This window comes from Paenarthrobacter sp. NPDC018779, from assembly GCF_044391085.1.
Lineage (GTDB): Bacteria > Actinomycetota > Actinomycetes > Actinomycetales > Micrococcaceae > Arthrobacter.
Genome location: NZ_JBIRZS010000016.1, coordinates 1 through 57,671, shown reverse-complemented (window position 1 = coordinate 57,671; position 57,671 = coordinate 1). Strand labels below are relative to the sequence as shown.

General features: G+C 62.6%; 51 protein-coding genes (1 of these 51 running past the window's edge). 18 read left to right on the top strand and 33 right to left on the bottom strand.

All coding sequences use genetic code 11. From position 1 onward, the window contains the following. Positions 1-845, top strand: partial view of an LCP family protein gene (locus ACH488_RS15900; protein WP_397325530.1) — the 3' portion only. 232 nt of this gene lie to the left of the window's left edge; the window shows 845 of its 1,077 coding nt (coding positions 233-1,077); the start codon falls outside the window, past its left edge; it ends in the stop codon at positions 843-845. 62 nt (positions 846-907) lie between these two features. Here ACH488_RS15900 and ACH488_RS15895 read toward each other — a convergent pair whose 3' ends face one another. Beyond that, the gene (locus tag ACH488_RS15895) at positions 908-1,735 is read right to left on the bottom strand and encodes an alpha/beta fold hydrolase (RefSeq protein ID WP_397325529.1); all 828 of its coding nucleotides are present in this window, start codon (positions 1,733-1,735) and stop codon (positions 908-910) included. A 597-nt stretch (positions 1,736-2,332) separates the two neighbouring features. Here ACH488_RS15895 and ACH488_RS15890 point away from each other — a divergent pair. Next, positions 2,333-2,539, top strand: a complete 207-nt coding sequence (locus ACH488_RS15890; protein ID WP_397325528.1) for a hypothetical protein — start codon at positions 2,333-2,335, stop codon at positions 2,537-2,539. A gap of 403 nt (positions 2,540-2,942) precedes the next feature. Beyond that, positions 2,943-4,391: a sugar transferase gene (locus tag ACH488_RS15885; protein WP_397325527.1), complete on the top strand. Its 1,449-nt coding sequence runs from the start codon at positions 2,943-2,945 to the stop codon at positions 4,389-4,391. 12 nt (positions 4,392-4,403) lie between these two features. On the opposite strand, the gene ACH488_RS15880 is transcribed toward ACH488_RS15885, so the two are convergent. The 11 genes from ACH488_RS15880 to ACH488_RS15830 form a co-directional block, all read right to left on the bottom strand. After that, complete coding sequence (locus ACH488_RS15880; protein ID WP_397325526.1) at positions 4,404-5,771, bottom strand: O-antigen ligase family protein; 1,368 nt, start codon at positions 5,769-5,771, stop codon at positions 4,404-4,406. Beyond that, positions 5,768-6,532: a WecB/TagA/CpsF family glycosyltransferase gene (locus ACH488_RS15875; protein ID WP_397325525.1), complete on the bottom strand. Its 765-nt coding sequence runs from the start codon at positions 6,530-6,532 to the stop codon at positions 5,768-5,770. Before ACH488_RS15875 ends, ACH488_RS15880 begins: the two co-directional genes overlap by 4 nt. Beyond that, a complete protein-coding gene (locus ACH488_RS15870) occupies positions 6,529-7,557 on the bottom strand; it encodes a glycosyltransferase (protein WP_397325524.1) in 1,029 nt (342 codons plus the stop codon). Before ACH488_RS15870 ends, ACH488_RS15875 begins: the two co-directional genes overlap by 4 nt. Positions 7,558-7,644: 87 nt before the next feature. Beyond that, the gene (locus ACH488_RS15865; RefSeq protein ID WP_397325523.1) at positions 7,645-7,947 is read right to left on the bottom strand and encodes a hypothetical protein; all 303 of its coding nucleotides are present in this window, start codon (positions 7,945-7,947) and stop codon (positions 7,645-7,647) included. Beyond that, positions 7,948-8,877, bottom strand: coding sequence for a hypothetical protein (locus ACH488_RS15860; RefSeq protein ID WP_397325522.1), 930 nt, complete (start codon positions 8,875-8,877; stop codon positions 7,948-7,950). Next, the gene (locus tag ACH488_RS15855) at positions 8,874-10,106 is read right to left on the bottom strand and encodes a lipopolysaccharide biosynthesis protein (protein ID WP_397325521.1); all 1,233 of its coding nucleotides are present in this window, start codon (positions 10,104-10,106) and stop codon (positions 8,874-8,876) included. Before ACH488_RS15855 ends, ACH488_RS15860 begins: the two co-directional genes overlap by 4 nt. Continuing rightward, entirely contained in the window at positions 10,094-11,287 is a 1,194-nt protein-coding gene (locus ACH488_RS15850) for a polysaccharide pyruvyl transferase family protein (RefSeq protein ID WP_397325520.1), read from the bottom strand. Before ACH488_RS15850 ends, ACH488_RS15855 begins: the two co-directional genes overlap by 13 nt. A 45-nt stretch (positions 11,288-11,332) precedes the next feature. After that, the gene (lepB, locus tag ACH488_RS15845) at positions 11,333-12,061 is read right to left on the bottom strand and encodes a signal peptidase I (protein ID WP_397325519.1); all 729 of its coding nucleotides are present in this window, start codon (positions 12,059-12,061) and stop codon (positions 11,333-11,335) included. Next, a complete protein-coding gene (locus ACH488_RS15840; RefSeq protein ID WP_397325518.1) occupies positions 12,058-13,182 on the bottom strand; it encodes a PqqD family peptide modification chaperone in 1,125 nt (374 codons plus the stop codon). The genes lepB and ACH488_RS15840 overlap by 4 nt, the downstream gene beginning before the upstream one ends. 155 nt (positions 13,183-13,337) lie before the next feature. Then, positions 13,338-13,979 carry a hypothetical protein gene (locus ACH488_RS15835; RefSeq protein WP_397325517.1) on the bottom strand — a complete coding sequence of 214 codons (642 nt, stop codon included), beginning with the start codon at positions 13,977-13,979 and terminating at the stop codon, positions 13,338-13,340. 200 nt (positions 13,980-14,179) lie between these two features. Beyond that, entirely contained in the window at positions 14,180-14,866 is a 687-nt protein-coding gene (locus tag ACH488_RS15830) for a helix-turn-helix domain-containing protein (RefSeq protein WP_397325516.1), read from the bottom strand. 318 nt (positions 14,867-15,184) lie between these two features. On the opposite strand from ACH488_RS15830, the gene ACH488_RS15825 reads away from it, so the two are divergent. Both ACH488_RS15825 and ACH488_RS15820 read left to right on the top strand, forming a co-directional pair. After that, a complete protein-coding gene (locus tag ACH488_RS15825) occupies positions 15,185-16,717 on the top strand; it encodes a polysaccharide biosynthesis tyrosine autokinase (protein ID WP_397325515.1) in 1,533 nt (510 codons plus the stop codon). Further along, on the top strand, positions 16,717-17,340 hold the full coding sequence (locus ACH488_RS15820; protein WP_397325514.1) for a low molecular weight phosphatase family protein: 624 nt from the start codon (positions 16,717-16,719) through the stop codon (positions 17,338-17,340). The genes ACH488_RS15825 and ACH488_RS15820 overlap by 1 nt, the downstream gene beginning before the upstream one ends. Here ACH488_RS15820 and ACH488_RS15815 read toward each other — a convergent pair. After that, positions 17,337-17,774 carry a VanZ family protein gene (locus ACH488_RS15815; RefSeq protein WP_397325513.1) on the bottom strand — a complete coding sequence of 146 codons (438 nt, stop codon included), beginning with the start codon at positions 17,772-17,774 and terminating at the stop codon, positions 17,337-17,339. The two genes, ACH488_RS15820 and ACH488_RS15815, sit on opposite strands and share 4 nt — an antisense overlap. 217 nt (positions 17,775-17,991) lie before the next feature. Here ACH488_RS15815 and ACH488_RS15810 point away from each other — a divergent pair, with 217 nt between their 5' ends. Next, positions 17,992-18,387, top strand: a complete 396-nt coding sequence (locus ACH488_RS15810) for a helix-turn-helix domain-containing protein (protein ID WP_397325512.1) — start codon at positions 17,992-17,994, stop codon at positions 18,385-18,387. 155 nt (positions 18,388-18,542) lie between these two features. Further along, the gene (locus ACH488_RS15805; RefSeq protein ID WP_397325511.1) at positions 18,543-19,214 is read left to right on the top strand and encodes a DUF3039 domain-containing protein; all 672 of its coding nucleotides are present in this window, start codon (positions 18,543-18,545) and stop codon (positions 19,212-19,214) included. 30 nt (positions 19,215-19,244) lie between these two features. On the opposite strand, the gene ACH488_RS15800 is transcribed toward ACH488_RS15805, so the two are convergent. Further along, on the bottom strand, positions 19,245-20,195 hold the full coding sequence (locus ACH488_RS15800; RefSeq protein ID WP_397325510.1) for a lipid kinase: 951 nt from the start codon (positions 20,193-20,195) through the stop codon (positions 19,245-19,247). A 46-nt stretch (positions 20,196-20,241) separates the two neighbouring features. After that, positions 20,242-21,015: a hypothetical protein gene (locus ACH488_RS15795; RefSeq protein ID WP_397325509.1), complete on the bottom strand. Its 774-nt coding sequence runs from the start codon at positions 21,013-21,015 to the stop codon at positions 20,242-20,244. A gap of 161 nt (positions 21,016-21,176) precedes the next feature. Between ACH488_RS15795 and ACH488_RS15790 the strand changes: the two genes are divergently transcribed. Next, positions 21,177-22,724, top strand: a complete 1,548-nt coding sequence (locus tag ACH488_RS15790) for a hypothetical protein (RefSeq protein WP_397325508.1) — start codon at positions 21,177-21,179, stop codon at positions 22,722-22,724. 11 nt (positions 22,725-22,735) lie between these two features. Here the strand turns inward: ACH488_RS15790 and ACH488_RS15785 are convergent, their stop codons facing one another. From ACH488_RS15785 to ACH488_RS15755, 7 genes are all read right to left on the bottom strand, one after another. Then, complete coding sequence (locus ACH488_RS15785; RefSeq protein WP_397325507.1) at positions 22,736-23,515, bottom strand: enoyl-CoA hydratase/isomerase family protein; 780 nt, start codon at positions 23,513-23,515, stop codon at positions 22,736-22,738. A gap of 9 nt (positions 23,516-23,524) precedes the next feature. Then, positions 23,525-24,730: a 1,2-phenylacetyl-CoA epoxidase subunit PaaE gene (paaE, locus tag ACH488_RS15780; RefSeq protein ID WP_397325506.1), complete on the bottom strand. Its 1,206-nt coding sequence runs from the start codon at positions 24,728-24,730 to the stop codon at positions 23,525-23,527. 8 nt (positions 24,731-24,738) lie between these two features. Further along, a complete protein-coding gene (gene paaD, locus ACH488_RS15775; protein ID WP_397325505.1) occupies positions 24,739-25,287 on the bottom strand; it encodes a 1,2-phenylacetyl-CoA epoxidase subunit PaaD in 549 nt (182 codons plus the stop codon). Between the two features lie 5 nt (positions 25,288-25,292). Continuing rightward, entirely contained in the window at positions 25,293-26,216 is a 924-nt protein-coding gene (gene paaC / locus ACH488_RS15770; RefSeq protein ID WP_397325504.1) for a 1,2-phenylacetyl-CoA epoxidase subunit PaaC, read from the bottom strand. Next, entirely contained in the window at positions 26,213-26,611 is a 399-nt protein-coding gene (paaB, locus tag ACH488_RS15765; protein WP_397325503.1) for a 1,2-phenylacetyl-CoA epoxidase subunit PaaB, read from the bottom strand. The genes paaC and paaB overlap by 4 nt, the downstream gene beginning before the upstream one ends. Then, entirely contained in the window at positions 26,611-27,606 is a 996-nt protein-coding gene (paaA, locus tag ACH488_RS15760) for a 1,2-phenylacetyl-CoA epoxidase subunit PaaA (protein ID WP_397325502.1), read from the bottom strand. Before paaA ends, paaB begins: the two co-directional genes overlap by 1 nt. Positions 27,607-27,729: 123 nt before the next feature. Next, positions 27,730-30,090, bottom strand: a complete 2,361-nt coding sequence (locus ACH488_RS15755; protein WP_397325501.1) for a glycosyltransferase family 2 protein — start codon at positions 30,088-30,090, stop codon at positions 27,730-27,732. A 256-nt stretch (positions 30,091-30,346) separates the two neighbouring features. Between ACH488_RS15755 and ACH488_RS15750 the strand changes: the two genes are divergently transcribed. The 3 genes from ACH488_RS15750 (at position 30,347) to ACH488_RS15740 (ending at position 36,440) form a co-directional block, all read left to right on the top strand. Further along, positions 30,347-31,870: a chitinase gene (locus ACH488_RS15750; protein ID WP_397325500.1), complete on the top strand. Its 1,524-nt coding sequence runs from the start codon at positions 30,347-30,349 to the stop codon at positions 31,868-31,870. Between the two features lie 137 nt (positions 31,871-32,007). After that, a complete protein-coding gene (locus ACH488_RS15745) occupies positions 32,008-35,520 on the top strand; it encodes a response regulator (RefSeq protein ID WP_397325499.1) in 3,513 nt (1,170 codons plus the stop codon). Continuing rightward, the gene (locus tag ACH488_RS15740; protein WP_397325498.1) at positions 35,517-36,440 is read left to right on the top strand and encodes a diguanylate cyclase; all 924 of its coding nucleotides are present in this window, start codon (positions 35,517-35,519) and stop codon (positions 36,438-36,440) included. The genes ACH488_RS15745 and ACH488_RS15740 overlap by 4 nt, the downstream gene beginning before the upstream one ends. Before the next feature lie 92 nt (positions 36,441-36,532). On the opposite strand, the gene ACH488_RS15735 is transcribed toward ACH488_RS15740, so the two are convergent. The 7 genes from ACH488_RS15735 to ACH488_RS15705 form a co-directional block, all read right to left on the bottom strand. After that, positions 36,533-37,417: a hypothetical protein gene (locus ACH488_RS15735; RefSeq protein WP_397325497.1), complete on the bottom strand. Its 885-nt coding sequence runs from the start codon at positions 37,415-37,417 to the stop codon at positions 36,533-36,535. Positions 37,418-37,848: 431 nt separating this feature from the next. Then, positions 37,849-39,327 (bottom strand): ArnT family glycosyltransferase, encoded by a 1,479-nt coding sequence (locus ACH488_RS15730; RefSeq protein ID WP_397325496.1) that lies wholly within the window; start codon positions 39,325-39,327, stop codon positions 37,849-37,851. Between the two features lie 108 nt (positions 39,328-39,435). Further along, a complete protein-coding gene (locus tag ACH488_RS15725; RefSeq protein WP_397325495.1) occupies positions 39,436-40,239 on the bottom strand; it encodes a PIG-L deacetylase family protein in 804 nt (267 codons plus the stop codon). Then, the gene (locus ACH488_RS15720; protein WP_397325494.1) at positions 40,240-41,385 is read right to left on the bottom strand and encodes a glycosyltransferase family 4 protein; all 1,146 of its coding nucleotides are present in this window, start codon (positions 41,383-41,385) and stop codon (positions 40,240-40,242) included. Continuing rightward, a complete protein-coding gene (locus tag ACH488_RS15715; protein WP_397325493.1) occupies positions 41,382-43,037 on the bottom strand; it encodes a lipopolysaccharide biosynthesis protein in 1,656 nt (551 codons plus the stop codon). The genes ACH488_RS15720 and ACH488_RS15715 overlap by 4 nt, the downstream gene beginning before the upstream one ends. A 34-nt stretch (positions 43,038-43,071) precedes the next feature. Then, complete coding sequence (locus ACH488_RS15710; RefSeq protein ID WP_397325492.1) at positions 43,072-44,511, bottom strand: glycosyltransferase family 4 protein; 1,440 nt, start codon at positions 44,509-44,511, stop codon at positions 43,072-43,074. Next, on the bottom strand, positions 44,508-45,320 hold the full coding sequence (locus ACH488_RS15705; protein ID WP_397325491.1) for a glycosyltransferase: 813 nt from the start codon (positions 45,318-45,320) through the stop codon (positions 44,508-44,510). Before ACH488_RS15705 ends, ACH488_RS15710 begins: the two co-directional genes overlap by 4 nt. Positions 45,321-45,513: 193 nt before the next feature. Here ACH488_RS15705 and ACH488_RS15700 point away from each other — a divergent pair, with 193 nt between their 5' ends. Beyond that, complete coding sequence (locus ACH488_RS15700; protein ID WP_397325490.1) at positions 45,514-47,733, top strand: S9 family peptidase; 2,220 nt, start codon at positions 45,514-45,516, stop codon at positions 47,731-47,733. Between the two features lie 79 nt (positions 47,734-47,812). Here ACH488_RS15700 and ACH488_RS15695 read toward each other — a convergent pair whose 3' ends face one another. Beyond that, positions 47,813-48,616, bottom strand: coding sequence for a methyltransferase domain-containing protein (locus tag ACH488_RS15695; protein WP_397325489.1), 804 nt, complete (start codon positions 48,614-48,616; stop codon positions 47,813-47,815). A 38-nt stretch (positions 48,617-48,654) separates the two neighbouring features. Beyond that, positions 48,655-49,038: an STAS/SEC14 domain-containing protein gene (locus tag ACH488_RS15690; RefSeq protein ID WP_397325488.1), complete on the bottom strand. Its 384-nt coding sequence runs from the start codon at positions 49,036-49,038 to the stop codon at positions 48,655-48,657. A 194-nt stretch (positions 49,039-49,232) separates the two neighbouring features. Here ACH488_RS15690 and ACH488_RS15685 point away from each other — a divergent pair, with 194 nt between their 5' ends. After that, entirely contained in the window at positions 49,233-50,876 is a 1,644-nt protein-coding gene (locus ACH488_RS15685) for an ATP-binding protein (RefSeq protein ID WP_397325487.1), read from the top strand. A gap of 145 nt (positions 50,877-51,021) precedes the next feature. Here the strand turns inward: ACH488_RS15685 and ACH488_RS15680 are convergent, their stop codons facing one another. Then, positions 51,022-51,189 (bottom strand): hypothetical protein, encoded by a 168-nt coding sequence (locus tag ACH488_RS15680; RefSeq protein ID WP_021473873.1) that lies wholly within the window; start codon positions 51,187-51,189, stop codon positions 51,022-51,024. Positions 51,190-51,296: 107 nt separating this feature from the next. Between ACH488_RS15680 and ACH488_RS15675 the strand changes: the two genes are divergently transcribed. Next, positions 51,297-52,358: a hypothetical protein gene (locus ACH488_RS15675; protein WP_397325486.1), complete on the top strand. Its 1,062-nt coding sequence runs from the start codon at positions 51,297-51,299 to the stop codon at positions 52,356-52,358. Positions 52,359-52,360: 2 nt separating this feature from the next. Then, a complete protein-coding gene (locus ACH488_RS15670; protein WP_397325485.1) occupies positions 52,361-53,917 on the top strand; it encodes a putative bifunctional diguanylate cyclase/phosphodiesterase in 1,557 nt (518 codons plus the stop codon). A 138-nt stretch (positions 53,918-54,055) separates the two neighbouring features. On the opposite strand, the gene ACH488_RS15665 is transcribed toward ACH488_RS15670, so the two are convergent. Continuing rightward, on the bottom strand, positions 54,056-54,643 hold the full coding sequence (locus tag ACH488_RS15665; RefSeq protein ID WP_397325484.1) for a GNAT family N-acetyltransferase: 588 nt from the start codon (positions 54,641-54,643) through the stop codon (positions 54,056-54,058). A gap of 211 nt (positions 54,644-54,854) precedes the next feature. Between ACH488_RS15665 and ACH488_RS15660 the strand changes: the two genes are divergently transcribed. The 3 genes from ACH488_RS15660 (at position 54,855) to ACH488_RS15650 (ending at position 57,355) form a co-directional block, all read left to right on the top strand. Beyond that, on the top strand, positions 54,855-55,316 hold the full coding sequence (locus tag ACH488_RS15660) for a hotdog fold thioesterase (protein WP_397325483.1): 462 nt from the start codon (positions 54,855-54,857) through the stop codon (positions 55,314-55,316). A 7-nt stretch (positions 55,317-55,323) separates the two neighbouring features. Next, positions 55,324-56,664, top strand: coding sequence for a phenylacetate--CoA ligase PaaK (gene paaK, locus ACH488_RS15655; protein ID WP_397325482.1), 1,341 nt, complete (start codon positions 55,324-55,326; stop codon positions 56,662-56,664). 88 nt (positions 56,665-56,752) lie between these two features. Continuing rightward, complete coding sequence (locus ACH488_RS15650; RefSeq protein ID WP_397325481.1) at positions 56,753-57,355, top strand: TetR/AcrR family transcriptional regulator; 603 nt, start codon at positions 56,753-56,755, stop codon at positions 57,353-57,355. Positions 57,356-57,671: the final 316 nt, after the last annotated feature.

Here is a 57,671-nt window from a genome sequence, read left to right as displayed (position 1 = left end):
CGGTCAACGGCACTGCCGCCATGAACATTCTGGTCATGGGCAGCGACACCCGCGGAACCGACCAGGTGGACCTGGAAACCAATGCGGCCACGGACCAGCGTTCGGACACTTTGATGCTGGTGCACATTCCTGCCGACCGCAAGAACGTCTACGCCGTCTCGTTGATGCGTGACCTTTGGGTAGAAATCCCGGGCAAGGGCCAGTCCAAGATCAACTCAGCTCTTGCCTATGGAGGCGTGCCCCTGGTGGTCCAGACGGTCGAGTCGTTGTTCAAGCAACGCATTGACCACGTGGCCATGGTGGACTTTGAAGGCTTCAAGGGCCTCACCGATGCCCTCGGAGGTGTTGAAGTGGACGTCAAGATTCCCTTCGCTCCGGCATCCGGCCCAATGAAGGGCCACTACTACGCCGCAGGAAAGCAAACGCTCAATGGCGACGAGGCCCTTGCCTTTGTTCGCGAGCGAAAGTCCTTCAGCGACGGCGACTACCAGCGCGTGCGCAACCAGCAGGTCTATCTGAAGTCGATCATCAGCAAAGTCATCGCCCGTGACACCCTCACCAACCCGGTGACCGTCAACAACATGGTCTCCGCCGTTTCTCCGTTTGTGAGTGTCGATAAAGGATTCGACGCGACGGCTATCGGAACCTTGGCCGTCAGCCTCAAGGATCTCCGGGCCAACGACACCGTGATGTTCACTCTGCCTACACTCGGCACTGGCACATCGGCGGACGGCCAATCGATCGTAGTGGCGGACACTCAAGCCATCTCGGACATCGCAGCGGCACTATCCAAGGACCAGTTGGGTACGTACGTCACGGCGCATTCCCTGCAAAAGGGCAACTGAGGCCTGACCGAATATTCCATTCAACCCCGGCTCCCGCTGACTGCGGCAGCCGGGGTTTGACTTTAATTGCCGGCTTTTTGAGTTACCTCGCGTACAAAGGCCCACGCGTCAGCAGCCACGCGCTCAGGGCATTCCCACAAGATGAGGTGCCCTGTCCCCGGATAGATCGTGAACCGTGCGCCCGGAATCCGTGCAGCGAGGGTTTCTTGGTGGGAACGGGGCAGCAGGTGGTCGTGCGCGCCCCAAAGGATGAGTGTCGGTGCCGGGATTGAGCCAACATCCGTAGGAGGCACGGCTTCAAAAAGTCCCCTCATGGATGCCTTCCAGACAGCTGCCGGCATGGACAGTCCATCTTGGATGCGGTCTTCTATATAGTCCGGAGCTACGGCATGGAGCAGCCGGTACCAGGCCAGCGAGTCACGCACCCATTTCTCGGAGATTGGATCAGCCAACTGCTCAACCTCGTCAGCGAAGGCAGGACGCGTCTCCAAACTCAAGGGAGCACCCACCAACACCAGCGAGAGCACCAGGTCTGGATGCGTCACGGCCAACTGCTGGGCTACGTATCCCCCGCTTGAGGAGCCCAGGACATGGGCACGCTTCACCCCGAGGCCCTCACACAAGGCGGCCACGTCGTCAGCAACCTCAATGAGTGAATAACCCCCATCCGGCTTGTCGGCACCACCGTGCCCTCTCAGATCAGGGGCAACAATCACCGCCGAGGGAAGCGCGGCAATCAACCTCACGAAACTCCGCCAGGATTCGCCCCAGGCGTGCAACAAGAGCAGCGGCGCGGCACCGTCGTCGTCCGTTTTTCCTACCGACCCTTGCACGAAGCACGGCACGCTGACCCCCGTGCTCAAAGCCACAGTCCTGACCCCGGACTCCATGGAGCCACCCTACGCCGCCAACGGGCGCTTGCATCAGTGGTTCCCCGGCACAAGAAGCGGACCGGTGACACGGCTTGGTTGTCCTGCCGCACGATGCAGGCTCCGGTTTGCGCACCTTGCCTGCCAAAAAGGATAGGCATTACTACCCCATTGAGTAGGCGTGACAAGTTTATGCGCTATATTTTTGACAACCAAAAATGTTCTCCGTTTATCGGGTGTACGCTCATTGGCAGAACAAATAAGTAACCTGCAGAAAACTTGCTTTTCGCAGGGAAATATAGATGGGGGAAGCCGTTGGGGGCGGATGAGCTATCGGCACGACTGTGGCGCGAACGTAGGCAACTCGATTACTTGCTCTTCGTCCTGGAAACACAGCTACTGCATCTGGAAGCGGGAAATTGGCATCGCCTGAGTTTTACCGCCGCAGAACTCGAAAAAGTCATCGAGAACCTCAGGTTCGATTCACTGGCGCGGGGCATGGAGGCTTCTGCCCTGGTTTCCGAATGGACTGAACAGGAGCAGCAAATGCTCCCCTCGCTGGTCTCCATTGCCCCATCTGGACTTTGGCAAGAACTCCTGGAGGAGCATCGTCGCGCCATGTCTACACTCCTGAGCGGCATCGACATGGTTGCCGCGGCCAACAATTCCCTGCTGAAGGGTGGCGTTCCGACCGCTGCCGGGGCAAGTAGCGAGGCGTCCGACGTCGACCTCTCCGCCATCGCGCTTGCCGCCAACATCCAGCGTGCGACGGCCGCCGTCGCGAGCGCTTCGCTGCCCGCAGTCAGGGAATTCCTGGGGCGCTGAGGGGCACCCCGGTGCCGCTCGCCGCGCTTACTGGGCGGGGATCGGCATTCTAGGCGCCCCACTTATCAGCCAACTGACAATTGCGCGAATATTTTCAATCTGTGCACAAAATGGATCATGTAAGTTGACTTGCAATTGTGATGATACGCCAATACCTTTTTGCTCATCATCCAATCAGTGCGCTCAATTTGTAGCGCAACTAAAGTCCCTTTAGGATTGATGTTGAAGTGTCAAGTCAACTGCACGCAGTTGGACTTGTGCGATCAATTTACGTACGCCCTCTTGGGCGTCGGGGCAGTTATGGGGGCTGAATCGTGAATGTTTGCGTCTTGACTTTGAAGAACGCCTTGCAATGTCTGCGGCCTACAGCGCGCACATCAACCCGACATAAGTAGTAGTCGGCATGGCCACTTCGACTACCTCCTCAACGTCGACTGACTCCTCTGGCAGCACTCTCTGGCTTCGCTCACAAAGCACGCAGATGCGCGTCCTGGACCTGATCTGCGTGGTTCTTGCAGTTGGCGGTGCGCACGTTCTGCGCTTCGGGGCAGAGGACGCGTCGATCGCCGAGACGGAAGTCTCCTACGCGACAGTTTCTGTCCTGCTCGTCATCACCTGGCTGGGAGTGCTTGAGTTCAGCGGAACCAAGGACATGAAGGTCCTGGGCACAGGGACCGAAGAGTACAAGAGAGTAGCAGCCTCTTCCCTGTGGCTCTTCGGAGCACTCGCAGTAGTCTCCTACGTGTTCCAACTCCAGACGGCACGTGGTTACGTGTCGGTGGCGCTCCCACTGGGCATACTCCTGCTGTTGGCGAGCCGCTGGCTGCAACGGCAAGTACTCCATAGGGGACGGCGTGATGGACTCTACCTCCACCGCGTTCTGTTGATTGGAGCCGCCCACAGCGTCGACCACCTGTGGAAGAGACTGAACCAACACATCGTCTCGGGATATAAACCAGTCGCGGCGTTCCTCACCGATTCAGGCACAGTTGATCAAGCACTTCCGGTCCTGGGCACTAATCCCTCCGTTGACGATGTGCTCGACGCGATTGGGCAGCGGAAAGCTGACACCGTGGCTATATCCAGCGGAGCAGACCCAACGTTTCTACGCCATCTGGGCTGGGCTCTGTCAGCCCGCGATGTGGGCATGATCATGGCCCCGGCGTTGACTGATGTGTCCGGTCCAAGAATTCACATCCAGCCAGTTGCGGGGCTGCCGCTTGTCCATGTCACCACCCCAAAACTCGAAGGAATGCAGGCCATAGCCAAGCGGGCCTTCGACGTTGTAGCGTCCACTGCGCTCCTCGCCGTGTTGTGCGTTCCTATGGCCGTTGTGGCGCTCCTGATCAAACTCGACAGCCGCGGACCGGTGTTCTTCCTTCAAACGCGCATAGGCAAAGCCGGCGAAGCCTTCCACATGTATAAGTTCCGATCCATGCGCACCGATGCCGAGGTGCAATTGGAGGCGCTCAAGCAGCTCAGCCAAGGCAACGAAGTACTTTTCAAGCTGAAGAACGACCCCCGGGTAACGCGAGTGGGACGGTGGATCCGCCGGTATTCCGTGGACGAACTCCCCCAGCTCATTAACGTCCTCAAGGGCGACATGAGCCTGGTGGGCCCGCGTCCTCCCCTGCCACGCGAAGTTGCTGTCTACGAGCAGCACGAACACCGCCGTCTCATGGTGAAGCCCGGGATCACCGGCCTGTGGCAAGTGAGCGGCCGAAGCGATTTGTCCTGGGAAGAGTCAATCCGCCTGGACCTCTACTACGTGGAAAACTGGTCTCCAGCGCAGGATCTGATCATCCTTTTCCGGACCCTGCGCGCGGTCCTTGCCAGAGATGGGGCCTATTAGCCCCAGCGAGGCTCAGCGCAGCTTCACCCGCTCGACTTCGAGTTGTTCTCTCCGAGGCTCCATTCCCTCTGCGCTGCGGGCTTTGTCCGCCATGCCATTGAAAGCCGCGAGGATCAGCGCCATGGGTACATAGATCTGCGGTGCGGCCAGTACGTTGTCGAAGAAGGCGTAGAACGCCATGGACAGCCCGAGGGATGCGATCAGCACCTTCTCACGGCGTGCCGACTTCCTGGCCACATGGATGAACGTGGAAGCAATGAGAACGGTAAGCGCCAATGCCCCCACAAGGCCGAAATCAACGAGCAACTGAAGATAGGTATTGTGCGGGGCAATGAAGTACTCACGGACCAAGGCGATCGAAGACTCTTGGGAGAGTACAGCGTTGGCACCGGGTCCGTGACCAAACCACGGTTTCTCCTGAAAGCGTCCCCAAAAGTAGTCCCACGCGAGGTTTCGGCCAGACAGTCCATCGCCGTGGTACTCATCCTGACCAGTTGTTCTTTCAATCAGGACCGGCGCGATCTGCCAGCCTGCAAAACTGAGTCCGAGCAGCACGAAAGCACGCACCACTCCGGAAATGCGGGTTCTCGTCCTTCGTGTGAAAAGCAGCAGGCAGACGATAACGAAGAACGCAACAATGACAGGAGCCCTGGTGGCGCTTGCAGCCGTCACCAAGATGCCAAATATCAAGGTGAGCAGCGAACCCCGCTTGTGGTGAAGCCAAAGCCAGAATGAAGCAATGGCGCCGAAGGCGCCGGCGGCGCCCAAGTACGCCGGAGGGAGCGTACCTCCGAGTCGCGACATGTCAAAGTTCCCGGAAGTGAACAGCGGAATCACTCCTGCTGCGTCGAGCAGGAGACTCAGCACCAGAGCGATGACAGGGACGAGTGAAACTACTCGTAGTGGCACATCAGGCGACACTTTTCGCCAGTCAACGGCAAAGATCAGCCACGGCACCAGATAACCCGCCGTTGACGCCAGAAAGCCTGTGAGAGTCTGGGGCGGCTCGAGGTTCGTCAGGAGCGAATTGCCCAAAAGTACACCATAAAGCGCTATGACCATGAGCACGGTTGCTGGCGGACGCCGAACACCCGCCATCAAGCACGCAAGCACCGTGATGAGAATGAGCGAAAGCTTTTGGACCGTATTTCCCTGATCCTGAGCAATGAGAACCGCCAAGGCTTGCTCACCGATCAACAGTGGCACCAAATAGGCCCCGAACATGGCAGAGGGCTTCTGCCAAATCATCAAAGCAGCGGCGATGCCAACAACGGTCACAACAGCGACCCATGGAGCCGTAACTGCGAGGTAAGTGATGGGGAGCAACGACAGAACACAGAGGGCACCGATCACGGGTCCGCCCACATCACGAATGTTCATGCTTTCAACTCTCCGCGCTGCCGGAGCCGGGTCCTCAGCGTCAACAGAACAAACCGGGTGTTCCCAACGAGGTACCGCTTTAGCAAGCGCCTCGGCTCCTGGACGAACCTGTAGCACCACTCGAGGCCCAGCTTCTGGATCCACAATGGTGCCCGCTTCAAGCGCCCGGAAATGACGTCGAAGGATCCCCCCACACCGAAAGCCAAGCCTGCATTCAACTGCTCCTTGTGGCGGAGCACAAAGTGTTCCTTCCGGGGACTGGGCAACGCCAGGAAAAGCAAATCAGGTTCGGCGGCCGCGATGGCCTGGACAACGTCGCTCTCCTGATCCGGTGTCCAGTATCCGTCGCGATAGCCCACAACGTTGACTCCCCTGCCTGCGAAATCCTGGGCAACCGCCGCGACTACGTCTTCCCTGGCGCCCAGTAAGTACACCCGGTCGCCACGTTGTGGTGCCCTCTTGATCAGTTCCAGGAACAGATCAATGCCGGAGACGCGCTCCGGGGCAGGGACGCCAAGGATACGGCTGGCCCATACGATCGACTGGCCGTCAGCGTTGCTGATGGCGCTGGTCTCCACGTATTGCCTCAGCAGATCGTCTTCCAGGGCATCAAGGACAATCGAGGCGTTCAGGTCGGCACGCCAGTGACCCCGTTGGGCAAGAAGGTTATGGCAGAGCTCCACGGATTCCTCCATGGTCAACAGGTCAAGGGGAAGATCGAAGACGCGCTCTCTGCGGATCACCCGGTTGGCATCATTCATTTGCTTGTTCCCCCATCACCTTGGATCCACTCCGAAAGCCTCTTGAGCGCCGTGGTCTGTTCCCGGACCCTGCGGGTCCTGAGATCCACGATCAAACGCTCCAGTTCCGCCTGACGGCGCACGGCATTGTTGGCTGCCTCGGCGTAAAGCCCTGCTTCAGGCGGTACGGTCAAGGCCGCGGTACCGAAGAAATCCTTGAGGACGGCAGTGTCCGAGGTGATCAGCGCTTTGCCTGCGCACATGGCTTCGTAGCCAGCTCGCTGCATGGTGTCTTCTTCGGTTGTTGGCGCCACCAGGACGTTGGCGTGGCCCAAGAGCCGGAGATATTCCGCCCTTGAGACGAACCCCGGGAATACGGTGTTCCCGGGATTGCAGTCCGCCTTGAACGATTCCGGGGCCCTGCCCGTGAAGACCCACACCAGGTCCGGGGCCAAATGGGTGGCGGCGGCCAACTCCGCCAACGGTTCGTCGTACGAGTAGGTGATGGGGACCAGAACGTACTTCTTTGCCTGCAACGTGGCCAGGTTCAGGTCCTCAAATTCCCCCAGTTCGCCTACCTCGGGGTACGTCTCAATGAGGTCGTGAAGCACCAGCGCTTCGGCGCCGTTGTCCTGGGCTTGATCGGCCAAGGCCTGGTTGGTGACGATCGCCAGATTGGGAGCTCCGAGGAGCTTGGCCACGAGCTTGCTGGCCCACTTCCATTTGGGGTCGTAGAAAGTGCCGGTGTGCAGGTCACCGCAAATGCGGACATCCTTCCCGACGGCGGCCCTGACGGCCAGCAGTGCCACGACGGGCGGCTGCATAACGATGACCTCAGTGGGTTCGTATTGACGAAGAAACTTCCTGGTTGACAGCCACAACCGCAGGTAGCGCAACGGCAGCGGTCCGGACCCGCCGCCGTCGGACCATTCATCTATTCCCAAGCGGCGGGCAATTCCCTCACTGCGACCGTGGAAATCTATCCAACTGACAAAAACCGGCTTCTTCTGGGCAATGGCCGAGCCCGGCTGGAGCAAAGTGGTCATTAGCCTGCATCACTCTCATGAAATATGCAGGCACGATGGATCATTTGCATGTTTTAGTTCCCCCAGTGAGACGGTCAGGAAGAGCCGTCATGGTCTTCCTTTATATTCTATTCGTTGCGCCAGACCGGCCCGCTCCAAATCCAGGAGAAATGAAACAGTCTGGGTCCGGATGTCCTCGATCGCAATCCCAAAATCATCCGCCACGTTTCCGAGCACCTCATCTTCTGGTCGCGGATTGTCCGCACTTCCCAGAAACGACCAGATGAGGGCAGCTGGACCTTGAAGTGCGCGTGGACTCAGGTCCGCTTCCACATCCCGCAGATCCAGGACATAAACGGAATCACCGTGATATTCGAAGGCCACCCCCGGAGGCCTGTACCAGCTGTCCATTTAGTTGACCCTGTTCCTGAAGAGGTTTATCGAGGCCGCAGGTAACGTTCTAATTCCACGGGCCAGCCTCTTTGCACGTGTCCTCACCATTTCCAGATGGTTGGCATCCGCCATCCCCGGATCTTTCCGGAGCTCTTCATTGCTGGGATGCAGGGCCCTGAAGAAGATCCCGATCTTTGCCTTCCATCCAGCCGTCCTTATGGCGTACAGCCAACCACCTGTGGTGGCCTCGGCACTGGTCCGGTTGATCTCCCAGCGCGCCAGTTCAACAGAATCGAGGTCATCGAAGGGGCCGGCAACGCCGAGTTCCCGCAACTCCTTCTCCAGGACCCGCCTGATGCGACCAACATCAGCCAACCGGACGAGTGCCTGGAACTCCGCCGGTTCCATGTCCTGCTTCAACGCGGCCATGATCTCCGCATGCTGAACGTTGTCGTCGGCGGTAGGTGAGTTCCTCAGAACATGAAGAAGAGCGATAACTGCATTTGCCACACGGCTGGCTGTCGGGATGGGGACGTTGGCAAGTTCGCCTTCTATCCGTGTTTCCCACAGAAGCTCAAAGACCTCATCGGCCTTTCCAAAGAAACCGGGAAAATAGGAATGCACGTCTATATCGCTGGGCCAATTGGCGTGGATCAGGGTTCGCGAGTGGGGGTCCAGTATGCTTGGTGAAAAGCGCACGTCGCGGTCATTCCAACCGTATTTTTCCAGAATGGTGCACAATTCCGACATCCTGGACGGCTCCACGAGGATATCCGCATCGCTGGAGATTTTCTTGCTCCGAAGTCCCATCTTTTCGAGAAGGGGACCCTTGATGGCAAGTATGCGCACGGAATGCTCCACAGCTATGCGGGCCACCAATGCATATGCAAGGGGGGTAGCAGCGGCTATGGGCAAGGAGACCGCGGCCGAGTCTGCCTGTCTGCTCATTTGCGGCCCCCACCCAATTTTGATTTCTTTGCCCGTAAAAATATTACCCCGGGCATCAGCATCACCAGGTACGCAATGGAACCTGCAATTGCTGCACCCACTGCACCAAAGGGAGACAACACCACCATTCCACCTACGCTGAAAACAACCGCCGTGAGGGTGGCATAGGCCCGCATCCTCGCGTGTCCGGTCTTGACCAGGATTCCGTTGACCAGGAAGCCCAGCCCCTTGGCCCAGCCACCCAAAGCGAGGATCAGGGCCGGCAGAACGGCTCCCCGGAACTCCTCGCCAAAAACCAACGGAATGACGGCCCAGAGGCTCCCGGCACAAACCACCACTCCAACGGTCATCACCAGTGCGCACCATTTGATGACGCCGGTAAACTCTCCGGCCTTTCGCAATCCGTGCCCGCCAGCCATGGCTGCGTCCCTGAAGGGCTTGGCCGCGACGGTGAAGAGCTCTGCAACCAGCATGCCGATCGCGTAGTAACCGAGCTGCTCCGCGCCGATCAAGGGTCGAAGGACAATGGGATCCAGATTGACCAGGAGTACGCCGCCAAGGCCGCCTAGTACTGCCCAGTTGAGCGTCCTCAGCGGCCTTAAAGTCACCTTGCGCATGACCCGCGTAGTTGGGATGCCCACCACGCGTGGAACCCTGAAGGAAGCGAAGACAAGGTACAGGTAGCCCAAGGCCTGCGGGACAACCAGGGTCAAGACCGCCGTCTGCGGGTTCAGGAATCCTGAAGCGAAGAACCCAGCGGTCAAGCACAGCCGGGACACCGCCGTGATCCACTTTTCCACCGAGATGGCCAGGATCATGTTGCGGTTCAGGGCATCCCCGCGCTGGACCAAGGCCGCGGCGAACGTGAGAGCACCCAAGCCCAGGAGCATGCTCGAATCGGGGTGCAAGTAGCCGGCCCGCACAAAGATGAAACCCGCCACCGCCGCAAGGAGGAAAGCGACGGCAAGCACTACCATCCAGGCCCCGAACCGAAACCTCCGAAGCCAGTAGTTTCCATAGACAGCCAGGGAGTCCGAGGTTCCGAGCCCCAGGATGGAAGCGGCCACCACAATAATGGACTGGCTGGTGGAGAAATCGCCTTGTCCCGCGGGACCCAAGGCACGTGTCAGCAGCGGTGCCACCAACAACGAACTCAGAGGCACAAGCACTGAGCCCAAGGCATTCAGTGCATGGTGGCTACGCCTGACGGGTAGGTCTACAGCAACCATGGTGGTGGGGTGCTGACGAAATCAGGCTTGGCAGTCACGCCGGGAATGGTCGATGCGGCCTTGACTCCCAGTTCGGCAACCAAGTGCGCGTCGGGGTTGCTTTCCCAAGCCACCACCAGCTCATCCGCGCCGTACCAATGGAACTGCCCCGAGAACTTGTCCACATAGTCCAGCCCGACGCACGGGACCCCCTGGCTGAGCGCGGCGACGCCGGCGTGCATGCGCGCTGTAACCACAACGTCGGCCAAGGCGAGCATGCCTTTCGCTTCCTGCGCATGACGGGGCACGGCCAACATCACGTCTTCGCCGGACGTACCGCCCACCAGTTGCTCTGACATGGCGATGTCTCCAGGCTCCTCCCGAACATCATGCGGAAGGACCACCACAGCAAAACCTGCATCCAGCAAAGCAATCATGTAGGACTGGAATCTGCGGGCCACTTCCTTGTACCCGGTACCGTTGAACGCCGCCAGGTGGGCGTTCGGAACAAGGACAGCAACAGGTCTGTCACGTCCCGCAACCCAGGCCTGCAGTGCATCGATTGCAGGACCCTCGCCGGGCTTCATGTAAGCCGCCACATCAGGGAAAACACCAACGTCGCGTTGCAGGGCTTCAGCGGCACGTTGTTGGGAGTTCTTGTCGCGGGCGGTCAGTCGTACCCGCTTGTCCAGGCGTCGCAAGGACGTCAGTGCGTCCGGGCTGGGATTTCGACGGAAGCTGAAGTTAGCCAGTTCCGCACGCCGGCCCTGCGCAACCGAGACGTTCAGCAGGCTGACCCGTTGGGAGATGGACCGGATACCGTAGGCGCCATCTATGGAGTCGGCCCCCAGGACAACAACCCGTTCAGCCCGTGTGAGGAGTCGCAGCTTACGGGCATCCATGTGCATCCGGCCAAGGGCAATAACCCTGTCTATCGACCGTACGCCGGCTACTCCCATCGCAGTCCAGGGTTCCACTGGGCCGGGGGTGTACAACTGGGGCGTGCCTGAAGAAGCGATGATGCTGTCCCGGCTTCCCAGGATCATCCCTTCATCGCCAAATGAGCCGTAACTGGCCGGCGAGAGTACCGCCGTGACGCCGGGCTTCGTTTGTGCCGGCCTTTGAAATCCCAGCATCCTCCGCTGGCCGTTGACCAGCGTCGGCGCGGCATATCCGGCAACCAATCGGTTGAGATTACCCACGGGTCCATCCCCATTTCCTCATGCGCGTTGTCCTGCGGGCTTTGGTCATGGTGCGTCCCCAATCGCAGTACTCAGGCCGTCGCTGCCCCACTTGTTGAACGGATACAGGAACCAACCGACGGTCCCCACCAGGTCCGAACGCGTCGCCGTTTTGGCACAGTCGCTGCCTGCCGAGGCGCTCCGGCATGCTGCAACGGAGTCGTCAGAGTTGGAACGGTGGTCACCTAAGAACAGGTACTGGTCCTCACCAAGTCGGATCGGTCCAAAGCAGCGGGGTGAGGAGACCGCCGTCGTGCAGTCAAGGTTTCCCACATCGAAGGGGAGGTCCTCGAAGACGAAGGGCTCGGCAATTGCTTGTCCGTTGACCATGACCTGGCCGCTGGCGCCGCAGCATTCCACTGTGTCCCCGGGCAGGCCCACCAGGCGCTTCACCAGGTATTCGGTGTTGCCGGGCCCGATGCCCGTCACCTCCCCGAACCAGCCGACGGCGGTCCGAGCGAATCCGTGCTGGGGCGGCGGTCCCCACGTGACCGGTTTCCGGAACACCACCACATCTCCGCGTTGCGGTTCAGCGAACACGTAGGCGGTCCTGTCCACCAAGACGCGGTCGCCCACGTTGAGGGTCTGTTCCATGGAGCCGGAAGGGACGCTGTAGACCTTCAGGAAGAATCCCTGGACCATGGAAATCAGGACCAGCGCCAGGACAGCATGGAACCAGGGTGACCGCAGGAATCGACGACGGCGGGTGGCGACCGTCGCTGTTGCGCCGCTCACGCGTGTGGTTCCGGAAGGCGGAGCACAAGCCCGGCATCAGCGAACGCAATAAGGACATCGACGACGGCGGCGTCCAGGCTCTGTTCCGGCGGCGCACCGAACTCCTGTTGCACCTCCTGCAGGATGGCCTCGAAATCAAAACCGTCGCTCAGAGTCCGCCACACCAAAGGACCAACGCCGTCCAGGACGTGTACTACGCGGTTCGCATCAAGGACAGCAGTTTGGCCGTCAGCCTCCACGGCGTCCAACACAAAGGAAGGCACGAAGGTTTCGTCCGCGAACGGACTCCGTACACCCGCGCTGCCCGACGGCATCACCGCAGCCCACTCGCCAGGTTCCACTCTTGAGAGAAGTTCGGGTACCAGGGGCAGGACTTGCGTAGCGTCACGGTACGTCACCTGCTGGATTGCCCCGCTTCGGTCCACATGCCGGGCTATGTTCTGCAGGGGCTTGTCCATGTCAGCCAGATAGCTGGCCTCCGGGACGATCGCGGCCAAGGCCTCGCAGAGTCCAAGGGTGACGATTCGCGGCGGGCCAGCAAAATCTTCATCGCGGTCAACCACCACAAGGCCGCCCAAGTGAAGCGGCGCGTCCGGCAATTCCCGAAGTCCCAGTGCCGACGGCGCCAGTTGATCCTTGAAAGCCTTGCCTGATCGCAGAACGGACAGGGGCTTGCGGTAAGGGTGGACGGCGCCGTCTGAATCGATGCCGACTGTCTCATCTGTGACGTAGCCGTAGTCGGAGCCCAGAGTGCGCGCCAAGGTGGTTTTGCCCTTGCCGGAAGGCCCGATGAACGCCAACACTTCCCCGGATGCGTCCGCAATACCGGCTGCGTGGAGCATCAGCAGGCGGCCCCGCTTGGATTCGATGGCCGCGAGGGTGGCGTAGGTGGACAACTCTGCTATGGATCCGGGAGTTCCGGCGGCGTCGGGAAACCGCCACACCAGTTCGGCTACGGGATTTACGACGTCGGCACTCGCCTCGTTGCTGTGCGGCGAAGCATCCCGCCAGGGTTCCTCGAATTCCCGGAAACGTTGCTCGTCAAAAGCATGGTCGGCAAAATCCAGGCGAATCCTGACATGCCCGCCCAAGGCATCTACCGTAAAGTCACCGGTCCGCATTTATCCCACCCAAAAAGATTATCCGCTGAACCGCAAGCTAAGCATCCTTGCATTATCCAGCCATGGAAGAACCTGCATCCCATGATCAGGACGCACGAAAACGCGTCAGTCAATTACTGACGCGTTTTCGCTTGTAAATTTCGTTCAAAAGTACTTTAGAGAAGACCCGCACCCACCGGCACGGAAATCGTTCCGCTGGCGGTAAGCGTCCTGGTACTGAACTGCACAGTGATGGTTACCGGGAATGTGGCCAAAAGGCTAATGGCAACGCCGGTGCTGACACCTGCAAGACCGAACACGATGGGAATATCCAACGTGCCGTTGCTCGCCACGTTGATGGCCTGTGTGGTGGTGAAGGTTGTGGTCGGCATCCCGTACTGACCGATGATCGGGGCAGTCTGGTAGGTGGTAGTGCGCTGGCCGGCGGTGCTGTTGACACCGTTGTAGGAGTAGACGCCGAAACCGCGGGCACGTCCAACCGGAATGTTGATACCGGCAGGGCGGGCAACCGTCACCGTGATCGTTGCAGTTTCGTTGATGGCTCCGGGGCCATTGGTCAGGCTGATCTGGGTGGGAACGGTGGTGAGTGCGGTCGCCGTCAGGGTGCCGCCGCCGTCGAGCAGGTTGAGGGTCAGCAGACCGGTCTGCGTGCCGGTCACTGCGAGGGCCGCGTTGTTCACGGAGGCAACCGCGGCAGGCGCTGCAACAGCTGCCGCGATGACCGGAACGGACCAAGCTGCGCCCTTGACCACTGCACGGCGTGTGTGCGGCTTGGAGACCGTAAGTTCGTCGCTCATAGTTCTTCTTTCAGCTAGGGATGAAAACCATCGGTTGGAATCCAGCACATGCCGAGTTCCCCCATCTGGGATAGAGACTACCCACGGTTTTTCGGCCCAATTGAACAGATTCGGCGTTTGCGCGCAGATTGTCGCTGTATGGTCCAAGGTCTGCACGAAACGTCCGTCACGCCCGTCTTTCCGCCACTTTCAGGCCTTGGCTAGTCTCTTACGCGACGGTCGCGCAGGTCTGAGGGACCACAGCCGTACAGTTCATCGAGCGTCCGTCGAAGGGCCGCCGTCGTTCCGAAGCCGGTCTGCTCGGCGATCTGTTGGACACTGAGAACGTCGTACCGGGAGTCAGTGAGCAGGGTGCGGGCGAGCCTGCCGCGTTGCCTCCGGATCTCTGCAGCAATGGAGTTCCCCACCTCGGCAAAAGCGGCCTGGACCCGTCGCAATGAAGACTGCACGGCCCTGGCCACGGCGTCCGGATTCAACTCCCTGTCCGCGCAGCGCTGTGCGATGACGGCCATGGCCTGGTCCCTCAGCACCGACGTCACTGACGTGGAATTCCAACTGACCCCGCAGTGGTCCAGGAGCAGGCTTCCCGTCAGTTCCAGCAGGATCTGCTCGGTGGCGTAGGACTCAATGGCAGAGCCTTCGCGGGATGGTTGCTCCAGGACGGCTCCGACGAAAGCCTCGGCAGCGGCATCGAGCCTGGACTTCACCCGGGTTATGGTCACACCGTCCAAAGCCTGTGGCACGAATGTTTCAGCCGCAGCCCGTTGGATGGAGATCCGTTTAGCCTCGCCCTCCCCCACGAAGGGCGACGCCAACTCCTGCCCGCCGGGCACTATGACCACCGTCCCTTCACCCGGGATCAAAGTGCCGGCGGTCGGATCGCGCACGACTCCGGACCTGACGAAATAGATATTCACGGTGTCCGGCGAAGTATTTGGATCAAGAAGCTCCAAATCACCGGAAATGGACCCAAGGGAAACAGCACCGAATATGCACTCGTGGTTGTCCCTTGGCGGTGCACTACCGAGACCACTATCGGCTGCTTCACGTTCGAGAAAGTCAGTATCCTGCATTGTCATAAATCCCCCATCCCACCCTCTGGTGAGTCGCCCCTATAGAACTGCACGTTACGATATCCGTGGCGCAGTTCAAGAACCGCGTTCTTTATTGTGTCGAGGGCACACAACATCAGGGGGACATTTTTCATGGAGCTGACGGACTATTGGAAGGTCCTCCGGGCGCATTGGATTTCCGTTATCGCGATCACCATCCTGGGCGGAATAGTGGCCTTTGGCTGGACCCTGACCCAAACGAAGGTCTATAGCGCGGACGCCAGTGGGATCATCTCCGTTGGTGTGAACAAGGACCTTGGAACGGCCATGGCCGGCGAGACCTATTCCAAGTCGAGGGCGAAGTCCTACATGGATGTTGCGAAGTCCCGTTCAGTGGCCGAAACCGTCATCCAGGACCTCCGACTCCAAGGCACGACCCCCGAGCAACTGATCGCACGGGTGTCCGTTCAAAACCCCCAAGACACAGCAACGCTGAAGTTCAGCGCCCAGGCAAGCACTCCCGAGTCTGCGCGCGACCTCGCCGAGGCATGGGTCCGGGCAGTCGGCAAGCAAGTTGACGAGTTGGAAAAGGGCGGCGCAAACAGCACCGACACATCGATCGTCAGCTTCCGTTCCCTCGATGCTGCACAATTGCCAACATCACCAACGTCCCCGAACACCCGGCTTGCCTTGGTCATCGGTCTGGTAGCAGGCCTGGTGGTTGCCATTGCGTACGCCTTGCTCCGCAACATCTTCGACCGCCGCGTCCGCTCGGCTGTGCGCCTGGAATCCGAAACCGGCGTTGCCGTGATCGGCACGGTCCCGTTCCATAAGAACTTCGATGGTTCCAACCGCATCGTACTGTCCCAGGGCGGCAACGACCTGGAGAACAAAAACCACCAAGACTACGCCGTGGCCGAGGCCATCCGTGAACTGCGAACCAACCTGCAGTTCATGGACGTGGACAATCCCCCGCGCATCATTGTGGTCACCTCCGCACTCCCCGGCGAAGGAAAGACCACCGTCATCGCCAACCTTGCGCAGACCATCGCGGCGTCCGGCCAGCGCGTGGTTGTGGTGGACGGCGACCTCCGCCGGCCCAAGCTGGCCAAAACCTTCGGGCTCCTCACCAACGTCGGCCTGACCGACGTACTCATCGGACGCGCAACGCTCAACGATGTCCTGCAGCCGTGGGGCGAGAGCGGCGACTTGTTCGTGCTCGGCGCCGGTTCCGTCCCGCCCAACCCCAGCGAACTGCTCGGGTCCAACGTCATGCACACGCTGCTTGAGGACATCGCCAAGCACGCCATTGTCCTGGTGGACGCCCCGCCGCTCCTGCCGGTCACGGACGCCGCGATCCTCACGGCCCGCACTGATGGCGCCATTGTGGTCAGCCGGGCGGGCAAGACCACCTATGACCAGCTCAAGAGGGCCCTGCAGAACCTGGAACGCGTCAAAGGACGCCCCCTGGGCCTCATCATCAACGGCGTCTCCCGGAAGTCCTCAAAGGGCGAAGACTACGGCTACCAGTACTACACGTACTACAACCGCAAAGAAGCAGGCAGCGAGTCCCTCAACGCCACCCACGTTCCAGCGTCGGAGTCGCAGCCGGTGGACTCTTCCGAGCACGTCCCCCTGCCCACCCAGCGCCGCGGCCGTCGTCGCGAAAGCACCCCCGCACTGTGATGCCGTCCAACGCCGGTGCCCAGCCGCCGCCGTCGTCAATCCTGACAGTCTGCACCGGCAACATTTGCCGCTCACCGCTCGCGGAACAGCTGATCCGTGCCCGGCTGGCCAAGGCCGGAATCGGGAACTTCTCCGTGGCCAGCGCAGGACTGCACGCTGCGGCCGGCGCCCCCATGGAGCCCCTGCCTGCTGACCTGTCCAGGGAGTACGGGGGCAACCCCGACGGCTCGGTGGGCGAACAGATCACGGACGAGTCCGTGGCGGCCGCCAACCTGGTCCTGACCATGACCCGGAAGCAGCGCGACGAGCTGGTCAAAAGGTTTCCCGGCGCAGCCCAGCGGACCTTCACCATGGCCGAATTCGTGAGGGCGGCGCAGACCCTGCCTGTCACCACGAGCCAGCCCGCGGCGCCCAGCTGGGCCGCCGTGACCGGCAGCGGTGCCGATTCCGCCGTCGCGCGTTTGGTGCGGCGAACCGCGGCCGTCCGGTCAGCCGCCGTGCTGGTCGTCGCCGACGATATTCCGGACCCCATCAACGCCACCGAGGCAGTGCACCGCGAGGTGGGCCACCGCATCGCAGGTTACTGCGACGACGTTGTGGCGATCCTGGGCAAGCACCTCTAGGTGCTCCGGCGCAGCCACCATCCCGCTGCAGCAGCGCCGATCACTGCGCCGGCCGTGTTGGCGATGACGTCGGACAACGCTGTCACCCGTCCGGGAACGAACAGCTGCGTGAGCTCAATGAACGTGGACGTCGCGGCTCCCAGCAGCAGGATGCGCCACCAGTTCCAACGCCTTGGCCAGAGGAGCCGGACCAGTCCTCCGAACGGGACGAACATGACGATGTTGGAGACGAACTCGACGGCGACGGCCGCTTCCTTGAGGGGCAATCCCACCGCCGCAAGCCAACCGGCGATGATCCCGACGAAACCCGTGACCGCGCCCGCTTCCTTCGACGGCAGGAAGACCACAAGGGCAAGCGCCACCAAGTAGGCGCCGAATGCTGCCTGCAGCCACCTCTGCGCGCGGCGGGTGGCGGAGTCCTCGGCGGTGGTCATTCGCCAAGCCTAATGGGCCGGCCGCGCGGGGTTCATACCCCGGCAACGGTGGACTATCGTCGGCCGAGGCTTATCGAGGGAACCTAAGATGAGGACGGAGCTACTCTCGATCCGTCTAAGTTGACTTCCGCCCCCCATCGGTGACACTTGTGACATATAGAAATCCGGATCCTCATTGAGCACTTCCGGTTGCCACACAAGAATCAGGTGATCTCCCATGCCTACGCTCACCGTAACCGCCAATGCAACACCCCAGGAAACACTCTCCGCCCTCGACGGCTTTGTCGCGACACTTCCGGAGGGTGATGCACGCAATGCCATTGAGGCTTTCGTGGAAACACTTCGATCCGGTCGGGACGTAATTATCGCTGGCGCAGATGACGCGCTAACCCCGAACCAAGCAGCCAAGATCCTCGGCGTCAGCCGGGCCCATTTCTATAAGGTCTTGGACTCCGGAGCCATCCCGTTTACAGTCGTCGGTGCCCGGGACCGCCGCATTGCGATGGCAGACATCCGTGACTACGCCGCAAGAGCCGAAGAGTTGCGCCGAATGACTGCCGAGAACAATGCAAACGTACGTTCGACACGTGCTCTTGCAATCGACGAAATGTAATTGCTCCGACTAGCCTGACGGAATGGCATATCACCGACGAGTAACCCTGCGGTGTCTTTGCGAGGACCTAACAACCGGATGGGGAAGAGCACGTATGGCTGTGCGCTGGCGGGATTCGCGCGGATGGTGACGCCAGAGACTTCTACGCCGGATTCATGGACTCGATCCTCGCTGACGGCCCTTCACGGTACCTCCCCGCCGCTGCCGACATTCGGCTGCAAGACGTGGAGACGAAGGTTGCTCGTCGTGAAGCCTGGCTTGCCCAGTTGCGGCTCTCGGCGCTCGTCTGCCTATCTGAATGCAGCGACTCAGAAGAATCACGGTCTCTTCACGTGCCTTCCCCGTCGCCTGCCTTGGTTGCCGACCCGCTCCTGCACCTAACCTTTGAACTCGAACAAGTCGAGTTCGACGACGACAAACTCGTGGAGGTGTTCCTGCGAGTGCAGAGAATGGACCACAGCCGCCCGAACCTGATGAGTACTGCCGTAGAGACGCTGAAAAGCGTGATTGAGCCCGTCGCCGACGCTTGGAGAGTACTTCCGGGGGTCGGAACCGATGAGATCTGGTCAACTCTTGTCAGCGCGAATGTCGTCAACCAAGCGAAAGTCGCGGCCGACACTGGTGTTCTTCCAGCTCATCTACAACAAACCCAAGTCAAACTTGGCGTGCAGGCGCATTACACACGCAAGGAACAAATCGTTGAAGCCAGCGTTGAAGGCAACGCTGTGAGGGCTTTATGCGGAACGTGGTTCGTCCCGACATCCAATCCAGAGACAGTTCCTGTCTGTCCTTCTTGCAAAGCAGCGCACGAAAAACTGGCCGTATAACATGTGAAGTGAACGCCGATCCGCGGCGAGTCACTTCACAGGACCATCGAACGTGGCACTCGTGCTCCCCTGCGGCACCACCACATGGACCGCGTTCCGCTGCACACTGAAGTCCGTGGGCGTTTCGGTGGCGATCTCGCCGTCGAGGTTCACTGACAACGGCGGCTCGGTGACCAGCCGGACGTTTCGGGTTTCCAAGTGGTACACGCGGTCGTGCTCAACGAAGCTCCCGTCCTTCAGCAGTCGCGCGATCTTGACATGCTCCCGGAGCGGCGCGGCGAGGATGGCGTAGATGTCCAGGGTGTGGTCGTCTATTCCGGCCATGGGCGAGACGGTGTTCCCGCCCCCATAGTGCCGGCCGTTTCCCACGGCCACCTGAAGCAAGTCCTCAAGCTCCAGGGTTTGGTGGTCCCCGTCCGGGAACTCCAGTCGCGCCCGGAATGGTTGGTGGCGGGCGTACGCCTGAACCGTGGCGACACCATAGGCGAGAGGGCCAATGTGCTTCTTCAAGCGTGGGCTGAGGGCTTCGGTCACACCCACCGAGAGGCCTACTGAGGCAACGTTGAGGAACGGCTTGCCGTTGGCGCGCCCGAGGTCGATGTCCACGATTTTCCCATCGGCCACAACGGCACACGCTTCGGCGAGGCCACTGGGGATCTCGAGTGTCCGGGCAAGGTCGTTCGCCGTGCCAAGCGGAAGAACACCCAAGGCGATCTCCGTGCCGGCCAAAAGCCCCGCCGCGAAGCTCACCGTGCCATCCCCGCCGCCGACCACCACAAGGTCGTGCTCCTCCGCGATTACCCGTTCAAGTGCTGCCCCCAGCTCCGCGCCGGAGGAAACCGCGTGCACCGAGGAAAGGGGCAAGCCTGCCTCCCGCATCGCAGCGACGGCGGCGTCAGTGGCAGCGGCACCACGACGCGACGCGGCATTGATCACCACGGCAGCAGAGCGTACGTCCCGGGCAGAAGTCATGTGGTCCATGGTAGGTCGCCGCACCTGGGAGAAGCCTGCGTACTGACTGGACGGCCTACTGCCTGGCCCAGGTACCGCAGCCGTGGGTGGTGAATCTCTGCCCCTTGCTCAGTTTCACCACGGGGTATCCACTGATGACGGCGCCCATGGTGCCGTCACTTCCTCCCCCGGGCCTGGTAATCCGCCAGTAGCACCCGTCGGTGACTTCGTTCACCGTCTTGTACTCGCCTGCCGCCACGTCTTCTCCTACCAGCCACACGCCTTCCACGATGGTGCCCGCAGCGGCGGGTGCGGCAACCGGCGTCGAGCCCTTCCATGTTTCAACACCAGCGGCGATGCCGCCCAGCAGCAGCGACGCAGCACCGGCGATGGCAACTGCTGCTGCGGCTCTCCTGCCGGGGAGCCTGGCCCAGGAAGCCCTCTTGAACACGAGCGCGTAGAGTCCGGTGATCGCCGCCGCCACGCCAAGCAAAACCAGGATGGCCTCGCCGCTGCCAAGCACTGCGGCCACCAAGGCAACAATGGCCAGGAGTGAGCCCGTGAACCAGAATGACGGGCCAAACGCCCCGCGCGCTCTCGACGGGTACGGCGCCGGTGCTGGCACAGGCACAGGCCCGGGGCCGGGGCCGGGCACAGCGTACGACGGCGGTACAGGCGCCGGATACGCCTGGTAGGGAAAGGGCTGCTGCACAAACTGCGGCGGCTGGTAGTACTGCGGCATAGGCGGCGGGTACGACGGCGGCGCGAAACCTTGGGGCTGGAGCGGCGGCGCTCCCACGGGTTGCGTCGGTTGCCGGCCGTGGACCGAATCGCTCGTCTCGTTGGTCACTGAACCCCCATGAATGTTCCGGACGCGACTCCGCGCCGACGCAACAGTAACACCGCCACCGATGTCCGCTATCCTCTATGTCAGCCACGTCCAGTTGGCAATCTCTGGTTTGGAACAAACACCGAACAGGTGCTGAACCTCAAACGTTCCTTGGGGGAACCATGATGTCATCCGCCTCCACCGCCCGTGGGCGAAAGCACTTCAAGCTTCTCGGCGTGGGCCTGGCCGCTGTGGGAGCGATGCTGTTGTCCTCCTGTGTTGCCATCCCCCTGCCGGGAATGCCGAAGGCAACACCCACCTCGCCGGCCCCAACCAAGGCGCCCAATGCGCGGAACACCGAAACCACGACGGCGGCATGGGAAGTTCCGCTCGAACCCCTGGGACAGCCTGTGGTTTCCGACGGCGTCGCACTGGTTTACGCCAAAGCTTCCGGCGGAGTGGAGGCGCACGCCATCTCTGTTTCCACTGGCAAGGAGCTCTGGAAACAACCCGTGCATCCCGGCTACGAAGCTCCCGCGGTCCCCTTGGAACCCGCCGTGACCAGGACCGCCTCGGGCAGGAGCGCTGCTATTTTCCTGCAGGCGAGCCCACCGCCGAAAGACACCGACGGCTCCATCGCATGGTGGACAGCTGCTGTGGCGTTTGACCTGCAAACAGGCAAGGAGTTGTATCGCGGTCGGCCGGAATTGGTCAGCACCCGTCCCTTTGCCTGCGACGACATCGAGGACATGTGCTTCATTGCCTTCGACGAGACAGCGACGACACTGGAACATTGGGTGGACCTCGATGCAGGCGAGGAGTTTGCCGGCCCTGACGTCACCCCGCTCACCGGCAACTTCAGGCCAGTGGGCAAGCAGCTCTACTCAGTGGTGGAGGGCGGGGTCGAGAAGCTTGCCCACGTCTCCTACGGCGAGGTCCTGTGGGAGGTCGACTTGGAGACGTTGTTCGGCAAGGGCGCCACCACGGACATGGGAGGCTACTTCACGTACTCCGAAAAGCTGGACTTGTACGTCGGCTCAGTTGGAATCAATCCGACAGGCACACCGCCCGACAAGTTCATGGAGCGGACCTTCACCTTGAACCTGCGCGAAACCACCAAAACCGTTGGTTTCCGTGCCTCCAGCGCCAGGCTGCTGTGGTCTGCCGAGGGGTCGCATCTGGACTGCGCCAAATCTGTTGGGACCGCAGCTACCAAGCTGGGAGACGGTGAGGCTCTGCCTGTCCGCTGCGAATACATCGACGGTTCCATCGAGTTTCCCTCCGCAACGTATCGGGGCGGACATTCGAAGGTGGTCGGCTACGATCCGCTGACAGGCCACGCAGAGTGGGAAAGCAAGCCCGTGGAACTGCGGACATGGAATACTTACGGTCTGCTGCCCTCGGCAACCCGTGGTGACAGGGTCATTGCCGGCACCTTCTATAGCGCGAACCTGTTGGACACGCGCACCGGGAAGTACGGCGGGACCACCTTCGAGGACGTCTTCGTTTGCCTAAAGCCCACCACGTACACCACTCCGCCCAACGGCCCCTACGAAGACGTACCAGGAACCGGCTCCTATTCCGCCTTCCCCTGTACGAAGGGCGGAACCGCCGTCCCGTCGTTCACCTACGGCGCCCTCACCGACGTCGACACCACGGACAACGGGATCGCCGTCATTTCCCTGGAGGGCAAAGTGGCCGGCTACAAGCTCCTCAAAGACTTCACCTAGGCCCCACCGGGCTATCCCTTGAAAACCGGGGGGCGCTTCTCCTGGAACGCGCGGAAACCCTCGGCGTAGTCGTCGGTCTTGCACAGGCGTGCCTGCTCGGTGTTCTCCTCGGCCATGGACTCCCAAAGTCCCAGCCGCTGGTCGCGGATGTGCGCCACGAGCTCCTTGGAGGCGACGAACGCCTGCGTGGCTCCGGAGGCCACGCGTTCCACAATGGCACGCGTTGTAGCCAGCAAAGCGTCGTCCGGCATGGCACGGCTGAACAGGCCCTGCGCCACGGCCTCCGAGCCTGAAATGAGGTCCGCCGTGTAGATCAGGTCCAGGGTGCGGTGCATGCCCAAGCGCTCGGTGAAGTACCAGTGCCCGCCCGAGTCGAGAGTGGCCCCGAGCTTGGCAAATGGGGATCCGAACTTGGCATTCTCCGCCACGTACACCACGTCCGTAGCCAACAAAAGCCCCAATCCAACCCCCAGGCAGGCCCCGTGCGCGGCCGCGAAAGTGGGCGCAGGAAAAGAAGCCATCTTCTTCAGCAGCGGCTCGACCAGTCCTCCGAGGTACGCCTGCGCATCGTCGGTTTCGGGCGTAACTCCGGCAATGTCGCGGCCGGCGCAGAAGGCGCGTCCCTCTCCGCGAAGGAGCAGCGCCCGCACTTCACCGCGGGAGGCGGCGGCAGCAGCGTCGTCGTACGCCTTGCCCAACTCAACCAGCGCGTCCTCGTTGAGCGAGTTCAGCTTTTCCGGGGCGTTAAGGACAATCTCGGCAATGCCGTTTTCAAGGGAGAGCTCGATCATGGGGACTCCTTAGACGTCGAAGTCGACGGTCACTTCTTCGCTGGTGGGGTGGGCCTGGCAGGTGAGGACGTAGCCCTTGTCCAGCTCGTCCTGCTCCAGGGCGTAATTCTCATCCATGGTCACGGTTCCGGTCACCAGCTTGGCACGGCAGGTGCCGCACACACCGCCGGCACACGCGAAGGGCACATCCGGACGGACACGCAGCGCGGCGTTGAGGATCGATTCGCGGGCGTGCGTCGGACTCGCGACGTCGCCGGTGAGACCGTCCAGCTTGAACGTGATCTTGAACGTTTCCTGCGACTCGTCCTCCACAACGGGACGGCCGGCATGACCCTCGGGACGGTCCGGGCGGCCGGTGGTGAACAGCTCGAAACGGACGTGCTCCGGCTCGACGCCACGGGCAGCGAGCGTGTCGCGGCACAGCTGGACCAGCTCGAACGGACCGCACAGGAACCATTCGTCCACGTCCTCCGCATGGATGGCAGAAGAGAGCAGCGACTGCAGTTTCTCCGCGTCGATGCGGCCGGTCATGAGCGGGGCAATCCGCTGCTCACGGGACAACACGTGGTGCAGGGCCAGGCGCGACGGGTACTTGTCCTTCAAATCCGCCAGCTCCTCCAGGAACATCACGTCCATGGCGGCCTTGTTGGCGTAGATCAGGTCGAAGCGGGTCTCCGGGTTGGCGGCGAGCAGCGTCCGGGCGATCGCGATGACCGGTGTAATGCCGGATCCAGCGGCGATGGCCACGAAGCTCCCGGCGTCACCGGCAAGCTCCTCGGGGTGGTTCATGGAGTTCATCACGTTGTGCTGCACGGCCGCGCCATCCTTGCCGTGCCGGGAGATGAACGCACCCTGCGGGCTCATGACGTCCAGCACGTCACCGGCCTTCAGCTCGGCATTGGCCCACGTGGAAAAGATGCCGCCCAGGTCCTTCTTGATGGCCACCCGGATCTCGCTGCTGCCATCCTCGAAGCTGCGCGGCTCTGCGCAGATCGAGTAGCTGCGGCGGACCTCGTGCGGCTCGCCGTTCTCATCCGGCAGCGTGGTGCGCAGGGCAACGTACTGGCCTGGAAGGTAGTCGTACTGGCCGGCCAACTCCACCGGCACATCGAACGTGACCTCGATGGCATCGTCCGTGAGGCGCCGGACTTCCGAGACGGTCAGGTTGTGGAAAGACGCACGACGGCGGCTGGCCGTCTGGGTTTCGGTGGTCATGGATTTCCTTAGAGGACTTTGAAGTAGTCGAACGGCTCCTTGCAGTCCTGGCAGACGAACAACGCCTTGCAGGACGTGGAACCGAATCGGGTGAGTTCCTTGGTGTTCAGCGACGAACACTGCGGGCATTTCACGGCGAGGCTGAGCCGGACAGGCCCTGAATGGCCACCGGCAGCTGCACGGCCCGATGGCGGCGCGATGCCATACTCCTCCAGCTTGGCCTTGCCGGATTCAGTCATCCAGTCAGTGGTCCACGCCGGCGAGAGCACCAGGTTCACGTGCACGCTCGCGTACCCGGCGTTGCGGAACGCGGTCCGCAGGTCGTCACCGATCGCGTCCATCGCCGGGCAGCCCGAGTACGTGGGCGTGATGGTGACCTCGACGGCGGTAGGTGTGGCGCCGCCGTCGTGCGGTTCCTCATCCTGGGGTACTTCCGCAATCCGCACGCCGCGCAGGATCCCCAGGTCCTCGATGGTGAGCACGGGGATTTCCGGGTCGCAGACCGTGGACGCGATATCCCAGGCCCGCTGCTCCTCAGTCCTTGCGAGGGTTGCCATGCTGCTCACCAGCTCGCGCCGGGATGTTCACGGGCCAGGACCTGCATTTCGGCAAGGACGTAGCCAAGGTGTTCTGAGTGCTTGCCGCGACGTCCACCGCCCAGGGACTGCGGTGTGCCGGGAACCTCGAGCTCGGCTTCGGCCATGATTTCGCCGGTCAGCCGATCGAATGCCTCGCGAAGGCTGGACGGCTGCACGGTGACACCGGCCTCGGCCAGGCGCGTGGTGAGCTCGTCGTCCTCGAAAAGTTCGTCCACGTACGGCCACACGAGCTTGAAGCCCTGGATCATGCGTGCACGGGACTCGTCCGTACCGCCGGCCAGGCGCAGCACCCACTGGGCACTGTGGTCGCGGTGGTAGTCCACTTCCTTCACGGCCTTCGCCGCGATGGCTGCGATGGTGGGATCCGTGGACGCCATGAGCGCGGTGTACAGCTCGAACTGGTAGAAGCTCACAATGAACTGGCGCGCAATGGTCACCGCGAAGTCGCCGTTGGGCTGCTCGAACAGGTGCGCCGAACGGAACTCGTGTTCGCGGCGGAAGTAGGCCAGGTCGTCCTCGGACTTGCCCCAGGCGGCACCTGCGTAGGTCAGGAAGGAGCGGGCATGCCCCAACTGGTCCAGCGCGATGTTGCCAAGGGCAATGTCTTCTTCAAGCTCGGGTGCGCGGGAAATCCAGTGGCCCAGGCGCTGGGCCAGGATCAGACCGTCGTCGCCAATCCGCAGGGCGAACTCGGCAACGTCTTCGCTGGGCTTCACCTCGCCGCGGCGGATTTCAAGGGCGATGTCCTCGGGGCGCAGCGCGTTGCCCGGCGTGATGCGGGTGGCGCTGGCCGAACCGTCACCGGAGGCACCGGCGCCGTGCACGCCCACGGAAATGTCGCCGTGGCCGTCGATCGCGAAGTCAGTGTTCGTGTCGTGGGAAGTCACAGGTGCTTCACGCCTTCGCTCTTGGTGTAATACGTCGCGTGGCGGTAATCCTTGCCCTGGGGCGACTCGAAGAACGCGCCCTTGGAGTCCGGGTCACTGGAAGCGATGGCCTCGGCCGGGACAACCCAGATGGACACGCCTTCGTTGCGGCGGGTGTACAGGTCACGGGCATTCCGGAGGGCCATGGCCGCATCCGGGGCATGCAAGGAGCCGGCGTGGACGTGGGACAAGCCACGGCTGGAGCGGACAAAGACCTCCCACAGGGACCACGGCGTTTCGTGCGCCGCGCCGGAGGTGGCCGGTGCCGCCGTCGTGCTTGCCGCAACCTTGGGCGCCTCGCTGGCGACTTCGCCGGCGGCGCTGGCCGGTGCTTCGGGGTTTCCGTGAGGAGCCATTATGCTGCGTTCACTTTCTCTGCTTGCTTGCGGGCGTAGGCTGCGGCGGCTTCCCGAACCCAGGCGCCATCCTCGTGTGCCTCACGGCGGCGCTCGATGCGCTGCGAGTTGCAGGGACCGCGGCCGGCCAGGACTTCCTTGAACTCGTTCCAGTCCAGGGGCCCGTGCTCCCACTTCTTGGTCTCTTCGTTGAAGCGGACGTCCTTGTCCGGGAGGGTCAGGCCCAGGACCTTCACCTGCTCCACCATCATGCCGACGAACCGGCTGCGCAGCTCGTCGTTGCTGAACCGCTTGATGTTCCAGGCCATGGACTGCTTGGAGTTGGGTGAATCGTCATCCGGCGGGCCGAACATCATGAGCGACGGCGCGTACCAGCGGTTCACTGCGTCCTGGGCCATCTGCTTCTGCGCAGGCGTGCCGTTGGACAGTTCCAGCAGGATCTCGAAGCCCTGGCGCTGGTGGAAGGACTCTTCCTTGCAGATGCGCACCATTGCGCGGCCGTAAGGACCGTACGAGGCCCGGCACAGGGGCACCTGGTTGCAGATGGCCGCGCCATCAACAAGCCAGCCGATGGCTCCCATGTCCGCCCAGGAAATCGTGGGGTAGTTGAAGATGGACGAGTACCGGGCCTTGCCGGCAATGAGGTCTTCCATCATCTTGTCCCGGGTCTGCCCCAGCGTCTCTGCTGCGGAGTAGAGGTACAAGCCGTGGCCTGCCTCGTCCTGGACCTTCGCCATGAGGATGGACTTGCGCTTCAGGCTCGGTGCCCTGGTGATCCAGTTGGCCTCCGGCTGCATGCCGATGATTTCCGAGTGCGCGTGCTGCGAGATCTGGCGCAGCAAAGTCTTGCGGTAAGCCGCCGGCATCCAGTCGCGCGGTTCGATGCGCGAGTCTTCCGAGATGATGCGATCAAAGTACGCCTGACCGGCTGCCTCCCGCTCCTGTTCCTCCGGGGACAGCTCAGCGGGCACAGACTGCAGATTCTGCGATGCCATGGTTGCTCCTAATAAATTACCGACCGTTCGTTCAGAATATGCGGAGCGGGTGATTACAGTCAACCTTCAGAACGCAAAAACCCGGGCGCGGCATAGTGCCGGGCCCGGGTTTGGACGGATTGCTTAGCGCAGTGAGATTCGACGACGGCGGTCGGTTCCGCCGCGCAGGTCACGGTTGAGCCTGCGGTCACCGTGGTACAGGATGGACTTCCAGTCCACTTCTTCCGCGGTCTTGGGAACCACGAGCGACACCTCCGCTGCCTTGGTCTTGGGCGTGACGTAGAGCCAGTTGACGGCACCCAGGGCGATGTCCACCACGGAGTTCCAAATACCGATGTAGGCCTGGATGCAGCTCATGGCCAGCACGGCGTTCAAGGTGGCGAAGGCTACGTTGCCCCAGTTTTGCTGCTGCACGTCCCGCCAGATGGTCAGGACGGAGAACGCGACAATCAGGTACGGAATGAGCACGTAGATGGCCGGCGCGGCGGTCCGGTCCTTGACCTTGGGCGTGCGGACGAACGGAATCTTGTCGCCGGTCAGGCCCTGCTGGAGGGACTTGAGCACGCCGGCAAGGTTCACCGGAAGGAGGATGAGGTTGAAGCCGTAGATCCGGAAGATGTCGCTGAATCGGTGGCCACAATCCCGCAGGTCCGAACCCATGCACAGGAAGTAGGGCAAGGCAGCGATGAACACGGCCGGGCTTAGGAGCCTGCTGTCGTAGGGGTAGGCGAGCAGGAACAAGAGTCCAAAGCTGGCCCACGTGATGGAGGCCATGTAATTCACGCGCAGGAGCACCTCGCGGATGAGGATCCGTTGGCGCTGCATGCGTCGCTGGGACAACTGGTTCCACAACTTGGGCAGGATCAGGAGGCCGCCGTTGGCCCACCGGCGCCGCTGCACCACCAACGAACCGAAATCCGGTGGAGTGGCGCTGTAGCTCAGGCGTTCGGGGTAGTTCACCAGCGTCCAGCCATGGGTTCCCAGGTCGATGCTGGATTCGGTGTCCTCAATGACGGTCCGGTCCTGGATGTAGGTCCGGACCTCGAACCCTCCCACGGTTTCCACTTCAACAATGTCTTCCAAGGCACACTTGCGGATGATCGCGTTGGCTCCCACCCAGAAGGTGGCGCCGTAGTAGGACATGCCCTGGTGCAGGATGTGCTGGATGTCCGTGGTGGCACCCGCGATGCGCTCGATTCGCGTAGGGGCACCGCGGAACGAGGAATATGGAGTCTGGGTGACCGCCACGCGCTCGTTGCCGGCCGATTCCAGGAAGTACACCAACCGCAGGCAGTAGTCGCGCAGCAGGAGGGAATCGGCGTCGAGGGTCAACAGGTAGGTGCTGTCCGGCACCACCAGGTCATCCTCGCGCTCGGTGGTGGTAGGCCGCAGGACCACGCTTCCGTCCGTCTGGTCCTTCCGCCACCGCTTGCCCATGAGGGAGATGTACGCGTTGAGGTTCATGGCCTTGTTGGCCTCGTGGGACAGGCTGGCGTAGGCCTTCCGCTCAAACGTGTCCATGCGGACGTTGAAGATCCAGGTGAGGCGCAGGTACAACTGCTCCATGCGTTCCGGGCTCGGCGCCGTCTTTTGGGCCTTCGCTGCCTCCAGTGCCAGCAACACGAGCCTGAGTTCCCGGGCCAGGCCCATGATCACCAGATCAACAAAGAATTCGTCCACGTGGTCCTGCACGGACTCGGCTTCCGCCATGGCCTCCAGCCACTCCACGGCGGCCTCGTACTCGGCGATAAGCAACTGGAGTTCCTTGAGGGAGGCCGACGCTGCGTCAGAGGTGGCGGGTGAGTGGCCGTAGGCCGCACGGAAACTTTCCAAGGCCTTGGATGCACGCTGCGCCGGCCCGGACATGACTTTCTGGATCTGGCCTGCCAGGGCCCGTGTCTGATCCAGCCGCTGGATCTTTGCCGGGTCGGTGGGGTTGGGGGGATCATCCAAGAGCAGGACAACGCTCAGATCGGGGAATTCCTGCAATGCCGCGGACCAAAGCGTTCCACGGACCACGCCCGGCTCTTCGGCGTAAGAAGGCACCAAGACGGTAATGCCCTCCGAATACTCGGTGAAATGATTATCCAATTCACCCCGGGGTACACGGCGGTGCTCCTTGAATCTGTAAAGTGCCCCTTGGCGCGCCAAGAGGTACATCAGGGCAGAAAAGGTCAAGAAAGTAACTACAACAAGGTAAGAAACCGATTCCAGACCAAAACGGAATCCAGAGTTCGGGTTATCCACGAACTGCCGGATGATGGTGGAAACCACGTAATAAATCCACGAGGCGATCGTAACCAAAATAGCCAAACGGCCAAGAACGATCTTTCGCGACGATGGCGTCGGGTGCACTATGGCGAGCGGCTCCGACCTGCGTTCGGATCCCCACTGCCTCTTGCGTCCCTTGCCTTCCGCTGCTTCTTCAGGCGTTTCCGCCGAATTCCGCGCAAGATCAGGTGAATCAACCAGCTGGTCTGTCATGTTTCCCCATCAGACTGCATTACGGGACGTTGGGCCCGTTGTCCGGTTCGACGTGCGCCCTCTATGCCCCAAGTCACGTCGATTGCCCTTATAGTAATCGACGTTGGGCATCTGTTATTTCCTGTCTCTAAGGGTTGACAGCGCCGGTCTTATTCGGCAGCCCAGCACCACGTTTTGTACCAGCTCCACCTCAAAATTCCCCTCAACGTTTGGGTGTTCCATGTCGAAATATTTCCCAGGGCGAAAGCTCTCCATTGTGAGGCTTTCCGTTCTGTTGCTCCTTCTGGGAGGACTCGTAACTGCTGGAGTTGTTTCATGGCGCAGTTACACGGACACCCGGGCCGCGGCGGCTTCACCCTCTGTATTTGCCGGATACGTGGACGTCACGGCCACTCCGCGGTACGCGTTTGAACAGCCCGTCAATGCAAACGCAAAGTCCGTGGTCCTGTCCTTCATCGTCGCTGACGCCAAGGACGGTTGCACCCCGTCGTGGGGCACCTTCTACAGCATGGACGCGGCAGCCTCACAGTTGGACCTGGACCGTCGCATCGCCAGGCTGCGTCAGTCCGGAGGCAACGTGAGCGTCTCCTTCGGCGGCTTGACCAACAAGGAACTTTCCACTGCCTGCACCGACGAGACCAAGCTCAAAGCTGCCTACGCCAGCGTGGTGGACCGGTACGAACTGACCTCGATCGACCTGGATATCGAGGGTGCCGCCCTGTCAGACAAGGCGGCTTTGGCGCGTCTGGCCAAGTCCGTGGGAGAACTGCAGAAGGACAGGGCCGGGGACAAGGGCCTGGCGGTGTGGCTCACCCTTCCGGTGGCACCCAGCGGACTGACCGCTGAGGGAACGGCCGCAGTGAAGCAAATGCTGGACGCAGGCGTTGACCTGGCCGGCGTGAACATCATGACCATGGACTACGGCGAGAGCCGCGTTCCCGGCCAGTCGATGCTCCAGGCTTCCATTGCCGCGGCCGAGGCAACGCACGCCCAGTTGAGCGACGTGTTCAAGGCCGCCAACCAGGACCTCGGCGCCCAGACCCTGTGGCGGAAGATCGGCCTGACCCCCATGATCGGCCAGAACGACGTTGTTGCCGATGTCTTCACCCTGGCCGACGCCCAGGGCCTGCACGACTTCGCCGAGAACAAGGGCGTGGGCCGCATGTCCATGTGGTCCCTGAACCGCGATGCCGAGTGCGGCCCCAACTACCCCACCATTTCCGTGGTCTCCGATGCGTGCAGCGGTGTCTCCCAAGGTGGCGCCCTCTTCTCCGCCGTCCTTGGTGCCGACATTTCGGAGCAGGGTGCCCCGGCCTCCGCGGCGGTTCCTACGGACACCGGCACGGCGAGCGCAGTGGTTGACGATCCCGCCACGAGCCCGTACCCCATCTGGTCGCCCATCGCCACGTACTCCAAATCGGACCGCATTGTCTGGCAAGGCAATGTCTACGAGGCCAAGTGGTGGACCAAGAACGATGTGCCCAACAACCCCGTGGCCAACGGGGCAGCTGCACCATGGACGTTGATCGGCCCGGTCCTTCCTGGAGACAAGCCCCAACCGGAAGTAACAGTCCCGGCGGGGACGTATCCGGAATGGTCGTCCGCCACGGTTTACCGGAAGGGCGACCGGGTCATGTTCGACCAGAAGGTCTTCGAGGCCAAGTGGTGGGTCCAGGCCCAGAGCCCGGAGGCCGCCCTGCAGGGCTCCTCGGACACGGCGTGGACGAAGCTCTCCAACGAGGAACTGGCGAAACTTCTCTCCACCGCTTCACCTAAATAGTGCCCAGCACCTATCGGCGTGACGACTGATGCCGATAGGTGCTGATACTCAGGTGGGTTTCACGTATGCTCGCATCAGCGCGAGGGCAAGAGGCGCTGTTCGCTTTTGGTGGGGCCACGGTTGAAGGCAGGGGTTCAGTGGCAGAAGTGAAGCTTGGGGTTGGTCCGGTACGCCCAACCGGTTGGCATGGTTTGCCGCTGTTCCTGATAGCCGCGGGCGTCTGCGCCGTGTTGCTCGCAGTCGGTCTGGGAAGCGGGATTGGAAGCACGACGGCGCAACTCGCCGGCGATCTGGCCATCCTTTTGGCTGTGCTCACCGCGCTCGCCACACACGCGCGGGCCGCTTTCAAACGGCGCGGCAACGCAGTGGGGCGCTGGTTCGTGGTGGCCGGGCTGGCCGTGTGGAGCGCGGGACAGGCCGTATGGGCAGTCAATGGGATCACCCTTGACCACCAGTACCCCTTCCCGTCACTCGCAGACATCGGGTTCGTCTGGTATGCCCTGCCAACAGCTATCGGGCTGGTCCTCTTGCTCCGGGGCCAAGGACTGAGGTTGTCGCTACGGCGGACCATCCTGGATGCGGGTGTGGTTGCCAGCGCAACCTTCTTCATTGCCTGGAGCTCCGTGCTGGGCCCCTTGGCGCAGAAATCGAACCAGGACGCCTTTGCCCAAGCGACGCAGATGGCGTACCCGATCGCAGACGTGTTCATGGTTTCGGTGGTCATTGTCCTAACCATGCGCGCGGCACGGGGCCGCCGTCTGCCGTGGTTGTGCCTGGGTATCGGCTTCTGGATCCTGGCCATCACCGACCTGACCTACGTGCGCTTCACCCTTGAAGGCATTACAGGGGTCACCGGCTCCCCGTTGGCGTTTGGCTGGGTGATTGCGTTCCTCTTGGTGGCACTGAGCCCGCTGGTCCCGGAAGCAGAGCGCCAGCGCAGGGACGGCAGGGCCTATGCTGCGATGCTGGAGCTCCTCCCCTACCTCCCGGTCTTCAGCGCTGTGTTCTTCTCGCGCAGCCGCCCCATCGGCACCGACCCGATTCTGCTCGTCACAGGCTTGGTGGTGGTCGCGTTCGTCATCGTGCGGCAGGTGCTGATCGTCGTCGAGAATGTCACGCTGACCCGCGAGCTGGAGACGAAAGTCGCCGAACGCACGGCCGAACTTGAGGGCCTGGGTGCAATCGTCAATTCCTCCGGCGATGCGATTGTTGGCAAGACCACCGATGGGATCATCACAAGCTGGAATCCGGGCGCCGAACGGATCTACGGCTACCCGTCCTCGGAGGCAATCGGCCGGAACAGCACCTTCTTCATCCCCAAGGAATTGCTGGTGGAGGAACGCGACGCCATCGCCCTCACCGCAGCCTCCGGCACCATCCAGAATTACGAAACCAAGCGCACTCGCCAGGATGGCAAGACCATTCCGGTCTCCATCACCATGTCCCCCGTCCGCGGCCCCGACGGGATTCGCGGTGTGGCAACCATTTCAAGAGACATCACCGAACGCAGGGCGGCAGAGGCTGAACTTCTGGACGCCCGCGAAGCCGCACTCGAGGCCAGCCGGCTCAAGTCGGAGTTCCTGGCCACCATGAGCCACGAGATCCGTACCCCGCTCAACGCAGTGATCGGCCTGACCTCCCTCATGATGGACACGGAGCTCAGCGAGGTCCAGCGCCAGTACGCCCAGGGTGTGAAGGGCGCCGGCGAAGTGCTCCTGACCCTCATCAACGACATCCTGGACTTCTCCAAGCTCGAGGCCGGGAAAGTGGACCTGGACATCGCCTCCTTCGATCCGCGGGCCCTTGTGGACGAAGTCGCCGGACTGGTGGCTGAGGCGGCGCAGAGCAAGGACCTGGAACTCATTTCCTATTGCCACCCTGACGTTCCAGCGCGGCTCATGGGCGACTCCGGACGCATTCGCCAGATCCTCCTGAACCTGTCCTCCAACGCGGTCAAGTTCACCGCCAACGGTGAGGTGGAAATCCAGGTGGCGGTCCTTGAGCAGGATGGTGAAGACGCCAAACTGCGCTTCGAGGTACGCGATACGGGCATCGGCATCCGGCCGGAAGACCACCGCCGTCTCTTCGACTCTTTCGCCCAGGCAGACGCGTCCACCACCCGGCGCTATGGCGGGACCGGATTGGGCCTCGCCATTTCCCGAAAGCTCACCGAAGCCATGGGCGGCGACATCGGGCTCGACAGCCGCGTAGGCGTGGGCAGCAAGTTCTGGTTTGTACTGGATCTGCCTGTCGGTCCGGTTTCCCCGGACACCGAAGCCCTTCCGGCATCGCTTTCCGGCCGGAAGGTTCTGGTGGTTGATGACAACGCCACCAACCGGCTGGTCCTGGAGAACCAGCTCGCCAGTTGGGGCATGGTGCCCGTGGCAGTGGCCGACGCCCGCAGCGCGCTGGACGAGTACCACGCCGCCGCCACCGCCCACCGCCCCTACGACCTCGCCGTGGTGGACATGTGCATGCCGGACACCGACGGCCTGGAGCTCGCCCGCCGCATCAAGGCCGAAAGCAACGGAACGCCGTCGCCGGGGATCATCCTCCTCACCTCCACCATGGCCGTGGACAAGGCAGACCTCACCTCCGCCGGGATCCGCGAGTACCTCACCAAGCCGGTGCGCAGCTCCGAGTTCTACAACCGGTTGTTGAGGCTCATGGCCACCAAGACGAGCCCACGCAAGGCAGCCGAACCCATCGCACCGCAACTTCCCGTGCCGGCCCTCCCGCGGCTCGGCACGCTGCTGGTAGCCGAGGACAACGAAGTGAACCAGTTGGTGGCCCGGGGCATGGCGAACCGCTTGGGCTACGACGTGGAGATCGTGGACGACGGCGCGCAAGCAGTCGCTGCCACCCTGACCGGCAAATACGCTGCGGTGCTGATGGACTGCCACATGCCCGTCATGGACGGCTTCGAAGCAACCCGCACCATCCGTGCCCGTGACCACGGCACTTACAGGATCCCGATCATTGCCATGACCGCGGGGGCGCTCGATGAGGACCGCGAGCGCTGCTTCGCCGCCGGGATGGACGATTACGTCAGCAAGCCGGTGGATGTGGACAAGCTGGGCGCGGTCCTGGCCAAGTGGGTCCCGGCATCTCCTGCCGGCGCCGCTTCAGGAGAAAGCACGACGCCGGATGGTCGGGACCCGGTGCAACCGGCCGTGGTTGCCGGGCACCTTCCGGATGCCGCGCCGCAGCAATCGGCGGGCGAACCACCCTCGACTGCGGCAGCACCGGCGTCGGACGTTACCGCTGTGCTGGACGGTCCCGCGGTGCTGGACTGTCCCGCGCCCTTGGACGCCGAGCGGCTGCAGCTGCTGCGTGAACTCGGCCCCAGCCTGCTGCCGGCAGCCATCACGGCCTTCCGCGACGAAGCTGAACGCTCCCTTGCCCACCTCAGCAACGCACTGTCCACTGGCGACGGCAAGGCCCTCCAATTGGCGGCGCACAAGCTGTCGGGAGCGGCAGGCAACATTGGAGCGGTGGGCGCCGCCGGTCTGGCCAAGGACCTGGAACGGCTGGGCCGGGAGGACCGCCCGGGGTTGGAAGCCGACGCCACGCCGCTGATTGAACAGTTGAAAGACGAACTCGCCCGGGTTGACCACGCACTCGAGCGGACCTTGTTGGGAGCCCCATGAAAGTCCTGATAGCGGACGACGACCAGATTTCCCGCCTCATCACCAAAGCCGCGGTGGAGCAATCCGGCCATGAGTGCATCGTGGCGCTGGACGGGGACCAAGCCTGGGAGCTGTACCAACTGCACCGTCCTGAAGCGGTGGTCACGGACCTCATGATGCCGGGCATGAACGGACTGGACCTGTGCAGGACCATCCGTTCTTCCGAAGGCGACTCGTACACGTACCTGATACTGGTCACTTCGCATGGGTCCCGGGACGATGTGCTGGCAGGCATGGAAGCGGGTGCTGACGACTACGTCACCAAACCGCTGGATCCCTTCAACCTGCGCATCCGCCTGCTCGCTGCGCAACGGATCACTTCCCTGCACGCCGATCTGGCCCGGTACCGTTCCGCGTTGACCGAGCAGGCCCGCACCGATCCGCTCACCAAGCTGCACAACAGGTTGAAGCTCACCGAGGACCTGGCAGAGCTCCACAGTCTTAGCGACCGCTACGGGCAGGAGTACTGCCTGGCCATGGTGGACGTGGATAACTTCAAGAGCTACAACGACCTTTACGGACACCAGGCGGGAGACGCCGCGTTGGTGGAAATCGCAGCCACGCTCGCCGCGGAGGTGCGGGAGAACGACGGCGTGTACAGATTCGGTGGGGAAGAGTTCCTGCTGGTCCTTCGCGGGCAGGGTGCTTCAAGTGCCGAGGGTGTCATGGAGCGTGTCCGCTCGGCCGTGCATGCGCTGGACATCGAACACTCGGGCGATCCGGACGGCGTGCTGACCATCAGTGCGGGGGTCGCCGCGCACAGCCACGAGCACCCTGCCGGAACGGAGCAACTCCTCAAGGACGCGGACCTGGCGCTGTATGCGGCGAAGGCCTCGGGCAGGAACCGGGTTGCTGTCGCCAGCGCACCCCCTACTGACTGAAGTCTCCAATTCACTCATCAGGACGCCGCCGCCCAGTCAGCCCGTTCAGACTGAACTCGCTCAGTGCGTACAGCCGCGAGTACGTGACGGGACTAATTGAGGGCCCGCAGTTTACTCATCGCATCGCCGTAGTCTTCAAGAGTCACCCCGTTGCGATCGTTGAAGAGGTCGTCTTCAAAACCGAACAGGAACATTGTCATCCCGCATTCCGCGGCGTAGGCAGGAGCCCTCCGCAATTGATCCGACAGACTGTCCGACAGTGCCGAACCGCCGGTGAACGGCGAATCCGGGGGGCCAGGGTTCTCGCCTACCAGCCCGAGTCCGGCACGTCGTGCCAAAGAGCTCGTGTATCTGTGCGAGGACCACAAATGGACCTCTTCAAGCAACACCTTCTCTTCGTCTCCGGGGAGGCACCTGTCCTGCCGTGGTTCTTCAGCGCGTGCTCTGACGTCCGAAACGTCGTCCAGCCCGGTGAAGTCGACGTCCACGTTCGGCAGTGTGGAGAGGACAGCAAATTGTGCCGCGTAGTCCAGTCCGCGTTCCTGGGCGCCGTCAGGGTTTGCCCTTCCGTCCAAACGCCCCTGCACAGCCTTCACTTGGTCAGCAGGGAGTACACCGCGGCCAGCGACGGGAACGTGCACGCGTCCTTCGAATCCCAGGCTGCGGAGTTCAGTAACCTGCCACACCACTGCATCCACGACTGATCGCGCGTACCAATCCCACCAGGCCGTGACCTGCACGGCAGATACGGCATTTCCGTTCCACGAGCCTGATCCCGGACGCCATCCCGGCATCGGCGAACGTCTTGCTCCCTCCGCCAAGCCCTCACCGAGCTGAGGAGCGTCACCGAACGCCCAAAATTCCTGCTCACTACCGCCGTCCTCGGGGCCCGGATACCCCAATTCCCCGGTGCCGTTGGTGCCAACGCGTATGGCAGCGATGTCATCCAGACCCAGATCCTCTACAACGTGGGCCAAGTATCTTTGCACGGCGTCGCGCACCGCCGCGCTAAAGATCAGCTCGGCCGCATGGTCCCTTGGTATTCCGCCGTCACTCCCTCGCAGCACACCCCCGGGCAGGCGCCTCACCCAATCAGGCGCGTACTGCAGGCCTGGCGATAGAACCACTTTCATCCCGGCCGTACGGCACGTATCCAATTGCGCCCGCACTTCGGCAACATACCGACGGTCCACTCGCCCCGCGGCAGGTTCGTAGCGATCCCAGCCCAGCGGTAATTCCACGGCGGAGACTCCTGCCGCCCGAAGCGCCGTCACCCGTTCGGATGAACAAGAGGCACCCAGAACTCCGAACACCAAGGGAACGGGCGCGATTCTTCCGGTGTCGGCAGCGCATCCAAGGCCTACGCTGGCTATCAAGAGCGTCAGCACACTTGCCAAAGTTATTCGTTTCATTCGTATCCTCCGGTTACGGGCGGCAGGACCAGCCCTCCGGCCACAGCTGCGTCGAGCCGCGTCCGGTCCAGTTTCCACACCACTGTGTCGCCGGATGTGGGTCCTGCAAAGGTGAACACTGGCTGGGCGTTCTCCTCCAGCCAGGTCAGGAACTCAGGGGAAGCGAAGCCATATCCCTCACTCAGCTGCCTGCCCTGCGTCAGAACGTAGTCAGCTCCCCCATCGCGCAAGGACCGCAACGAGGGCAAAACGTCCCAGCCTTCGTGGGGAAGCAGCGCGAACTCACCCGTTACCGAAGTCAAGCCCACCCTCGACGAACCAGGTATCTCTGCATTCATCCAATCCCGCGCACGGACAAGCCCGTCATCAACCACCGACCTTGCTTGGATGCCCAAAACGAGACTAAGGACCACCATGACTGCCGCGCCAAGTAACACCACCGGGCGTAGTCGACGGTGCCACTTCACCAGCATCGCCGCCGCAACAGGCAACGAGACCAGCGCAGCCAGCACCACGCAGTAGCCAAATTGCTCCTCCGCAGCTCCGAAGAAGACGGAATAGACGCCCACAAAGCCCGTGAACAGTGAAAAGAGTCCCATCAGGCGCCGCTTCGCGAGCGGTGAAAGGGCTGCCACCGCGCCACCCACAATGGAAAGGCCAAGCAGCGCGTAGCTAGTGCCGAATCGACTGGCGAGGTCCATCAGCCGGCCGGTGAAATCCACGCCAGGGACCGAGTTGAAGCCCGTCATCTGAACAGCGCCGATCATGCGGAGTACACCCACAGATTTCTCTCCCACGAAATCCGGCAGCAGTCCAGTGGCGACAACCACGCCCAGATAGGCCACATAGGGAATCAGCGAACAGGCCAGGATCCGCCCGGCACTTTGTAAGGTGACGGTTCGGCGCCAAAGCACGGCAGCAAGGAGCGGGACCACCGTAAAAATGGACGTCATATCCTTCATGACGATGGCCGTCCCAAAGACCAACCCGGCACTGATTTCAAGCCAAAGCCGTGTACGTCCCCGTTCAAGGTCCAGCAGCTTCAAGACCAAGAGCCACCCAGAAAGCACGGCCAGTCCTGCCGGAGTTTCCATCATCAACCTCCCGTCCATGCGGAGTACAAACGGGTCACTCGCAAGGACCACTGCGGCCAATGCAGCGGAATGCACTCCCACCAGGCGGCGAACCAGGAAAAAACAGACCACCACCGTCAGCACTCCGAGGAACGCGTTGACCCAGCGCAATTGCAGGGCTAGATCCATGGGGTCACCTTCCAGCCCCAACACACGGATAACCAACCCATTGAGTGCGTACGTTCCCGGGGGATGCAGGAAGAAGGGAGCACCGGACGTTGATGGCATGTGGCCATGAGCTATTTGCCTGGCGAAATCTGCGTAGGTTACTTCATCGATGAACACGTCATTGGCACGCTGAACGCCGAAAATCCGGAACACCAGCGCCAGCAGTGCCAACATCGCGGCAACCACCCACCAACGCCCCAATGCGCCGTCAGGCTTTCTGGCCGGCCTGCGCGCTGGAACCCTTTTTGGCGATGCCTCACTCACCTGCGGATAAGTCACGTATCAAGCTCCGAAATGCCCGGGGACGAAATAGATTTCCGGCTTCAAGGGAATTACGCCTTCGGGGAAGAGCGCGTTGGCTTGGGAGGCGTACTGCTTAATCCGTGAGGGTTTGGCCGCCAGGCCCGTATCCCAGGCCCATGCCGCGTATCCCAAGCTTTCCAGGTGCGCTTCATCCGGCCGCGATACGAGGTCGTACGGGAAGTCCGAGTACATCACCAGATTCTTGCTATGTCCCTTGCCGAGTTCGCGGGTGATCAGGTGGTCCACATGCTTTCCTACACCAGCGGGACAAAAGATCAGTTCCGCCTGGGTCTGTGCCATCAGCGCGGCCACCTCGTCCCTGAGGTGTCGGATCACCTCTTTGTCACCTCTGGAAACCCTGCCCAGGGCGATATCGAACCGGTAGGTGGCGTAGCGGTGCGTGAGTTCCGGTAGAAGCCTGTCCCAGGCGCTGCTCCCCAGCCAAGTGGGCTTGCGGCGCCGCCGGAAAAGCGCATCCACTTCGCCCAGATGGATGAATTGGATTCCCATGTCCATCAGGACTTCCCGGTCCTCTGTTCGCCGTGCTGCGTACAACTCGCCCGCTTTCACGGTGCCGCATTGGCGCAGGAAAGACTTGGCCGCACGAGTATGCGGCCCAGGCGACGCCTCAGTGAACAATGTGGCCACTATGATCGGTCGCTTGCGAGCCTGTGCTTCCATCAGCGCGCCGCATGACAGCACGGCGTCGTCAAGGTGAGGTGACAGGAAGAGCCACGGTGCGCCGCTTGTCAGGGATCGTTCAATACGTGATGGGTGCGTCATTCAAACCCTTTCCGAATAATCGGCCTCTTGGAGCCCGGTGGCGTCCCTGCTCAATGTGTCCAGGGATTCCCGGTAAGACCCTGCCTGCAGGGTGGCGAGCGCATCCCAGTTGTAGCCGGTGGCAAACTCCCTGCCGAAGGTGGCCACTCCGCCAAGGTCTGGTTGGGCGTACCTGCGGGCGATCTCCTCCGCGAACGCGCTGACATCGAAGGACTCCACAAGCCAGCCCGCCCCTGGTGGGACGATCTCCCGAAGGCAGGGAATGTCGAAGGCGATCACCGGCGTCCCTGTCGCCAATGCATCGATGGCAACCAGCCCAAAGGTCTCATGTCTGGAGGGGACCACCACCAGGCGGGCATCGCTCAACGCCCGGAATTTCTCGTCACCGGACAACCAACCCAGAAGGCGCACGCGCTGTGAAAGCCCGGCCTCATGGATGGCTGCCCGAAGCTTGTCTTCGTCCGGCCCCCCTCCTGCGATGAGAAGGTCCCCGTCGATCCGGGGGCAACACTGTTTCCACGCATCCACGAGCAAATCCAGGCCTTTTGGGCTGTAATCCAGGCGCCCGATGAAAAGTACGTTCCGGCCGCGATGTGGTTCGGGTTTCCAGGCTGCGGGATCCACGCCATTGCCGATGACGTCAACGTGAATTCCAGGATTCATGGCCGATAGCCTGTCGGCAATCCCTTGTGAGACTGCGATCAGCCGGCGATACGTGCGGACGCCGAGCCTTTCCATCCAATGCAAGGGCAATTTGTATTGGCGTGCCTTGTCCGTGGCATGCAGCCATTGGACAATTCCGATGGTGGGGCGACCAGTCCAGAGCGGAGCAGCCATGGTGGAAAACGGTGCGAAGAAGTCTTCTACAACCAAGTCGATGTTTCCCCGGCGTTTCCATACCTCGAAGGGCAGGCACGCCACATAGGCCACCAATCGGTTCCATCGGTTTGCGCCGTTGCCCAGCCCAACCGGTACATAGTGAATACCGTCTTCCTCCCGTTCATTCCATCCCGGATACCGGGTTGTCAGCACGGTCACCTCGAATCCCTGTTCCACCAGGCGGCGATTGACCTGATGCGTCCTAACGGCTCCTCCACCGGCTCCAGGCATGCGGGGATCCTCGAATCCCAGATGCAGCACTCTCATGGCCTTCCCTCCGCCGCGTAAACATCCGCCCAGTACTTTGCGGGCTTGGGAAACTCTTGGGGGGTCCTTCGCAAAAGCGGATTCACGGGTTGTGTTTGCTGCATCGTTTTGGAGCCCAGGGCCCTGCGCCCACTTCTGGGGGCCATGCCCCCGGCCCGGAGCCAGCGCGGGATTTTGAAGTCATTCCTGTGAGGCAGCAGGTCTTTCTGGTGGGCCAGGACTGCCACACCGCTGACGCCGGCCATCACCAGCCAAACCGCAGCTTGCAGAAGCGCAAACAGTGCCAGGGCCGCCACAAGTGCCAGGCCCAAGAGGACAAACTTCGCGAATCCCTGGCCGGAACCGGCGTCCGCCACTATCGGGCGTGCCAGTACCGCCAGAACCAGTCCGGACATGACGGCACCCGCCGCAGAACCGATGGCCATACCCGCCACGGCATTCAACTGCCAGCCGATCCACAGCCCGCCGATCACCAGGACACTGGCGACGGCGAGCCCAATCTGGCAGCGCCGGTAGGCCCGCATGGCAAGGAGGACCGTGGAAAGCACCATCAGAACGGCATATCCAAGGCCGGAAGCAGCCAACCACGGCAACAGCCCCAGGGAGCCGTGGTACTTCACCGGAACCACGAGTCCCGCCATCACCGGCGGCGCGGTAGCAATGATGGCAAAGGCCACAACCACCAGTTGCCCAAAGGATGCGAATGACGCGCCAAGCACCTCGCTGACCTTGGCCCCGGGCTTTCGAAGGAGCGGAAAGGCCACCATGGCCGAACCCGCGGCCACGTAAACGGGCCCCTTGGCAATCGTGGCAAGTGCTTGGAATCCCGCCGCGTCGGCGGAGCCGTTATCGAGGAAGCCGACCACCACCACATCGATGCCCACCAAGACGGATACAACACAGAGCACTAAAGCGATATCGCTTGTTTCGGCCCAGCGCCACTTTTCAAACAACACCCCCGGACGCCAGCGAAGGTCCCTGTAGAAAGACGGCGGGACCACCAACATGGCCGCGCAACCCACCACGAAACCAAGTACGGCTCCCACGGCGCCCCAGGCCATCACAATCACCAGCAAGCTGACCACCAACCGGAGGACTACCTCGCCAATGGTGGCCACTGCGTACCACGTAAAGCGGAGCTCACCTTGCAGCCACCCGGCGGTTGCATTCGTCACGAAAATGACGAAGGAGGCCAAGGCCACAGCAGCTGCCAGCGATGGATTAGCCAGTGCCCACGTCATCCCACCGGCGATGATTGCCGCGGCCATACCAGCCAGGCATGACACGAAGACTGAAAAAGCCATGCCGTTACGTCGCTCTTCGGTGCTTCTGGGGTGGACCGCAACCACATGTGACAGGGGAAGTGGAACCAGCGCGTTCGCAACGATTCCCACAATTCCCAGGACCATCGCCGCTGCGGCGAACCGCGTGTAGTCCCCCGTCCCCAGCATGTTGGCCATGAGCAGCGTACAGGCGTAGCTGATCACACCCACCAAGGCAGCGGAGACTGCCAGGAAGCCACTGTTTTCTACGACTTTTAGATCGTTGTCCGATTCACTGTTCTTGAGTTCGGCTCTGGGCCTTTCGCCCAAATCGGGTCGGGGGCCGTCGCGCACGGCGGCCCGTGCTCTCTTTCTTAGGTCGGTGCTCAACGAAGGCCGGGTTCCATCCACCAACCCGATGCCACTAGTGACCATCGACGGCGCCGGCCGTATCGAAGGCGGCCCGGGGACCAGCGAGCAGCGTCTTGCGGCCCACGGGGTGGACGTCGGCCGGCCCCACGCCGAGCCTCTTCACCGCGGAGAAGGCTTCGAATTCATCGCGGCCTTTCATCAGGATCCAAACATTTCCCTCATCGGTCACCGCAACTTCATCTGCGGGCCGCAGAATGTCACAAAGCTCGACGCCAACCGGCCGTTCAAAACGCACCATGGTGGACAAGTCCGAATGGACGGAACGTGGTTCTCCGCCATTGAGACGCATCCCTTCTTCCAGGAGCACGCCGGTCAGCAACTTCGTGCTGCGGTCCCATGTGAAACAGCTTGCCCACTCCCGGCATTCGAGTGCCATGTCCGTAGCGGCCTCGCGCTCCGTCAAGAGTCTGATGGTGTCTACCAGGGCCGTTCCGAATTCGCGCGGGGTGTCAACCAGCCACCCGGTCTTGCCATCTACCACGGAGTCCCGGATACCCGGCACACGAAGTGCCAGGCATGGCACGCCCCAGGCCGCGGCTTCGATGACCGAACAGCCCCAGCCTTCCGATGCGGAGGTGGAGGCGGTCAGCCAAGCCCTCCCCAGCAACCGGTCACGGACCTCATTGGGCTGGTAGCCATGGAACGTCACGGAAGGGTCGAGGCCAAGGTCCATGGCGAGCTGCTGCAATCGAGGCCGCTCCGGCCCGTCCCCGACAATATCCATCCTCAGCTTGGGAAAGGTGCGGGCGGCCACCGCAAACTGGCCCAGCAACAGGTCCAGGCGCTTGTGTGGAACCAAACGGCTGACGACGGCGATGGTCGGCTCAGGCGCACGGTCGCCAACCATGGGTGGAATGTCGATGGTGCCGTTCGGCACCACGTGGATCGGTCCCGCAAATCCGAGCTTCCGCAGTTCCAACCGTGTGGACGGGGACACTGCGACGATCGCCCGCTGTCCATACACCGTCTTGGCGCCGGTCCCCTCCAGAAAGCGGCCCACGGCGGCCAAGGGCGGTGAGAACCGGGTGCGGAATTGTTCCTGGTGCACATGGTGGACCAACTGGATCACGGGAACCCCTCGGGGCAGGAACAACGGTGAAAAGAACGGGATGCCGTTTTGGCAGTCCACCACCGCGTCAAACTGGCCGCTGGTCCGTAAGAGCCTCACGGCAGAGTGCCCGTAAATGGACAACGGCCCGCCGCCGCGGAGTATGCGGATACCGTCGATGACGTCCTCAGCCGCTTGGCCGTCGTCGCGCCCTGTAAACCAGGTGACCCGGACCCCGCTCTGCACCCACCTGCGTGAGATCTCGTGCATGTATTGCTCGGCACCCCCGGCCTGCGAATGCCTGATATCGCGCCAGTTGAGGACCAGGACCTGCTTTCCGGCGAGCCGCTCGGGGGAGTTGAAATCGGGTAGGGAGTTAGTCACAGCATTGCTTTCTGGAGCTGGATCACCGAGGCGAAGCTGGAAACCCCGTCGCGAATGGGGCGGAACGTGGACCCGGCGCCGTCTGTCCACGACACTGGCAGTTCGATGATGCTGGAGTGATTGTGCTGGAGCCGCAGAAGCAGTTCCACGTCGAAGGCGAACCCAGTGCTGCGGCACTGCACCATGGCTGCGGTGAGTGCTTCGCGTTCGAAGAACTTGAAGCCGCATTGGGTATCACGGATGCCCTTGACCTTGGATCTGGTCAAGACGCGGAAGGCCGTTCCCCCTACCCTGCGCACGGGGTGTTGCGGTTGGACGAACCTGGAGCCGGGTGCGTGGCGGGATGCTATGACGGCGGCCGCGCCGTCGGAGAGGTGCGTCATGACTTCTACCAGCGTCTCCAAAGGCGTGGCCAGGTCCGCGTCAAAGAAGCCGGTGAACCGGGATGTGCCGCTGAGAAGGCCACGACGGACCGCGGCTCCTTTCCCGCGGCGGGAGCATCCCACTACGGAGATCGGCACTTCGTGCTGGGTTTCATGCGAAATCCTGCGGACAACCGCTGCAGTCTCGTCCACGCTGCCGTTGTCCACCACCACGATCCGGGACGACCATGGCTGGCCGGCCAGGAAGTCGACGGTCTGCCTCAAGGTGCCAGGAATCCGGGCGGCCTCATTGTAGGCGGGGATGACAACCTCGAGGTCTACATAGGAGCGCCGCATCGTCCCTGTCATGGGGCTCGACTCGAAGTGTCGGAACGACTGAAGACCCACGCTGCCAACGTGGGTGACGTGCTGCTGATGCAAGACCATGGGAGCCTCCGATTTATCCGGGAACGGTGCGAATCTGTGCTCGCAATATAGGTAGTGGCGGATAACGCCGGTCATGACGACACTTCGGGTCCGTACGTCCGAGTCGCAGGAATCCACCTCTGCCTGCGGGCTTCCCCGGCGCTCTCAGCGAAATTGCTGGCTCGCTGTCAGAGCCCGTCGATAAAGTGACCACATGAGCCACATCTCCCCCGCACCTGCCGCTGCCACGGAACCGGCACTTCAGCCTCCTGTCGCCAAGAAGGTCCCTGTCCACCGCGAACACCATGGCGATGTCTTCGTGGACAACTACGAGTGGCTGCGGGACAAGGACTCGCCCGAGGTCGTGGAGCACCTCAAGGCTGAGAACAGCTACCAGGAGGCCGTCACCGCGCACCAGGAGCCCCTCCGCGAGGCCATGTTCCAGGAGATCAAGGGCCGCACCCAGGAAACGGACCTTTCCGTGCCCAGCCGCAAGGACGATTGGTGGTACTACAGCCGCTCGGTGGAGGGCAAGGAGTACAGCATCCAGTGCCGCGTCCGGGCACAGGACACCGTAGACCGCGTGGCCGACTGGACGCCGCCATCCGTGGAGCCGGGTGTCCCGATCGCGGGCGAGGAGATCCTCCTTGACGGCAACGTTGAGGCCGAGGGCCAGCCGTTCTTCAGCATCGGCGGGGCCGCCGTAACCATCGACGGCAACCTCTACGCCTACGCCGTGGACAACGCGGGCGACGAACGCTTCACCCTGCGCATCAAGGACCTCCGCACCGGTGAGCTCCTGCCTGACGTCATCGAGAACATCTTCTACGGCGTTGCCTTCTCCCCCGACGGCACCCGCCTCTTCTATACAGTGGTGGACGATTCCTGGCGGCCGTACCAGGTGAAGGCCCACGTCCTGGGCACGCCCGTCACCGAGGATGAGGTGCTGTACCAGGAGGACGACGTCGCCATGTGGTTGGGCTTCGAGCTCGCCTCCGACCGCCGTCACCTGGTGCTCAGCATCGGCTGCTCCGAGTTCAGCGAAACGCGCTTGCTCCGCTTCGACGACTACGAAGCCGGCCTCACCACCGTCATTTCCCGCGACGAGCACATCCTCTACGAGGCCGAGCCGTTCCTCCTGGACGGTCGCGAAACGCTCCTCCTGACCCATAACAAGGACGCCATCAACTCCATGGTGAGCCTGGTGGATCCGGAAGAACTGGCCAAGCCGCTGGCCGAGCAGAACTGGCGTACCGTCGTCGAACATTCCGGGCAGGTGCGCGTCAACGGTGCCGGCGTGACCGCCACCCACCTGGTGCTGTCCATCCGCAAGGACACGATCGAGCGTGTACAGGTGCTGCCACTGGAGGGCCTAGGGACTGCCGCGCAGGGCTCACCGGTTGAGCCGTCCTTCGACGAGGAGCTGTACACCGCGGGTGTTTCCGGCTCCGACTACAACGCACCGGTGATCCGCATGGGCTACACGTCCTACTTCACGCCATCGCGGGTCTACGACTTCGTGCTGCCCACTGCCTCGCAGCCCGCCGGCGAGTTGCTTCTCCGGAAGGAGAGCCCGGTGCTGGGCGGCTACTCTCCCACCGATTACGTAGCGGCGCGCGAATGGGCAACGGCCGACGACGGCACCCGGGTTCCGCTCTCAGTGTTGCGGCACGCTTCGGTACAGCAGGACGGCACGGCAGCGGGCTTGGTATATGGGTATGGCTCGTACGAAATGAGCATGGACCCCGGCTTCGGCGTCGCGCGTCTGTCCCTGCTGGACCGTGGCATTGTCATGGTGATCGCGCACATCCGCGGCGGCGGCGAACTCGGCCGGCACTGGTACGAGGACGGCAAGAAGCTCACCAAGAAGAACACCTTCACGGACTTCATCGCGGCCACGGACTGGCTGGCTTCCTCCGGGTGGGTTTCTCCGGGGCGGATTGCGGCCATGGGTGGGTCCGCCGGCGGCCTGCTCATGGGTGCGGTGGCAAACCTGGCTCCTGAGAAATACGCGGCCGTGGTGGCACAGGTGCCATTCGTGGACGCCCTGACCACCATCCTGGACCCGGACCTTCCGCTGTCCGCGCTGGAGTGGGAGGAATGGGGCAACCCGATCCTGGACCCCGAGGCCTACGCGTATATGAAGTCGTACACTCCGTACGAGAATGTGCGTTCTGTGGCCTACCCGAAGATCGCGGCCGTGACGTCCTTCAATGACACGCGCGTGCTGTACGTGGAGCCGGCCAAGTGGGTGCAGGCGCTGCGTTCGGCGTCCACGGGGTCCGAGCCCATCGTCATGAAGATCGAAATGGACGGCGGCCACGGGGGCGCGTCGGGGCGCTACGTGCAGTGGCGTGAACGGGCCTGGGACTACGCGTTCGTGGCGGACTCCCTAGGCGCCACCGAACTCCTCCCCGGAGCCGGCCTCAAGTAGCGCTCGATACACCCAACTGGGGGACAGCAAACGTCGCTACGGGACTTCAGTGTTACGTTTGCTGTCCCCCAGTTGGGTACTAGCGGGCTCGGAGGATCGCGAAGTAACCCGGGATCACGTCCGGCTTGGACGGGTTGCTCAGGGGTCGTGTCTCGATGTTCGCCTCGCCCTCCTCCACAAGCTCCCAATCCGCCGCTGGGAAGGCCTTGCGGCGCTGCGCGGCACCAAAGCGGCCCGGCATCGGCAGGCCGCGGATGGCCCATTCGAGCGGCGCCGGAATGGAATCCTTCGTCGCGCCAAGATGGGTCACGTAGTCCACCGGCGTGCCTGGGAAGTTGGTCTCGGCGAGGAACACCATGCCGCGTTTTCCGACGACGGGCAGCAGGTTCGCTGCCAAGGCGGCACGGCCCTTGCGGTCCAGTACGTGGAGCACGCCCCGGATGAACACGTTCGCGTCGCCGGAGTACCCCGCCCGGCCCAAGGCCGTCGCCACGGTTCGCGCGGCGTCGGGTGCCGTCATATCGCAGACCCCGTAGCTCGCCGTCGTACTTCCGTCCGATTCCAGCCGTGCCCGGTCCACCGCGTTTTCCGCATAATCCAGGCCAAGGGCGTGCGGGAAATGCTGCGCCAGCGAGCGCGTGAAACTGCCGTTCCCACAACCGACGTCCACGATCGGAAGGGACTGATTAAGCACGGAAAGTTTGGGAAGGTAGCCTTCAAGCTCGTGGTCGCTGCCCGAATCCCAGAGGACATCGCCCGCGGCCCCGGTGGAACGGACATTGCCCCAGTACGTGTCCCATGCCGTCAGCGGATCCTTGGGCGCACCGGAGGACAGCCGGATCAGGCGTGGAATCAGCAGGTATTTCCGTAACGCGGACAGCATTCTCCCAATATAGGGGGCCACACCGCCCTCACCTGCACTTATTCCTCAACCAACCACTCCAAGGCTTCTGTTTCATCCGTGAAAAAACGGGTTGGACACGGTGGCTTCATGATCCCCAGGAAGAAGTTGGCTATGACCCGGTCCACCGGGGACGAACCCCACAGGGCGATCCGATTGGCCTGGCACGGCTTGGCGAAAACCGAGCGGGCGCCACGGGTCACGTCGTCCGTGGTGGCCATGTCCACGATCATGGGGTAACGGTCAGCTCCGCAGAGTTCGTTGACCCGGTCCATGGCACGCTGGGCGTCCGTTTCCTTGATCCTGGCGCCGCGCGGCCAGGTCAGGCGCAGGATGCCCTGCTCCTCGAGTTCCAGTTGGAAAGTGACCGGATGAAGGTCCTCCGAAGCTTCTGGGTGCTCCACTTTGCTCCTTGGCGTTTGGTCGGGGCGGGGCAGCCCTAACAGGCACTTTAAGGCCGGCAAATCCCTGGGGCAAGGATGGGGAAGAACCCTCCGACGCATTCTGCGCCGCTGGTCCGCTGCCGGGGCATGCGCTGATAGGGTGTTGCCAAATCTGGTATTTGCCGTGGAACGAACGTTGTATCGGAGGGGGCTCAGTGGTTTCGGACAGGGCCGATGTCCAGCAGGTCTCACTCTCCGCCTTGGTGGCGGACTCTGACACCGAACGGCTGACGGTGACCTCTGCTGCGCTGACTGCCGCGGGGTTCCAAGTGTTTCCTGCCTCCAACGCCGCATCCCTGGCCATCAGCCTGGAACACAACAACCATTCGGTGGTGGTGCTGGACAACTCACTGGCGCACGGCCTCCGCAGCCCCGGTGTCCCCGTACTGTTGCTGCTGGACGCCGGTGACCAGGTGGACCTCGAAGAAGTCGAAGCGTGGCGCATGGTGGACTACGTCCTCAATCCGGTCCGCCCCGAGGAACTGGTGTACCGCGTCAACACGCTGCTCGGCCGATCCAAGGAACGGGCCCGTGCCCGCGGCGAAGTGGAAACCTTGCGCGAGAGCCTCCGCAACGTCTCCGCCGCCATCCGGGAAACCAACGATCCCCAACTCATTGCGGACCTGGTGGTGCGCGGCTTCGGCGAAGCCCTGGATGTTGACCATGTGTGGTTCGCGACGTTCCGCGACGAACGGGTTCCTTCCATCCGCGCCCAATGGAACCGCACCGGCGTCGCGCAATTGCCCGCGAAGCTCGGCGACATGGAGAGCGTCATCATGGGCCTCGCCAACAAGCTGTGGACCAAGGCGGATGTCCTGGCCATCCTGGACCACCGGACGGAACCCGAGTCACGCATCACTGCGGCGCTGCGTGAATGGTCGCCCGAGCTCAGTCCGGTGTCCTCGGTGATCCTTCCCGTCGGTGAGGGTGCCTCTGCCCTGGGCGTCATCCTCCTGGCCACGGAAGAGGCCAGCCACGAGTGGACGCGCCCGGAAATCAACCTCATGCAGCACGTTGCCGGGAACGTTGCACACGGCCTCATCCAAGGCCACCTGATCAGCGCCCAGCAACGGGTCCTCCATCAACTGCGGCAGCTCGACAAAGCCAAGACGGACTTCCTGGCCACGGTCAACCACGAGCTCCGTACTCCGCTGACCTCCATCACCGCCTACCTGGACATGATCCGCGACGGCTCGGGTGGTCCCGTGCCGGACGGCATCAAGAAGATGCTGGATGTCATCGCCAGGAATTCGGACAGGCTGCGTCGGCTCATCGAAGACATGCTCACGGTGTCCATGCAGGACGGCAGCAACCTGGATTTGAAACCCGTGGACATCGCCAAGCTTTTGCAGGTGGTGGTTGCGACGCTGCGTCCGCTTGCGGAGTCGCGGCACGTGGCCATCTCCTACGTGGAGGCCTCCGAAGACATTGAAGTGACAGCGGATGAGGCCAAGCTGGAACAGGTGTTCACCAACATCGTGGCCAACGCCATCAAGTTCACTCCCGAGGGTGGCCGGGTGGGCATCACGAGTGTCCTGGCGGCCACCGAGGATGGCGGCCAAGCGGCCCTCGTCCAAATCGAGGACACCGGCCTGGGCATCCCCGAGCACGATCTCCCCCACATCTTCACGCGTTTCTACCGGGCTTCCAACGCGACGGCGGCTGCTGTCCCCGGAAGCGGCCTGGGACTGGCCATCGCCCAGGACATCGTCAGCAGGCACATGGGCCGCCTGGACCTGGACTCGACGCTTGGCGCCGGGACCACAGTATCCGTGGAACTGCCCATCGGGGGACCGTAGCTTGTGACAAGGCTGTCAATCGTGGCAGCCTGCCCTGACGCGGATCGTCACTAATCCGCGACACATGCCGAAACAAAACTGATGCCCCGGGTGGTAACCCGGGGCATCAATTTGCGTCATGGGGCCTTTGCAGGCGTCCCCCCAATTAGTTCGGCCACCAACCGATGCTGGTGGTGTTCGTCTTGGTGGTGACGCTGTTCGGCCACCAGCCGATTGCCGTGCTGTCCTGCGAAGGCTCGGCGTTGGCCGGAGCAGCAAAGCCTGTAACCGCCAAGACTGCTGCCATGAGCAGTGTTGCCGCAAATTTCTTCATTCGCTGTGCCCTTTCGTTCTGATGCGAATTTCTTGTTCGTGACTTGAATAAAGTCACGGGGCAAACTATACGAGCTTTTCTTCAGCAATAACATGGATAATGGCCTCATGCAGAGTCCCCAACTAACGCCAGTGGTCGTAGCCGGACTCAACGCACGTGCCAAGTGGAAGGAACGCGACTTCGACGAAGCCTTCCGGCTGGCCGGCGAAGCCGCCGATTTGGCCACCTCCGCCGGTGATGATGACGCCTGGTGGAACATGCTCTACCTGCAGGCAGAGTGTCGCCGCGACCAAGGACGGATCGAGGAATACCTCAAACTTGCAACGGCCCTCAACGCCCATCCCCTGACCGCGTCCTCCGCCGAACGCGGCGCCATGGCGGGAACCATGGTGGCTGTTGCCCTGCAGGGACTCGGACGTCTGGCCGAAGCCGCTGCCATGGCCTCCGACGCCGCGAAACTTGCCGCCGGGGATCCGGACCTGCTGTATGTGCAGATCCTGGCCCAGCGTGCCCTCATTGCCTCCCTGGCAGAAAGCAGGATGCTGGAGGACGCGTGGCGCGAGTGCCTGGAACTCGAAAACCTGCTGGCCGACGTGGACGAAGACACCGCCGGCAAGGGCTATTGGGTGATCGGCAACGTCGCCTTCCTCGCAGACAGGGTCTCCGACGGCGGCCTCTACCACGATCTTGCGGCCGAAAGGCTGTCCCCCTCCAAGGACGTTGACCTGTGGGCGCGGTTCAACCGGGCATCGGCCGAGATGCGCCTCCAGGCCAAGTTGAGCGACGCCGCTACCCTGCGCTGCATCGAAAGGGCCGAGCTGGCCACGGACATCGTTGGCGGCTCGGAACGGGACCACTTGGAGATGTCACTGGTCCGGGCGCGCTGGAACTATCTCAACCAGGACATGCCCGCCGCCCTGGCCATCCTGGAGCCGCTGTGCAACCGTTCCTCCGTCCTTGCCACCCAGACAGCAGCCGAGGCGCATTTCCTCCTGGGCCGCACCCTGCTGGCCCTTGGACGGCAACAAGAGGCGCAGGCAACCTTCGACGAATCGGCCGCATTGTTCGAGCAGGCAGCCCTCCCGGAACGAAGCTCTGCCGTTCACGAGTATCTCCGCGATAATGTTGGGCGTACCGCAGATGAGCGAGGCGGACCGCACGGGGGGTGAGCATGTCCGAGGAGAAGTCTGGCGCCGGCAACGACCCGCGTCTGGGGTTGCTCCTGGAAGGCATCATCAAACTGGCCGCCGGAGACCTCGACGCCCGGATTGAAGTCTCCGACGCCCGTGACGAGATCGATGCCGTCATCATGGGCACCAACCTCCTGGCCGAGGACCTCCAAATCATCTACGCCGAGCTTGAGGAGCGCGTAGCGGCCAGGACCAAGCAGCTGCACGAGGCACACCGCGAGATGCAGCACATGGCCATGACAGACTCCCTCACCGGGCTCAACAACCGCTCGGCCTTCACCTCCGCCTTGACCGATGCCCAGGAACGCGCCCGCAACGGCGGGCAACGGCCCGCCATCCTCCTCCTGGACATGAACGGCTTCAAGGGCATCAACGACTCCCTCGGCCACACCATCGGTGACCAGGTGCTGGAAATCGTGGCCCAACGGATCAGCGGAGCGGTCCGGGAAGAGGACATGGTGGCCCGCATGGGCGGCGACGAGTTCGCCGTCCTGCTGCGCGACGTGACCCCGGCGATCGCCAATTCCATCGGCAACCGGGTGCTTGCCGCCGTCGACGGCATCATGGAAATCGAGGGACACCACCTCCGCTGCGGCGCCAGCATGGGCCTCCGGATGGCACAGCCGGAGCAGACAGCCCAGGTGCTCATGATGGAAGCGGACATCGCCATGTACGAGTCCAAGGCCGAGGGCCGCGGGCGCTTGAAGGTGTTCAAGCCGGAGATGCTGCACGCCCGCCAGCTCCGCAACCAACTGATCAGCGAACTCAAGGAAGCCATCACCGGCTCACAACTGGTGCTGTTCTACCAGCCGATCATCCGGCTGGATACGCGCGGGATCGAAGGCGTGGAGGCACTGGTCCGGTGGAACCACCCCACCCGCGGCATGGTGATGCCGGACGAGTTCATCCCCATCGCCGAGGAAACGGGGATGATCTCCGAGCTGGGCACCTGGGTGCTGCGCACCGCCGTCGAGCAGTTGCAGCAGTGGCGCAGCGACCCCCTCACGGCCCACCACGATTTCAACATGCGCATCAACGTCTCCGCGGCGGACCTCCAACGACTGGAGTTCGTGGAGGACGTCCGGGATGCGTTGAACTCGGCGGGCCTGGACCCGTCCCAGTTGGTCCTTGAGTTGACCGAATCAGCCGTTATCCAGGGCAACGACCTTGACCGGTACACGCTCAAAGCCCTGGAGCGCTTGGGCGTCGGCATGGAAATCGACGACTTCGGCACCGGCTACTCGTCCATCGACTACCTCCGGCGGCTGCCCGTGCATGCGGTCAAGGTGGACCGTTCCCTGCTCTCGGCCCTCGGCAGCGACCCTTCGCAACCGGCGCTGCTTGCCGCGGTCCTGCAGCTCATCCGGGCGTGCGGCCTGGGTGCCGTGTGGGAAGGCATCGAAACCGAGGACCAGGCCGAGTACTTGCTCAGTATCGGCTGCACCAGCGGCCAGGGTTACTACTTCTGCCGGCCCCTGCCCGAGGCGCAGCTCACCGAACAGCTCAGGCACCATAAGGCGTGGCCGGTCCGGGACTGAGCCTGCGGACTGTTGCCGCACGACGGCGGCGGGCCGGGTTGATGCGCTGCCGCACGACGGCGGCGGGCCGGGTTGGATGCGTTGCCGCACGACGGCGGCGGGCTGGGTTAGTGCGCTGCCGGCGTGTCTTTGGTTCGGCTAGTTCGGCGCGATGGCGTCCTGGCTGTTCGCGATCCTGCGTGCCCGCCATTCGGAGTCCAGGATCGCGTAGATGTTTTCTGAAGCCCATTGACCCTTGTAGTGCCAGATGTCCACGAGCGTCGCTTCAAGGCGCATACCGATACGCCGGCAAATTCCCGCTGAGCCGGCGTTGAGCGAGTCGAGCTTGGCATCCACCCGGTGAAAGGCCAGGAGTCCGAAGGCCAGGTCCAGTACGGCCTCGGCCGCTTCGGTGGCAATCCCCTGGCCCCTTGCGTCCGGGTGCAGGATCCAACCGATCTCCGCCTGCCCCGGACCTTCCAACCATTTCAGCACTACTTCGCCCAGGAGCCCTGGCTTGTCCTGCCGCTCGATGGCCAGGCACACCCAGTCCCCTTCCTGCTTGAACTCGAAGTTGGCGTAGCGCCCCAGGACTTCCATGGATTTGGTCCTGCTCAGCTCGGGGCGAAGCAGGAACCGCGCGGTCTCGGGGAGGGATTGGTAACCGTGGAAGCGCTCAAGGTCTTCGGCTTCGAAGCGCCTGAGGATGAGTCGTTCAGTGAGGATGGGAAGCTCAATGTCGGGCATGCCTCCGAGGCTACAGTGTCCGCCCGAAGCGGTGTCCAATCCTTGGGTTTCGAGGACAGGCGGCTTCCCGTTTCCCGGGCCATTTCGCAACCCATTCCTGGTCATTTTTCCGGCCTGCTTCCTCGCCCGAATCCCCGTCCAGTCTTGACAGTTCGCCCGATCTGGGATTACCTAATGAACATTCGGTAAATAAAGCTGGAGGCAATGACGCATGGTTGAAACAACCCTCTCCGGTGCTTCGCACCACATCCTGACCGACGACTACGCGTCCGAATGGATGGGCATCGAGGTCCTCAAGCTCGACGACGGCCACGCCACCATCCGCATGAAGCTCCGGCAGGAAATGCTCAACGGCTTCGGCATGGCCCACGGCGGAATGATCTTCGCCTTCGGTGACACCGCCTTCGCACTGGCCTGCAACCCAGCCAACCCCACGCCCGAGGAAGCCGCCAACATCACGGTGGCCTCCGGCGTCGACATCAACTTCATGAAGCCAGCCTTCGAAGGCCAGGTGATTACCGCCGTCGCGAACCGCCGCGCGAGTACCGGCCGCAGCGGGCTGTATGACATCCAGCTCTATGCCGCTGACACGGCGGACTCCCCCTCCACAGACGCGCCCGGCGAACTCATCGCAGAGTTCCGTGGCCGCAGCCGCACCATCTCCAAGAAGTAGGAAGCTCATGACACAGAACACCGTCGCCGCACCGACTGCGTCCACGTCCGATGCCGTGCTGGACCGCGAGGAAACCATGTCCCGCGACGAACTGGAGGCCCTGCAGCTCACCCGCCTCCAGCACACCGTCGCCTACGCCTACGACCGCGTGCCGCTGTACAAGCGCAAGTTCGATGAGGCCGGCGTGCACCCCACGGACCTTCGCGAACTCAGCGACCTCGGCAAGTTCCCCTTCACCACCAAAGAGGATCTCCGACTGGAGTACCCGTTCGGCATGTTCGCCGTTCCGCAGGACCAGGTGGCCCGCATCCATGCGAGCTCCGGCACCACGGGCCGGCCCACCGTGGTTGGTTACACCAAGACGGACCTCGCCAACTGGGGCACGCTGGTGGCCCGCTCCCTGCGCGCCTCCGGCGTCCGCCCCGGAATGAAGGTCCACAACGCCTACGGCTACGGCCTCTTCACCGGGGGCCTGGGCGCCCACGCCGGAGCCGAAGCCCTCGGTTGCACCGTCATCCCCATGTCCGGCGGCCAGACCGAACGCCAGATCCAGCTCATCCAGGACTTCAAGCCGGACGCCATCTTGGCCACGCCAACCTACCTGCTGACCATCGCCGACGCCATGGCGCACATGGGCATCGATCCCACGTCCACCTCGCTCAAGTACGCCGTGCTCGGCGCGGAGCCGTGGACCGAGGAGATGCGCCACGAACTTGAAACCACCATGAACATCAAGGCCTCGGACATCTACGGTCTCTCCGAAGTCATGGGCCCGGGCGTCGCGGGCGAAGCCGTGGAAACCCAGGACGGGTGCCACATCTGGGAGGACCACTTCCGGCCGGAAATCATCGATCCGTTCGACCACTCCACCGTCCTGGGCGACGGCGAACCCGGCGAACTGGTCTTCACCTCCCTCACCAAGGAAGCGCTGCCGATCATCCGGTACCGCACCAAGGACCTCACCCGCCTGCTCCCCGGCACGGCCCGCCCGGCACACCGTCGCATGGGACGCATCACCGGCCGCAGCGATGACATGATCATCCTCCGTGGCGTGAACCTCTTCCCGTCCCAGATCGAGGAAATCGCGTTGCGGATCCCGGAACTCAGCCCGCACTTCCAGCTGGAAATCACCCGGCCCGAAGGCAAGCGCATGGATTCGCTGACGGTCCGGATCGAGCGGCGCGAAACCGTTCCTGTCGAGGCAGGCACGACGGCGGCCCACACCTTGCGCGAGCAAATCAAGATCCACGTTGGGTCGTCTTGCGTAGTTGACGTGGTGGAGCCCGGCTCGCTTGAACGGTCCAACGGGAAACTCCGCCGGATCTACGACCTTCGCCCCAAAGGCTGACGTTCCTCCTTGCGGCTTCGCATGTTTGCCCTGACATGCGAAGTCGCTGAACGGCAGTCACGCCCAGAGAACGTGAGAAGATGCCACCATGCCTAGTGAGACCACAGCCAAGCGCGGACGGCCCGGCTACGACCAGCAGTCGGTGCTCCGCATCGCCGTCGACGTCTTCAACCGCCACGGATACGACGCAACGTCCATGGGCATCCTGGCCGAGAACCTGGGGATCTCCAAGTCAGCCATCTACCACCACGTGCCCTCCAAGGGCGACCTGCTGAAGCTTGCCCTGGACCACGCACTCGGCGGCCTTGAAGCGATCCTGGAGCAGCCCGCCGCGCTGACCGGCCCGGCAGATTCGCGCCTGGAATTCGTGCTCCGCCAGACCATCGCGGTGCTGGTGGACCGGCTGCCCTTCGTGACCCTGCTGCTTCGCTTGCGGGGCAACACGGACATCGAGCGCGACGCCCTGGAACGCCGCCGCGCGTTCGACCACAAAGTGGCCGCGTTGATCTCCGCGGCCCGCGAGGACGGCTCGCTGCGGCAGGACATCGATCCCCGCACCGTCACGCGCCTCCTGTTCGGCACCATCAACTCGATCGTGGAGTGGTACAAGCCCGGCGGCTCGCTGTCCCCGGAGAAGCTTGCCGACGACGTCATCACCATGGCCTTCGACGGCCTCCACGCCGCCGCCTGACCCTCTCTCACCAAACCACCCCCTTCCGCCAACGCTCTCTCACCAAACCACCCCCTTTCGCCGGATCCTCTCTCACCAAACCACCCCCTTTCACCGACGCTCTCTCACCAAACCACCCCCTCCCCCCGACCCTCTCTCACCAAACCGCCCCCTTTTGCCGGATCCTCTCTCACGTGGGGTTGCCCGCAAGTTGTGGACAGTTGGTCAGGCGGCTTGTGCCGGCTGAGGTTGGTCCGTGGTGAGCAGCAGTTCGTGCTCCACGGGGGTGTTATAGCCCAGTGCTGAATGGAGCCGGGTGCGGTTATAGAACTCCTCG

Excerpts from the sequence above, each read along its gene's own strand:
- ACH488_RS15895 (WP_397325529.1), bottom strand. The coding sequence starts at position 1,735 with ATGGAGTCCGGGGTCAGGACTGTGGCTTTGAGCACGGGGGTCAGCGTG.
- ACH488_RS15890 (WP_397325528.1), top strand. The coding sequence starts at position 2,333 with ATGTCTACACTCCTGAGCGGCATCGACATGGTTGCCGCGGCCAACAAT.
- ACH488_RS15885 (WP_397325527.1), top strand. The coding sequence starts at position 2,943 with ATGGCCACTTCGACTACCTCCTCAACGTCGACTGACTCCTCTGGCAGC.
- ACH488_RS15880 (WP_397325526.1), bottom strand. The coding sequence starts at position 5,771 with ATGAACATTCGTGATGTGGGCGGACCCGTGATCGGTGCCCTCTGTGTT.
- ACH488_RS15875 (WP_397325525.1), bottom strand. The coding sequence starts at position 6,532 with ATGAATGATGCCAACCGGGTGATCCGCAGAGAGCGCGTCTTCGATCTT.
- ACH488_RS15870 (WP_397325524.1), bottom strand. The coding sequence starts at position 7,557 with ATGACCACTTTGCTCCAGCCGGGCTCGGCCATTGCCCAGAAGAAGCCG.
- ACH488_RS15865 (WP_397325523.1), bottom strand. The coding sequence starts at position 7,947 with ATGGACAGCTGGTACAGGCCTCCGGGGGTGGCCTTCGAATATCACGGT.
- ACH488_RS15860 (WP_397325522.1), bottom strand. The coding sequence starts at position 8,877 with ATGAGCAGACAGGCAGACTCGGCCGCGGTCTCCTTGCCCATAGCCGCT.
- ACH488_RS15855 (WP_397325521.1), bottom strand. The coding sequence starts at position 10,106 with ATGGTTGCTGTAGACCTACCCGTCAGGCGTAGCCACCATGCACTGAAT.
- ACH488_RS15840 (WP_397325518.1), bottom strand. The coding sequence starts at position 13,182 with ATGCGGACCGGTGACTTTACGGTAGATGCCTTGGGCGGGCATGTCAGG.
- ACH488_RS15835 (WP_397325517.1), bottom strand. The coding sequence starts at position 13,979 with ATGAGCGACGAACTTACGGTCTCCAAGCCGCACACACGCCGTGCAGTG.
- ACH488_RS15825 (WP_397325515.1), top strand. The coding sequence starts at position 15,185 with ATGGAGCTGACGGACTATTGGAAGGTCCTCCGGGCGCATTGGATTTCC.
- ACH488_RS15820 (WP_397325514.1), top strand. The coding sequence starts at position 16,717 with ATGCCGTCCAACGCCGGTGCCCAGCCGCCGCCGTCGTCAATCCTGACA.
- ACH488_RS15815 (WP_397325513.1), bottom strand. The coding sequence starts at position 17,774 with ATGACCACCGCCGAGGACTCCGCCACCCGCCGCGCGCAGAGGTGGCTG.
- ACH488_RS15810 (WP_397325512.1), top strand. The coding sequence starts at position 17,992 with ATGCCTACGCTCACCGTAACCGCCAATGCAACACCCCAGGAAACACTC.
- ACH488_RS15805 (WP_397325511.1), top strand. The coding sequence starts at position 18,543 with ATGGACTCGATCCTCGCTGACGGCCCTTCACGGTACCTCCCCGCCGCT.
- ACH488_RS15800 (WP_397325510.1), bottom strand. The coding sequence starts at position 20,195 with ATGGACCACATGACTTCTGCCCGGGACGTACGCTCTGCTGCCGTGGTG.
- ACH488_RS15790 (WP_397325508.1), top strand. The coding sequence starts at position 21,177 with ATGATGTCATCCGCCTCCACCGCCCGTGGGCGAAAGCACTTCAAGCTT.
- ACH488_RS15785 (WP_397325507.1), bottom strand. The coding sequence starts at position 23,515 with ATGATCGAGCTCTCCCTTGAAAACGGCATTGCCGAGATTGTCCTTAAC.
- paaE (WP_397325506.1), bottom strand. The coding sequence starts at position 24,730 with ATGACCACCGAAACCCAGACGGCCAGCCGCCGTCGTGCGTCTTTCCAC.
- paaD (WP_397325505.1), bottom strand. The coding sequence starts at position 25,287 with ATGGCAACCCTCGCAAGGACTGAGGAGCAGCGGGCCTGGGATATCGCG.
- paaB (WP_397325503.1), bottom strand. The coding sequence starts at position 26,611 with ATGGCTCCTCACGGAAACCCCGAAGCACCGGCCAGCGCCGCCGGCGAA.
- paaA (WP_397325502.1), bottom strand. The coding sequence starts at position 27,606 with ATGGCATCGCAGAATCTGCAGTCTGTGCCCGCTGAGCTGTCCCCGGAG.
- ACH488_RS15755 (WP_397325501.1), bottom strand. The coding sequence starts at position 30,090 with ATGACAGACCAGCTGGTTGATTCACCTGATCTTGCGCGGAATTCGGCG.
- ACH488_RS15740 (WP_397325498.1), top strand. The coding sequence starts at position 35,517 with ATGAAAGTCCTGATAGCGGACGACGACCAGATTTCCCGCCTCATCACC.
- ACH488_RS15730 (WP_397325496.1), bottom strand. The coding sequence starts at position 39,327 with ATGTTGGCACTGCTGGCGCTGGTGTTCCGGATTTTCGGCGTTCAGCGT.
- ACH488_RS15725 (WP_397325495.1), bottom strand. The coding sequence starts at position 40,239 with ATGACGCACCCATCACGTATTGAACGATCCCTGACAAGCGGCGCACCG.
- ACH488_RS15720 (WP_397325494.1), bottom strand. The coding sequence starts at position 41,385 with ATGAGAGTGCTGCATCTGGGATTCGAGGATCCCCGCATGCCTGGAGCC.
- ACH488_RS15705 (WP_397325491.1), bottom strand. The coding sequence starts at position 45,320 with ATGGTCTTGCATCAGCAGCACGTCACCCACGTTGGCAGCGTGGGTCTT.
- ACH488_RS15700 (WP_397325490.1), top strand. The coding sequence starts at position 45,514 with ATGAGCCACATCTCCCCCGCACCTGCCGCTGCCACGGAACCGGCACTT.
- ACH488_RS15695 (WP_397325489.1), bottom strand. The coding sequence starts at position 48,616 with ATGCTGTCCGCGTTACGGAAATACCTGCTGATTCCACGCCTGATCCGG.
- ACH488_RS15680 (WP_021473873.1), bottom strand. The coding sequence starts at position 51,189 with ATGAAGAAATTTGCGGCAACACTGCTCATGGCAGCAGTCTTGGCGGTT.
- ACH488_RS15675 (WP_397325486.1), top strand. The coding sequence starts at position 51,297 with ATGCAGAGTCCCCAACTAACGCCAGTGGTCGTAGCCGGACTCAACGCA.
- ACH488_RS15670 (WP_397325485.1), top strand. The coding sequence starts at position 52,361 with ATGTCCGAGGAGAAGTCTGGCGCCGGCAACGACCCGCGTCTGGGGTTG.
- ACH488_RS15665 (WP_397325484.1), bottom strand. The coding sequence starts at position 54,643 with ATGCCCGACATTGAGCTTCCCATCCTCACTGAACGACTCATCCTCAGG.
- ACH488_RS15660 (WP_397325483.1), top strand. The coding sequence starts at position 54,855 with ATGGTTGAAACAACCCTCTCCGGTGCTTCGCACCACATCCTGACCGAC.
- paaK (WP_397325482.1), top strand. The coding sequence starts at position 55,324 with ATGACACAGAACACCGTCGCCGCACCGACTGCGTCCACGTCCGATGCC.
- ACH488_RS15650 (WP_397325481.1), top strand. The coding sequence starts at position 56,753 with ATGCCTAGTGAGACCACAGCCAAGCGCGGACGGCCCGGCTACGACCAG.